We start from the raw sequence: 57,671 nt of genomic DNA, 5'->3' as shown, positions 1-57,671 counted from the left end.
GAAGGCCCAGGCGCTCAGGTCCCACAATTCATGGTGAAGAAACTCCGGCGAGACGATGCCGCGGTTGAACACGGTGGGCGCGCCGGGGCGATCGCCCTCACAGTTGGACACCAGCGGGAAGTCCACTTCCAGCACTTGCGCGCCTGCGGCTTCGAGGGCCTCGCGGGCTTGCTGCCAGAGGGCGATGACGGTGGGCCGGGTGTGGATGCGCTGGCCGGTCGGACCGCCGATACCGGGGGCTTCGCTGGTGCCGGCCTCGGCGTCGGCGTTGATGTACATGCGCGGCACGCCGAAGCGTTTGCCGGCGAGCGCCTCGGGCTGGGCGGCAAGGGTCAGATACGAAGCTGGGCGCACCGCTGAGACCGGCGGGATCGGTACCCAGGGCTGCAGGCGCCAGAGGTCGCCACGGGTGTCGGGGTCGGGGGCGACGATCACGTCGAGTACTTCGAGCAGATCAGCCATGGTCCGGGCAAAGGGCACCACCACATCCATGGTCGGCGTCAGCGGCCAGTTGCCGCGCACCGAGATCACCCCTCGGGATGGCGTGTAGGCACACAGCCCGTTATTGGCCGCCGGGCCGCGACCGCTCGACCAGGTTTCTTCGGCCAGGCCGAAGGCCGAGAAGCTCGCGGCCGTGGCAGCGCCGGCGCCATTCGACGAGCCCGAGGCGAAAGGCGCCGTCAGGTAATCACCGTTGTAGGGGCTCTCGGCACGGCCGTACACGCCACGTTGCATGCCGCCGTTGGCCATGGGCGGCATGTTGGTCTTGCCCAGGCAGATGGCGCCGCCAGCACGCAAGCGTTCGATGGTGAAGGCGTCGCGCTGGGCGATCAGGTGGGCGAAGGCCGGGCTGCCGGACGCCGCCGTCAGGCCCTTGACCAGGTAACTGTCCTTGGCGGTGTAGGGGATGCCGTCCAGCGGGCCGAGGGTGGCGCCGCGTGCCCGGCGCTCATCGGCAGCCTGGGCCTCGATCAGCGCCTGGGGGTTGCGCACCACCACGGCGTTGAGGGCGGTAGACGTGCCAGGGCCATCGAAGGCGTCGATCCGGGCCAGGTAGGCGCCAACCAGCTCGACCGACGTGGTCTGGCCGGACTCGAGCGCGGCGCGCAACGCAGCGATGGAAACCTCGGTTACCTCGATCATGCTGTCTCCAGGGTGTGCAGCTCAGTCATTGTGCAGCTCAGTAATAGTGAAGGCGATCATCCGCCCATTTTCGTCACTCTGGGGGCCGGACTCAAGGGCGCTGTTGCTTCAGTCCAGCAAGGCGACCAATTGGGGTTCAAGTGCCTCGTCGGTCAGCTCCAGCAGCGCCAGGGTCACTGGCAGCTTGAAGCGCCGGCGCCCGGCACTGCCGGGGTTCAGATAGAGGGTTTGCCCGCGCCATTCGATCAGCGGCTTGTGCGAATGGCCGGTGACGATCAGGCGTACCGCGGGCAGCCCCACGGCGGGATCGATCAAGGCGGGCACGTCGGCAATGTCATGCACCAGCAAGGTGTGCCAGCCGCCGAGGTCGAAACGCAGATGATCGGCGATGGACGTTGCCCAGGGCGCGGCGAGGTCGTTGTTGCCGCGCACCACGTGCAGCGGCGCGATACTCGCCAACTGAGTGAGGATGTCGGCGCTGCCGATGTCACCGGCGTGAATGATGTGCTCGCAGCCCTGCAAGGCGGCGATGGCTTCGGGGCGCAGCAGGCCATGGGTATCGGAGATGATGCCGACTTTCATGCACAGAGTTCCTGGTGGCGGCTGGGCGCAACAGTGTACTCGGTCAGGGGGGTGTTGATGCGGGGATGAGGGCGATACTGTGTGCATAGGCGCATTGCTGTACCAACAACCCTGAACAAAACAACGCGCATAATAAGCATATATTTTAATGTTATTTGGTTATCTCCATCGCGCGCCCTAGGCTGGCGGTTTTTCGGCCATGGGTGCGCACTGCATGAAACACAAACTGATCCTCGGACTTGCACTGGCACTGGCCGTCAGCGGTGTGGCGCGGGCGGACATCGATGTCGGCGATCAGCGCGGCAATGCCCGCGCCGTCATGGAAGCCGCCGGGGTGTTGCAGGGCGTTGGCTACAAGATCGAATGGCACGAATTCGCCAACGCCGCGCCGGTGCTCGAAGCCTTGAACTCCAATCACCTGGATGCCGGCCTGCTGGGCGATGCACCGCTGACCTTTGCCGCCGCTTCGGGGGTCAAGGCCAAAGCCATTTTTGCCTCGGGCTACCTGGGCAACGGCTTGATCGTCGGCAAGGATTCAAGTGTGCACAGCGTCGCCGACCTCAAGGCGAAAAAGATCGCCACCGTCAAAGGCTCCTCCGGGCATGCCCTGGCACTGCAAGCATTGGCCGACGCCGGCCTTGGCGAGCAGGACGTGCATTTCGTCTTCACCACGCCCGCCGAGGCGACCCTGGCCCTGAGCAGCGGCGCGGTGGACGCGGTCGCCACCTGGGAGCCCTACATTTCCTTCGCCGTCGAGCAATCCCAGGTGCGGATCATCGCCGATGGCAAGACGTACCCGTCCCTCAACTACCTGGTGGCCTCCGATCAGGCCATTGCCACCAAGCATGCCGAGCTGCAGGACTTCGCCCAGCGCCTGGCCAAGGCGCGGCAGTGGGGCGCCGATCATCCCCAGCCCTACGCGACGGTGATCGCGCAGCTGTTGCGCTTGCCGGATGCGGTGGCGCAGGCCAAGGTCGAGCGCGAGGTCAACCTGCCGTTGACTGACGTAGCGTCGATTCGCAACCGCCAGCAGGACACCATCGACCTGTACGTGAAAACCGGCCTGATCAAACAGCGCCTCGACGCCGCTACCCTGGTCGATAGCAGCTTCTTCACCGCACCGGTCACGGCCGCCAACGAGGCACGCAAACCATGATGCACCTGGCCCTGTATCTTGAAGCCGGTACCCATCAGGGCGGCTGGCGCCATCCCGACTCCGCCGCCAGTGGCGGTGTCGACTGGCGCCTCTACAAGAAAATCGCCCGGCGCGCCGAAGCCGCTTGCCTGGACATGCTGTTCGTGGCTGACAAGCTGTCGATCGACGACAACTACGGCGGGCACTTCTCGGAGACGGTCAAATACCGCCCGGTAGCGCGCCCCGAGCCACTGACGCTGTTGGCGGCACTGGCGGCGGTCACTGACCAGATCGGCATCGGCGGCACCGTGTCGTCGTCCTACTCGGCGCCGTACACGGCCGCGCGCATGCTCGCCAATATCGATCACATCAGCGGCGGTCGCGCGGCCTGGAACGTGGTCACCTCGGTCAGCGATGGCGAGGCGCGCAACCATGGTCGCACCGAGCATTTTGCTCATGGCGAGCGCTATGGACGTGCAAGCGAGTTCATCGAAGTGGTGCAAAAACTCTGGGACAGCTGGGGTGACGACGCGTTGGTCAAGAACACCCGCGAGGGGCTCTACGCCGACCCTGCCAAGTTCCACTATGTCGACCATCACGGCGAGCATTTCGATGTGCGCGGCCCGATCAACATCCCGCGTCCGCCCCAGGGCCAACCGGTACTGATCCAGGCGGGTGTGTCGCAGGCCTTTATCGACCTGGCCGCGCAACACGCCGAAGTGGTGTTCGTGGTCCAGGCGACGTTGGAGCGCGCCCGGGATTTCTACCGAATGATCAAGGACAAGGCCATCGCCTATGGCCGCGATCCGGACGCCATCAAGGTGCTGCCGGGGATCGTCCCGGTGGTCGGCCGCGATGCCGAGGATGCGCGAGCGAAGGATGCCTTGCTCAAGGCTCTGATCCGTCCTGAAGCCGGCCTGAGCTTTATGTCGGCGAGCATGAACTTCGACCTCGCGCAGTATCCTCAAGATGCCTTGCTGCCGGACATCAGCGAGCAGATCACCGGCAGCAAAGGGCGCTTTCAGTACGTGATCGAGCAAGCGGTGGAGCGTGGCATGACGGTGGGCGAGGTGGGCAAGTGGTATGCCGAAAGCCTGTCGTTCTTCTCGCCGGTCGGCTCACCGCAGCAGGTGGCCGATCAGTTGATCGAGTGGTACCAGGCAGGGGCATGCGACGGCTTTGTGATCCTGCCGCCGTATCTGGAGGAAGAGGACGATCTGTTTCTCGGCCAGGTGGTGCCACGCTTGCAGGACGCCGGGGTGTTCCGTCGTGCATACCCAGGCACGACGCTGCGCGATACCCTTGGATTGGCCCGGCCTGCGAGCCGATATCCCTAGGCAATGAACCCCGGCGAACAGTAACTGACTGTTCTGGAAACATATTTTTGTTTCAGGGGTTGGCGGATCGGATGAAAGCTGGTAAATTCCTCGCCGTTCTTGCAGACAAGCCTTCAACGGTTGATGCGGGAATGCAACATCACGATGTTGCGCTACCAGATACAGGGGCGTCGCCAAGCGGTAAGGCAGCAGGTTTTGATCCTGCCATGCGTTGGTTCAAATCCAGCCGCCCCTGCCATTTTCTTCAAGTGTTCCCGTTCATGGCCATTCTCTGGCCGGGCAGGTGCACTGCAGTATCCTCGCAATCATCCCCCTCAGTTGTCGCCAGCCCCGCACGGGCTCTGTATGCTGTGCGCCAGCTTTACGTCTTCAGGTAGTGGTCGTCGACGCCCCACAGTGCGCCAACCCCGGGTGACTCCATGACCTCACGCTTACCGCTTTTGCTTGTGCCTTGCCTGTGCCTTTTTGCCACCCAGCCCGCGTCCAGCGCCGAGCCTGCCATCAGCGGCGGCGTTTTGCTGCCCGGCTGGCAGGCGGTCGCCGAGCAGGCGCTGGGGGATATCCGCACCGTCGCGCTGCAAATGCATCCAGACGCGGCGCAGGCAGCGATTGCGACACGCGCTGGGCCGCAGGCAAAACCGCTGATCGACCACTTTCTCGCCAATGCCGACACGGCGACCCAGGATGCCGCCGCCCAGCGGTTGATGGAAGATCTGTGGCAGGCCGGCACCCGTGACGAGGCCAGCAACGAGCTGGCGGCCGAACGTGTAGCGCGCAGCTATACCTACGCCAGTGCCGAAGCGCAGCTGGGCCGCAGCGTTTATGGCGGCCCGGCGGGCGCCGCCGCCTACGCGGCTTGGTGGGCCTACCGTCAGCCCGGTGGCACGGCGCTCCAGGCCCTGCGCGTCGGCCTGTTGGCGGGGCAGGGATTGTGGGAGGCCGAGTTGGGCAGCGACCCGCAGGGCACCGCGGCGCAGTTGGTCCACAGCACCAGCCTCGCTGCCGCTCTGGGTGGGGTGGCCGTCGCGGCAGCGGGTGGCGACGAGCAGGCTTTGCGCGCGGCGTTCTTCGACAGCGGCGCCGCCGTAGTGCTGCAAGACGGCTCGCAGCCGTTGTGCTTTTCAGCCCGAGTGCAGTGCCAGAGTCTGCCTGCGGCGGCCAGCCGGGCCGGGCGAACACTTGACCAACTGCAGCCCGTAGCCCCCGGTGTCGGCATGGACTTTCCCGCGTTCGAGCAGGGCAGTCAGGTACCGACAGTGCCACGCGCGCAAGGCTCGCTGGCCCTCGATCAGGGGTGGACACTCAGTTGGCAGATGCCCCAAGGCATCGCGCGTGGCGTGTTCTACCCGACCGTAGTGCTGAGCCAGGAAGGCCGCTCGGCGCCTGCACCGACGCCTGCACCGACGCCGGCACTGCCACCCGCTGCGCCGGTGCAAGTGGCGACGTCCACCCGCGTCATCTGCGAGCGGGGCGCCGACAGCCGCGCCCTCTGGCTGCTGCCCGCCGACCCCAAGGCCGGTTACGTGTGCCGAGCCATGTATCAGGTCGCCCAGCAAGCTCCGGCAATCCTCTGGAATGCCCTGCAGAACCCCGAGGTGTGCGCGGCCAAGGCTGAGGCGCGGGTGGATCGGGACGAAGCCCAAGGCTTCAAATGCCGCCAGGTCGCCGCGCCCTGACCCCTTGACTCCTTGGCACCGCGTTGATCGATACCACCACAGACGGTCGATTATTTTGACCGTTTCCCTTCAAAACAGGCGCAGGCCTTGCGTTTTACCATCCCGTGAGTTTGGTCATCGTATATCGTACGTCTAGCGGGAGACTGCCCAAAAGGCCCCGTGTAGACACCTCGAGATGCTCGACAAAATCAATAAAAGGGATAGCAATGTTCAACCGACGCAATTTTTGCCAGGCGTCCGTCCTGGCTTGCGGCGCCTTCGCGGTCGCCTCCAGCCATCTGGCCAACGCCGCCGCCGTCATGGCCAAGGTCGGCCAGCCGCTGACCGAAGTCGCCCATCTTGACTGGCTCTGCAACGCCGTCGGCCTGACCTCCACCGGTCGGCTGTTCGTCGGCCTGCCACGCTGGCCCGGCTTCGAAAATACCCCCTCCATCGCCGAAGTGCTGCCCAATGGCACGCTCAAGCCGTTTCCGGGCGGCGACTGGAACGAGTGGGAACCGGGCAAGCCGAACGCCAAGGCGCTGGTCAAGATCAACACCATCCACATCTTCGACGACGACACCCTGTGGGCCATCGACCAAGGCGAGGATGCCGGCCCGCACGGCATCAACCTCGGGCAGAAGATCCTGCAGTTCGACACCCGCAACGGCAAGCTGCTGCGCTCGATCACGTTGGCGCCCGCCGTGCTGCCGGCCGGTGCCAACCTCAACGACCTGCGCCTGGACAGCGGTCATGCCTACCTGACCGATTCCGGCCTGGGCGCGATCATCGTCGTCAACCTCGCCACCGGTGTGTCGGTGCGCCGCCTGGCCGATCATCCATCGACCAAGATGAGCCCCGAGCGCCGGCCGATAGGCGAGGAGGGCCGCCCACTGCAGATGCCCGATGGCAGCGACCACCAGGTGCACTCGGATCCGATCGAGATCAGCCCGGACGGCAAATGGCTGTACTACCAGCCACTCAGCGGACCGCTCTGGCGCGTGCCGACCGAAGCGTTGCGCGACACCCAGATGAGCGAAAAAGCCCTGGGCGACACGGTCGAGTTCGTCTACGACACCGGGCCGCTGACCGGCACTGCCATCGACAGCGCCGGTAACCTGTATCTGGCCGAATACGACCGGCCGCGGATCACCGTGCTGTCGCCGGATGGCAGCCTGCGGGTGGTGGCCGAGGATCCGAAACTGTGGAACCCGGATGCGATGATCATCTCCAACACCCGCGAGCTGTACATCCCGGTGCCGCAGAGTGCGCGCATGGCGGCCAACCGCGGGCCGGGTGGCGTCGACGGGCTGGTGCGGCCGTTCAAGATCTACAAGCTGCAGTTGCCGGCGTTGTATGGCAATCGTGAGACGGTGCCTGCGCTGGTTGGCAAGCCGCTGGCGTAAACCCTGCAGCGAGGGATCGGCTCCCTCGCTGCTGCTTTATCTGCAATGCGCATCTGTCATTCGACAGCCCTTCGCGCCAAGCCCTATGTGGCTGACAGCTCACAACCTCCGCGCAGAACGTTTCGAGGCAGCCCACGTGCATACCGTGGCCAGGCTGGCATCAGCGAATGGACTGAAGGTTTCACGTCAAATAGAGCTGGCTGTTTCATAGAATCTTGCCCGTTCCAGAGCGGTCCCATAGGTAATACGGCGTGTCACGGCAGCAGCGCCGACAGCCATGGGACCACTACCAGAGGGTAACGAATGTTCAACCGACGCAATTTTTGCCAAGCCGCTGCCGTGGCGTCTGGCACCTTGGCGATGGCCACCAGCAACCTGAGCCGGGCTGGCGAGGCGATAGTCAAGGTCGGTCAGCCGCTGATCGAAGTGGCGCGCCTTGACTGGGTCTGCAACGCCGTTGCGCAAACCGCCGATGGCCGTCTGTTCGTCGGCCTGCCACGCTGGCCCGGCTACGAAAACACCCCCTCGATTGCCGAAGTCCTGGCCGATGGGACCCTCAAGCCGTTCCCGGGCGGCGAGTGGAATCGCTGGGCGCCGGGCAAGCCTCATGGCCAGGCGCTGGTCAATATCAATACCGTGCATATCTTCGACGACCACACCCTGTGGGCCGTCGACATGGGCGAAGACGCAGGCCCCAAGGGCATAAACCCCGGCCAGCGGATCCTGCAATTCGATACCCGCGACGGCAAGCTGCTGCGTTCGATCAGCCTGCCTGAAAGCGTGCTGCCGGCGGGCGGCAATCTCAACGACCTGCGCCTGGACAGCGAGCATGCTTACCTGACCGACTCCGGCCTGGGCGCGCTTGTCATCATCAACCTGCGCACCGGCGTATCGCTGCGACGCCTGGCGGATCACCCGTCGACCAAGATGAACCCGGAGCGCCGGCCCATCGGTGAGCACGGACGGCCCTTGCAGACATCCGACGGCAGTGACACCCAGGTGCAAAGCGACCCGCTGGAGATCAGCCCGGACGGCAAATGGCTGTATTTCCAGCCCATGAGCGGACCGCTGTGGCGCGTGCCGACCGACGCGTTGCGCGATACCCAGATGACGGACAAGGCGCTAGGCGACAAGGTCGAGTTCGTCTACGACACCGGGCCCACCACCGGCACCGCGATCGACAGCGCCGGCAACCTGTACTTCGGTGAAAACGACAAGCCGCGGGTCACGGTACTGGCGCCCGATGGCAGCCTGCGCGTGCTGGTGCAGGACCCGTTGCTGTGGAACCCGGACGCCCTGATGATCACTCGCCAGCGCGAGCTGTATATCCCGGTGCCGCAAAGCGCGCGTCTGGCGTACAACCGCGGACCCAACGGCAAGAGCACGGTGGACATGCCGTTCAAGATCTACAAGGTGCAGTTGCCAGCGTATCTGGGCACCCGCGAGGACGTGCCGACGGTGGCAGGGCAATCCCTGGTGGGGGCGCAGTCATGAGCGTCGGCATCGTCACCTGGACGCTGGGTATCAGCGCCGCCGCGCCAGTCATCGCCAAGGCCAAGGCGCTGGGCATGGACAGCATTCAATATGCGGGAGATTTTCGTGATGGGCCGCCCGCGCTGTTGCGTGAACTGGCCAGGGCGGCGGGTATCGGCATCATCGCCGTCGATCCGTTCAACGCCGGCCCGCCCGAGCCGGCGAAGGCCACCCAGGATGCAGCCATCGCCTATTACCGTCAGGTGGTGGATTTTGCTGCCGAGTTGGGTCCGGTGCCTGTGACCTTGCAGGGGCTGTCGCAATGGACGCTCAGCTGCAAGGACCCGACATCGGCCCGAGCGCGTCTGCTGGCTTGCTGCAAGGCCGTTGATGCCTATGCCGCCAGCCGCGGCGTGCGGACCCTGTACGAGGTGTGCAATCACTATGAAGTGCCGTTGATTCATACCGCCGCGCAGTGCCGACAGTTGCTGGCAGAGATGGACAGCGACAACGTGCGGATGATCCTCGACAGCTTTCACATGAACATCGACGAGCCCGACCCGCTGCAGGCTTTGCGCGAGCATGGGGCCTTCACGGCGATCTACCACATCTCCGATTCCGGGCGGGGTGGTATCGGCACCGGGCATATCGACTTCAAGGCCCAGCATGAGGCGCTGGTGGAGGGTGGGTTCAGTGGCGCAGTGGCGACCGAGTTGGTACCCGAGCATCTGACCCCCACCCAGCCGCCGAGGACCGCTGCCGATCATCAGGCACTGGAGGCGCAGATTCGTCATAGCGCCGAAATCTGGCGCAGTTATGTGAATGCTGGTCCCATTAATGAATAAGCCCCTTGCCATAACTATCCCATGAACACAGGAGCTTTCGTGCCAGATACCGCCAGCCTCGACCGTCGAACCTTGCTCAAACTCAGCGCTGTCGCGGGCGCAGGACTCGCGCTGCCGAACATGGCGTGCGCCGCCCAGCCGGGGACGCTGCCGCCTTCAACTCACCTGTTGATCCGTCACGCCACTGTCCTGAGCATGGACCCGACGCTCGGTGAACTGCCCGATGCTGACGTGCTCATCAATAACGGCAAGATCATCGCCGTCGGCAAGGACTTGGCCGAAGAGGGCGCTCAGGTGCTCGACGCCACTGGCATGATCCTCATCCCCGGCCTGGTGGACAGCCACTGGCACCTGTGGAACAGCTTTCTGCGCAGCAGTTCGCCGGCTCCGCAAGGCCAGCCGTTCTTCAAATCCCAGCTAGCCGTCAGCAAGCAGTTCACCCCCCAACTGTGCGCACTGGGCGTACGTCTGGGGCTGGCCGAAGCGATCAACAGTGGTATCACCACGGTCAACAACTGGTCGCACAATCTACGCACGCCGGCCTTCGCCCAGGCAGAACTGCAAGCCATGCTCGACAGCGGCCTGCGCGGTCGCCTGTGGTATGGCTACGCTCAGGATCTGGCTGCCACCGCGCCGGTGGACTACGCCGATATCCTGCGGGTGCAGGCGCAACTCAGGGCCGGAACGCGCGTTGACCTGGGCATGGCGATTCGCGGCCCCGAGCGCACCGCAGCGCCGATCTGGGAGCCCGAGTTCGCCTTTGCCAAGGCCCATGGCCTGCCCATCTCCACCCACATCGCGGTGACCCCGCAGATGCAGAAGAACAAGGCCATCCAGCAACTGGCAAAAAAAGGCGTGCTCGACCCGTCGGTGCAACTGGTGCACGCCACTCATGCCGACGCCGAGGACCTGCGCACCATCGTCCACAGCGGCGCTTCGGTGTGCCTCACGCCCCTGACCGAGATGCGCGTCGGCTACGGCCTGGCGCCGGTGGCCGCGTTGCACGAAGCAAAGATCCCGGTGACTCTGGGTATCGACACTCTGGTACTCAGCGGCAACGCCAACCTGTTCATGGTCATGCAGACGCTACTGAATCTGGCCATTGGCAGCAGCGCCAACGAGCAACTTCTCACGGCCCGCGACGTGCTGTTCTGGGCCACACAGGGCGGCGCCGACGCCATGGGCCTGGGGGCGCAGATCGGCTCGGTCACACCGGGCAAGCGCGCCGACCTGACCCTCATCGATCCTCGCGGGCTGGGCATGCTGCCGGTGCTCGATCCCTATGCCAGCGTCGTGCAGTCGGCAACGCCCAGCGCCGTGGACACGGTGATCGCCGATGGGCGGATGCTCAAGCAGGGCGGGCGGGTGATCGGTGTCGATACGCCCGCGCTGGCCCAGCAAGTGGTGCAGGGGCTGGCAACACTGCAGCGCAGGTGAAACGCTGCGCTTCAAGCCAGCCGGCTGACCCGCTCGATCACCCATTTGACCAGAAACGGCCCCACCAGAATCACCGTGAACAAGCGTAGCGCCTGCATCGCCAGCACCAGGCTCACGTCGGCCTGGCTGTCCACCGCGATGATCGCCATCGAGTCCAGGCCACCGGGGCTGGTGGCCAGATACACCGACAGATAGTCCTTGTGCAGCAGCAGCGCGATGACATATGCCAGCGCAGCACTTACGGCAATCAGCAGCATCGAACAGCAGATCATGGTCGGCAGACGCTTGAGCACATAGAGCACCGTCGGGCGGTCGAAGCGCAGGCCCACATAGCCTCCGATGGCGGCCATGGCCAGTGCGGTGAACCAGCCCGGCAGGGCGATGTGCAGGACGCCGGTCAATTGCAAGACGGCACCGAGTGCCAAAGGAATCAACAGCGCCCCGGCCGGCAGCCGATTACCAAAAACGATGCCGATGGCAATGACCACCAGCCCCCCTGTGAAGGGCAACCATTGCATCGTCGATGCCACCGCCAGCGCATGGGTCGAGGTGATGCCCATGAAATGACTGACCAGCGCGCCGCAGACCACGACACACACGACCCGTACATACTGCATGGCCGCTACCACGCGGCCATCTGCACCGTATTGCTCACCCATGGAGATCATCGCCGAGGCTGCGCCTGGGGTGCTGCCCCAGATGGCCGTGGTACCAGGCAGGTCGCCGAAGTGCGCCATGGCCAGGCCCACGGTGAGGCTCAGGGCGATAGTGCTGACGGTGGCAAAAATCATCTCCGGCCAGGCCTGAGTCAATGCCACCAGCACCCCGGTAGTGATCGAGTGCGCCGCCATCAGGCCAATCACGCTCTGGCCGCCCTGAAACGCTACCTTGGGTAAACGAACGGTGCATCCGCTCAAGGCGAAAGCGATGGCCGCCACCATCGGCCCGAGGAAGCGCCCGGCAGGGACCTGCATGCTGGCCAGCAGCTGGCCCGCACCTGCGGCGCACAGCACCAGCAATGCCCACTGCGTCGGCGCAGGCAAGCGGCCCAACCAAGAATGATCAACATCAACAGACACGGCATGCTCCACAGCGAGGCTCCCGAGCGCTCTATTGCGATTGTTGCAAACGGGGAGTGGCGGCGATTTTGCCACGAACGGGCCTCGATGCGCCCGGTCAATCCGAGGAATTTGGCAGAGGGTCGCAAAATATCGCTTTTTGACCCTCGGCTCGGCGTGCGTGCTCGTACGGGGTCATCTATTGTGCCGCAAGATAGAGAAATTCAACGCAGCGGCGACGGTGAGCCACACCAGGTAAGGAAACAGAATCAGCCCGGTGATCACGTCCAGCCTCAATGCCAGCAAGACCATTGCCGCCACGACGATCCAGAGAACACCGATGATCACCATCCCGGCACCCAGGCGATTCGCGCCAAAGAACACCGGGGTCCACAGCGTGTTGAGCGCGATCTGCGCCGCCCACAAGGCCAGTACCGTTTGACTGTCGGCCAGCAAGGTGAGCCGATAACCCGCCCACGAAAGTAACAGGTAGATCGTCACCCACGCCGCAGGGAACGCCCAGTTTGGCGGAGTGAACCTGGGTTTTTTCAGGGATTCGTACCAGGCACCGGGCTTGAAAATCATGCCGGTGGAGGCCGCAGCACAGCAGGCTAGAAGGAAGATGTAGAAGGTCATGTGTCGTCCTGTTGAGGGAGGCAACCCTGGAACGTCCAGGTCGTCGTCCTCAACTTTGAACATCTAACCCGTGAGAAAGTCCATGCAATGAAATGGACCGCAGGGGATGAGCGCGGGCCAGTGCCCGCGCCCAGTCATCAGCCCTTGATAAACGCCAGCAGATCCTGGTTGATCACTTCCGGATGCGTGGTGCACATCCCATGTGGGTAGCCTTTGTACACCTTGAGCGTGCCGTGCTTGAGTAGCTTGATCGACAGCTCGGCGGAGTCGGCGATGGGCACGATCTGATCGTCGTCGCCATGCAGCACCAGCACCGGTACGCTGATCTTTTTCAGGTCTTCGGTAAAATCGGTTTCCGAGAACGCCTTGATGCAGTCGTAATGAGCCTTGATGCCGCCCATCATGCCCTGGCGCCACCAGTTGTCCTTGACCCCTTCGAGCACCTTGGCGCCGTCACGGTTGTAGCCGTAGAAGGGGATCGGCACTTCCTTGTAGAACTGCGCACGGTTAGCTGCGAGTGCCGAGCGAAAACCATCGAATACGTCGATCGGCAGGCCGCCGGGGTTGCTCGCCGACTTGACCATGATCGGCGGCACGGCGCCGATGAGCACAGCCTTGGCGACATGACCGGCACCGTGTTGGGCCACATAGCGGGCGACTTCGCCCCCGCCGGTGGAGTGGCCGATGTGCACGGCGTCTTTGAGCTTGAGGTGGGCGACCAGCGCGGCGACGTCAGCGGCGTAGGTGTCCATGTCGTTGCCGGTGGCGGTCTGGGTCGAGCGACCATGGCCACGGCGGTCGTGGGCGATGACCCGATAGCCCTTGGACAGGAAGAACAGCATCTGCGCATCCCAGTCGTCGGCGCTCAGCGGCCAACCGTGGTGGAAGACGATGGGCTGACCGCTGCCCCAATCCTTGTAGAAAATCTCGGTGCCGTCGCTGGTCGTGAAGTGACTCATGGGCTTTTCACCTGTGGTGTTGTGGTCTGGGGAGGGGCTCGCGTGGGCTGCACTGCTGCTCATCACCATAGCCGAGAGGGAGCCTGCCGCCAGTGCGGTGGCGCCGACCTTGAGGACTTGCCTGCGTGAATTGTTCTGGATGTCGTGGTGCTCGGACACAAAGCCTCCCGCTCTCGGCGATGCGCGAGAGTCAGATTCGGTGATCGGATAAATGCGCAGTCATCCCGCAGCGAGGTGGGGCTGTACCCGATGCGATGTGTCCGCTACAGCGATCTGACAGACATTCTTTCGGGGGGGCCTCGCTACAGGGATATAGCCAGCCAGTCGACATTAGCCGGTTGCGAGGCGCGGCGCCTTGAAGTGTTCTGAAGGCGGCTGAAAAACCCTGAAGCCGGCGTTATCCGCGCAGTACGAATGCCGCCGAGTCGGGTGCCTTTTGCGTCGCAAATGATCCGATGATCTGCCATTTGGCGGTGTCCACGACCACCACCTTGTCGGACTCCAACGACGCGTACAGGCGATCGCCTGCGGGCGCCAGATTAAGCCCCGGCGCCGCAGCCTCCAGCGCCAGGTGTTTGTCCTCGGCCAGGGTATCGGCGCGCAGCAGGCTGAGGCTCTTGTCCGCCTGATTGGCGACGATCAACCGACCGTCGGGTAGCGCCACCACCCGTACCGCTTCCCCGCGCAGCTTCACCTGCTTGCGGGGTTGCAGCGTGTCAGCGTCGAAGGCGTGCAACTCGCCTTGATAGCGATCGATCACGTAGAACGTCTGCTCGTCCGGGCTCAAGCAGCAGCCTTCCGGTGCCTCGCCGACCAGGCGCTTGACCGGGGTGTAGGTCGGATCGTGTGGGTCGAGCATGATCACCATGCCCGATAAAGTGTCCGACACATAGGCACGGCGGCCATCGCGGCGCAGCACGAAGTAATGGCTGCGGGTGCCGCCCACGGGGACGATCTGGCTAGGGTACTGGTCGGTCGCGGGATGATCGAAGCGGATCATCACCGAGTCGGTTTCGCTCAGCACGTAAAGGCGCCCGGCGGCGTCCAGACGGATACCATGCAAGCGGTGGTATGGCGTCAGATCCAGGCTGCGAACGATCTTGCGTGCCACCAGATCTATCACGAACACCTGATGCCCGCCGTCTCCAGGCGCGGCCCATTTGTTGACACCGTACTGGGCCACGTAGGCGAATCGGCCTTGGGCGTCGGCGACGATTTCATGGGGTTGGGTGGGCAGCGCCAGGTGCGCCAGCGGCCGACCTTCCGGTAATTGATAGAAGCTGACGCCCGGTGCTTCCTTTTCCACCAACACCAATTCACTGATGCCGTCGGCAGCGGCGAACACGGGTGGGATAAAGGGAACGGCACTGGTGACGGCGATCATCTGCAGGATCTGGCGGCGGTCGAACTGGCTCATGGCTTGTCCTCGAAGGCTCTGGATCAATGCTTTTGAGAGCCCTGGGGCGAGCCGTTGGTTTCATCGGATTGGCCATCGTCTTCCACTTCATGCTTCTGTTCGCGGTTTTTCTTGAAGCCGCGCAGGTTCATCAACGCCAGGAATACCTGCAGGATGATCAAGGCATAAGCATCGGCGTGCAGCCCCCAGATCACCCACAACACATTGCTGAGGGCGAAGCACCAGAAGCCGATCATGCGCCGGGTGGGCTTGCTGGAACCGGTGAACCAGGCAGCGAAAACGGTGACGGCCATGGCGGGCCATTGCAGCAGGTCGATAAGCATCCACAGGGTCCTTGAGCGCGATGACGGGCAGGACGAGGCGCTATCGAGCCTCGGCCTTGGTATTGCAGTGTCGTCACGTTGGAGGGGGCAAGGGCCGGAAGGTTTAACTGAAAGTGAATGGGCTGGCGCACAGCGGGTGTTTGTCCAAGGCCGTGCAGGCTGAACCACAATCGCCCGCGCATGGCGGGCGATCGAGTATCGGCGCCGGCCCTTGAGGTCAGTGCCGATAGGGCCTGTGCAACTGGCATTCCGGGTTCAAGGTCACGCCGAAGCCTGGCTGATCCAGCATGGACAGCCGCATCCTGCCGCTTGCCATATAAGCGGCTGGCTCGCCACCGGTTGTGACGGCGAAGCCGATATTACCTGCGCTGTCTTCAATCTCGACCACCAGCGTGCCGAGTACGTTGATCCCGAAACTACGGCGGCTCTGGCGATATTCCGGGTATTTGCTCATGGGCGTGGCGATGTGGTCGTCGATCCAGTGGCCGTCGTCCTGGTCGTGGTAATCGGCGCCGCCGCCACGCAGAAACTAGGCGCGCACGTGTGTGATGGTAGGGATGGCGAAGCTGAAGTGATCGTAAGGTTTTGCCGTGGTAGCGCTGAGGTTCATGACAGGGTCATCCCGGTGAGGTCGATATCAGGGCTGCGGCCGAGCATCAGGTCGGTGAGGATGCGTGCCGAGCCGCAGGACATGGTCCAGCCCATGTGCCCGTGGCCGACGTTGAGGAACAGATTGCAGTGGCGGCTGCGGCCAATGATCGGCGTGCCTTCGGGAGTCATCGGGCGCAAGCCGGCCCAGAAGCTTGGCTGGGTGTAATCGGCCCCCCCGGGAACAGCTGGCGGCGGGCCTGCAGCATGTGCTCGAAGTCGGCGGGGGGATGCCGCATCGCGTTAAAGGTACAGCAGCCCCTTGCTCAGACGGTCTTAGTGCAGGCTTTCGGTGGCGGTCAGCGGTTGCAATTGCTGCTGCGAGTAACGGCAGAGCACCAGCTTGCGCGAGGTGTTGAGCCGTGAGCGCTCGGCGTTGCAGTTGCTCAGGAACTTAGCCGCCCACGCCCACATCTGCGGGTCGGCGCTGAGTTTCAAGCGTAGCGCCTGACCTTCCTGGAACAGCGACTTGAGCAGGATCTTCGGCGCCTTGGGTGACGCCCAGGTATAGGATTGCCCTAGGGCGATCAGGCCGGCGTTGGCAAAGCTGGTTTCGTTCGCCGACTCGGGCTGGCGATCGACCACGGTCACTTCACGCCCGGCCTTGGCCAGGTAGTACGCAGTGGTGATGCCGATGACGCCGGCACCTAGAACGTAAGTATCGCGAGACGCATGCCAGTTTTGACGGCGCAAGGAGCTGATCTAGAGCGTTCGGGAAGTAATGCCACTGGCCTGTGCGATTGCATCCGGAGTGGTTTCAGGGGTCGGCAACGCGCTGTCTGTGGCCACCAGTGGCATTACTTCTGGCGTGCAAATCGGCGTGTCGAACCGGCCAAGGCAACTTGCCGGATCAGGGTGCGGCAAATGATGCCGTCGTGGGGCGCGGGGGCGCTGCGGGGCATCAAAAGAGTGCGGTTTTCGCCGTGAAGGATGCGGTCCGCTCGGTACGCAACAGCGCCCCACGACTGGATGCGATGTATGGCCGTGCTGTGGGCGGTCACTGCCTGAGCATTTGCACCGCCCCCTCGGTTAGACGCTCGTCATCTATTGCGCCAGCGCCGCGACATTGCCATCGAGCACCTGCAGCATCACTTGCGCCTGCCACTGGAAATACGGATTGAACGTCAGGCGTGAAAACACCTTGCCCGGCTCGCGCAAGCCGTAGTCGGAATACCATACCGGTTCGCCCTTCAGGCACTTCTGCATGTCGGGGGCGTCCTGACCGTTCCAGCAGAGGCGCTGGCTACCGTGGCTGCCATACAACGGGTTGTCGGGCGAGAACAGCAAGCTCATGTGCGAGAACTGGGCAATGCGCTGGTCCGGCAGATAATCACTGCGCGCCAGCACCCTGGGCAGGGCGTCGATCTGGGCCGGGCTGCTGCCGTACCACACCAGGCGGCTGGCGGGGTTGGTGAAGCGACGGTTGAATTGTTGCAGCACGTAGTCGGCATCGAGCACCGAATCGTGCTGGGTAATAGCGATGAACACCGGCTTGGTGTAGACGCCGCGCTTGAGGTCGGATTGCGCGAGCAGGGCGCTGCGGTAGAACTGCGCGAAACCGTTAGTGGGCACGTTGAGGTAGCGCACTGGGGTCTGCATAGGCCGCACGCCACTGTCGGGCTTGGCCAGCCAGGGCCGAAACCAGCCGATGTACTGGGTGAGCCAGGCATAGCCGTTGCTCGGCCGAAAGGCTGGGGAGAACAGCACCAGCCCGGCGATGTCGTCGTGTTGGTAGGCGTAGTCCAGCACCAGATTGGCACCGGTCGAAAAACCGCCCAGATACACCTCGGGTACTTCCTGGCGCAGCACTTGCGCTTGCTCGCGTACGACCTGTTGCCACTGCGCCAGGGTGACATCGAGCATGTCCTTGGGCTGAGTGCCATGGCCGGGCAGCAGGAGGGTGCGCACCAGATAACCCTGCTTGGCCAACTGCGGGCCGATATCGTTGAACGACCAGGGTGAGTCGCCGAGGCCGTGCACCAGCAGAATGCCTTTTTTCGGGGTGCCACTGGGACGCCATTCGCGCGGGGCGTTCCAGGCGATTTCGGCGGCGTGGTCGGGGGTCTGGAAGGCGCGGTGCTGCTGCATCCAGGCGATGGTCTGTTGCTGGTACGTCGTGAAGCTGAGCGGCTGCGCGAGTGCTGACCCTGCGGACAGGGCGAGCACCAGCGCGAGCATGACGGAGGGTTTTGGGGCCAAGGTGCGGGATCCTCGAATAGCTCGGCAGATGAGCGCAGCACTGGCCGGGACATTATCACCACCGGCCCCAGGTCCGCTAACTGCGGATCAATTCTGAATGGCTTGCACCGATCCGCCGTCGACCCGCAGGTTGGAGCCATTGATGAACGAAGCGCGGTCCGACACCAGCAGAGCGATGGCAGCCGCCACCTCTTCGACCTTGCCGCGGCGTTTCTGCACGATGCCGGGGCGCTCTTCTTCAAGGAAGCTTTGAATGGCTTGCTCGAACGATACCCCTAGCTCTTCGGCACGTTTTTTCATCATGCCGTCGGTCATGCCGGTCTCGATGAACGCGGGTGCCACGGTGTTGCACAGCACGCCGTGGGCGGCCTCTTTGTAAGAGAGGTTCTTGATGAACGCCCCCAGTGCGGCCTTGGCGACGTTGTACACGGCCTCTTCCCAGTAGGGTTGCACCGAGTTTTCCGAGGTGATGCACACCAGTCGGCCCCAGCCGCGGGCGCGCATGGGCGGGATGGCGGCGCGGGCGACGCGCACGGCAGAGAAAAAGTCGGTGCTCCAGGCTTCTTGATAGTCCTCGTCGGACAGTTCCAGCGGGTCGCCTTTGGCGCCGGTCACACCGGCCGTGTGCACGACGATATCCACCTGGCCGAAGCGCGCTTCGCCTTGTTTGATCAGGTTGTCGACGTCGCTTTGCTGGGTCATGTCGGCGGCCAGCAACAGCGGCTCGCCGGGCAGGCCTGCAGCGGCTTTTTGCAGCGCATCGAGTTTCAGGTCGGTGAGAATCAGGTGTACGCCTTCTTCGCTGAGCTGCTTGGCCGTGGCCAGGCCGATGCCGCCGCTGGCGCCGGTGATGAGCGCCACGCGCCCCTTGATTGCCAAATCCATAACTACCTCGTTCGCAGGGTTGGGCCGGACAGGCCGGCGTTATCCATACCGACATTGTGCGTGCGGTGGCCGTTCAAACGGATGTAACGCATCGTTGTGCGAGGGCCATCCAGCGGTGTCGATGCGCGTCTGAGCATCAGGGGCGTTGTCGCAAGCGCTACCAGCCTCCTGCAAATCCATTGCCGAGCCACTGGTCGTCATAATCAGCAAGCCATTTGAACATCCGCACGCGCCTGCCAGTCATCCGCAGTGCGGCGACTCGCGAGTAGCACATTCATAGTGCTCAGCACCGTTGCTCGTGATGACCAGCCCCTGAGGAAACACCGATGAGCGATCTTCCCGCGACCCGATCCACTGTGCACCCGATTCCGTTTCAGCCGTCCTTCGAGCAAATCCCGGAAGACGAAGCCGAAACCGCCAAGGAGCTGGCCGACACCCTGCGCGGCATCATGCAGACCACCTTCGATGATCACGGTCACGCCTACCGCAGCGTGCACGCCAAGGGTCACGGGCTGCTACGCGGCCATATCACCGTGCTGGACAATCTGGCGCCGGAGTTTGCCCAAGGCGCATTCGCCACGCCGGGCACACTGCCGGTGGTCCTGCGCTTTTCCACCAACCCAGGCGACGTACTCGACGACAAAGTCTCGACCCCTCGCGGACTGGCGCTGAAGATCATTGGCGTAGAGGGCGCGCGGTTGCCGGGCAGCGAAGGTGACGTGACTCAGGACTTCGTCATGCAGAACGCCAAAGCCTTTACCGCGCCGACGCCCAAGGCGTTCCTCAAGACCCTGAAACTGCTGGCCAAGACCACCGACAAAGGCCCCGGATTGAAAAAGGCGTTGTCGGCCGTGTTGCGTGGCGTCGAGTCGGCCATCGAGTCCATGGGCGGTGAAAGCGGGACCCTCAAGAGCCTGGGTGGCCACCCGAAGACCCATGTCCTGGGCGAGAGCTTCAACACCGTGGTGCCGTTCCTTTACGGGCCGTATTACGCCAAGTTGGCGGTGGTCCCGGTCGCGCCGTCGCTGACGGCGTTGACCGACCAGCCAGTGGATCTGGACGACAATCCTGATGGCCTGCGCCAGGCGGTGAGCGAGTACTTCAGCACGCAGGGCGGGATCTGGGAGGTGCGCATCCAGCTGGCCACCGATGCCGAGAAGATGCCGATCGAAGACGCCTCGGTGACCTGGCCCGAAGACCTCAGCCCCTATGTGACGGTGGCGCGCATTGAAGTCCCGGCGCAGCCGGCCTGGAGCAGCGAAGGGGTCAGGGATATCGACGACGGCATGGCGTTCAGCCCTTGGCACGGGTTGGCGCAGCATCGGCCGCTGGGGGGAGTGATGCGCGTGCGCAAGCCGGCGTATGAGATGTCGTCGGGGTTTCGCGCCACGCACAACGGTTGCCCGATGCATGAGCCGCGTTAGGCTGATCCTAGCTATGGGCTGAATCCAATGGGCCCTGTCGTCGCCGAACGCGCACCCTTGCTTGCATAGGGTGCGCGTTCGGCGGCAAAAGGGCCCATCAACCTTGTTACAGCCCTTTCAGGCCACCTGGTCTTTCGTCGGCAGCGCATGCTCAAGATCCGCAGGCCCCGGCTGCACCTTGCGCAGGGTCACCGGCACCGACTTGGCCGCTGGCACCTTGCTGCGTTCGGCGTGGTGCCACAGCGGCACCAAGGCGTTGCACTCAGGGTAGTAGGCCGCCGCGCAGCCAGCCGGGATGTCGTAGGCGATGATCTGCAGCGGCCCCACTTCCCGCAGCACCTCGGGCTCGATAGCCGTGCGTACCGTCACCCAGTCTCCCGCCGCCAGGCCGAAACGGACGATGTCGCTGCGATTGAGGAAAATCACCGTGCGCGTCCCCTGCACCCCGCGAAAGCGGTCGTTGTAGCCATACACAGTGGTGTTGAACTGATCGTTGCTGCGTAGCGTCATCAGTTGCAGCACGTCGCGGCGGCTTGGCGAGGTGGCGACATCATCGTCCTCATCCAGGCCCTGCGGGGCGACGAACTGCGCCTTGCCCGACGGCGTGGTCCACTTGCGTTCATAGGCGCCCAGTGGCCGATGGAAACCGCCGGGCTCCCACATGCGCGTTTCCATGTCGTGGAAGATCTGCGGGTAGACCTCGGCGATGGCCGCGCGGATCAGGGCATAGTCCCGCCGCCAAGCCTCCCACGGCACGCGTTCGGCACCGCTCAGGGTGGCCTGGGCGAGGGCGGCGATAATCGCCACCTCAGCGCGCAGATGCTCGCTGGCCGGGGTGCTGGTGCCTTTCCAGGCCCTGACGCAGCCGGTGCTGTCTTCGGTGCTGTAGACCTGCTCGACACCGTCCTGACGGTCGCTTTCGATGCGCCCCAGGCACGGCAGCAGCCAGCCGTTGCTGCCGGGGAACAGGTGGGTGCGATTGAGCTTGGTGGCCACTTGCACGTTCAGGCTCAGGCCCTCCCAGGCCGGCTCCATACGGCTGGTGTCCGGCACGGCCCGCAGGAAGTTGCCGCCCAGGCCGATAAAGCCCTTTACGCTGCCATCGAGAATGCCCTTGCAGGCGTCCACCGTGGCCAGGCCCTTGTGGGGCGGCACCTGGATGCCGAACAGCGCTTCGAGCTTGTCCTTCGGCACCTTGGCCGGGTCTTCGGTAATACCGACCGTGCGCTGGCCTTGCACGTTGGAATGGCCACGTACCGGGCAGATCCCGGCGCCGACCTTGCCGATGTTGCCGCGCAGCAGCAACAGATTGACCAGCATCTGCACGTTCTGCACGCCGTGGCGGTGCTGGGTCATGCCCATGCCGTAGACGATCATCACCTTGTCGCTGCGCGCATAGACCGTGGCGGCGGCTTCCATGGCACCGCGATCGAGGCCCGAACGGCGTTCGAGTTGCGCCCACTCGTGCCCGTCGGCCTCGGCAACCACGCTGTCGAGACCTTCGGTGTGCTGCGCAATGAATGCGTGGTCGAGCACTGCCGCGCGCCCCTGGGCCGACGCTTCGCGGTCCATCGCCAGCAGCGCCTTGATGATGCCCATGACCGCCGCGGTATCGCCGCCGATCTTCACCTGATGGTACTGGGTGCTGATGATGGTCGATTCCGGGCCAAGCATTTCGGTCGGCGACTGTGGATTGACGAAACGCTCCAGGCCGCGCTCGCGTATCGGGTTGAAGGTGATGATCGGCACTTGGCGCTTGCGTGCTTCCTGCAGCGGATGGAGCATGCGCGGGCTGTTGCTGCCGACGTTCTGGCCGAAGAAAAAGATGCAGTCGGTGTGCTCGAAATCGGCCAGGGTCACCGTGCCCACCGGCACGCCGATGCTCTCCTGCAAACCCACGGAGGTGCTCTCGTGGCACATGTTGGAGCTGTCGGGCAGGTTGTTGGTGCCGAACGCACGGGCGAACAGCTGCCACATGAACGAGGCTTCGAGCGACGCGCGACCAGAGGCGTAGAACACCACGCTGTCGGGCGCCAGGGTGCGCAGCTGCGCACCGATCTCGCGGTAGGCCTGCTCCCATTCGACAGCCTGGTAATGGCCGCTGGCGGCGTCGAAGCGCAGCGGATGGGTCAGGCGCCCGTGGCGCTCCAGGTCGTAGTCGCTCCAGTTGCGCAGTTCGCTGACCGGGTGCTGGGCGAAGAAATCCGGACCGGTCTTCTTGGACGTCAACTCCCACGCCGTGGCTTTGGCGCCGTTTTCGCAGAACTCCAGCGCGTGGGGATTGCCGGGCTTGGCCCAGGCGCAGCTGACACAGGCGAAGCCATCAGGCTTGTTCTGCTTGAACAAGGCCAAAGGGGCCTGGGCGAGGGCTTGTTGGCGCCAGAGAATGTTCATCACCGAAAACGCCGAGCCCCAGCCTCCGGAGGCGTCAGCGTAAGGGCGATAGCGGGCTGCCTGGGGATGGATGATGTTCATGTCGCAGTCCTCGTCACCTAGGGGCAGGGCCTCGATTGAACGGGCCCTGCAGTTACGACGAGAGGCTGCAAGCAAAGGTTCGAACTTCGTAGATGAAGACTGCGCTGCCAAGGCGGATTCAGGGCTGTCAGTCCAAATTGATCGGATCCACCGGCGGCAAGACCTCAAGTTTGGCGTGCGAGCCTAATCCGCGTATTTCGTTGACGGCGTACAGCAGCACCATCTGGAATGCCAAGGAGTTTTGCAGCTCCTTGGGCGTCAGGCGCCGCTCCACGCTTTGGTGCACCGCGGGGTCGGTGAGGACCAGCCGCAAGCTGCTGCCCTGTCGTTCACAGGAATGCTTCAGTGGTGGATCCAGGCTGTCGAGCACTTCTTCGATTGAGGCCATTGTCGATTCCTTGATAAGGCGGGGGGACAGCCATTCATGTTTGACGAATGTTCTGCCAATTGAGAAATGTCGCGAACGCTGGCGCGATCCGATCAAAAGATTTGACCTTCGTGCGGCGATATCGATCCGACCATTGGACGGAAATAGCCGGTCTGCCATTCGGCTGACGAAACGGAATAAGGGTTGCACGGCCCCGCTCGCCGGAGGGCGTAGATACCGATGCACTAAGGAATATCCCTCCTCATGGCAAGGCCACCGATGGCCCTCACACGACCGCGCACGCCCCATGACGCAACAGCCAGCTGGCGAACTCCGCCGCCGGCAGCGGCCGACTGATGAAATACCCCTGACCGGCATCGCAGCCCGCGTCGCGAAGAAACTCGTACTGGGCACGGGTCTCGATGCCTTCGGCGGTCATGCGAAAATTCATCGCGCGCTTGAGGGCGATGATCGCCTGCACGATCGCCACGTCGCCCTGGTCGTTAGGCAGATCGCGGATAAACGCCTGATCGACTTTGAGGTGGTCGATGGGCAGGCGCTTGAGGTAGGCCATCGACGAGTAGCCGGTGCCGAAGTCGTCGATGGCAGTGGTCACGCCCATGCTCTGCAATTCGCGCAACACGCCGCTGGCCGCCTCGTGACTTTCGAGCAGCAGGCTTTCAGTGACTTCCACTTCCAGCGCTTCGCCGGGCAATTGGTGGCGCGACAGCGCCGCGCGCACCGTACCGACGAAATCGCTGCGTTCGATCTGCGGCGCCGCGACATTGACTGCGACCCTGTCGATCAGGCAGCCCTGAGCACGCCAGTCGCGGATGTGCTGGCAGGCCTGGTCGAGTACCCATTCGCCGATGGCGATAATCTGCCCGGTCCGCTCGGCCAGCGGGATGAAATCGCTGGGCATGATCAGCCCCAGTTGCGGATCGCGCCAACGCAGCAGCGCTTCGGCGCCTTCGAGTTGGCCGTTGGACAGGTTCAGGCGCGGCTGATACCAGACCTCGAACTCGCCTTGGCCCAAGGCCCGGCGCAACGCGTGCTCCATGTCGACCCGGCGTTTGATCTGCTGGGTCATGGCAGCCTGGTAGAAGCGAAAATCGTTACGGCCCGACTCCTTGGCGCTGTACATCGCCGTATCGGCATGGCGCAGCAGGTCCTCGGCATTGCTGCCGTCCAGCGGGCAGATTGCAACGCCGATGCTGGCGGTCACCAGCGCGGCGTTACCATTGAGATCGAAGGGCAGGGCCAGCGAACGCAACAACTGGCCCACCACATGCACGGCGTCTTCGGGATGCTCCAGGTGCTGGAGGATGAAACCGAACTCGTCGCCGCCCAGTCGCGCAACCGTATCGCCACCGTGCACGCTGTCGACGAAACGCTGGGTGGCATGGCGCAGCAGCAGGTCACCCATGGCGTGGCCCAGGGTGTCGTTGATGGACTTGAAGCCGTCGATGTCGAGAATCATCACCGCCAGAAAGGAACGCTGGCCCACCACAGATTCGATGGCCTGGACCAGCCGTTGGCGAAACAGCACGCGGTTGGCCAGGCCCGTGATCGAGTCGTAGTGGGCCAGTTGCGCCAGCCGCTGCTCGGCCTGCAGGCGTTCGCTGATCTCGCCGTTGAGCTCGTCGTTGCGCCGGCGCATGAGGATCTGGGTGCGGCTCATCTGCAGTGCGAACGCGGTGAATATCGCGGTGGCGAACAGGCTCAGGGCGAATACCGTGGAGTCGAGGAGGGTGAACGCCGACCAACCGCCGCGCGGTACGCCCGCCAGCTGCCAGCGCCCGCCCGGGATCTCGACGCCGGTGGTCACCGGATCGTTGTCGAAACTGCTCTGGTCGCCCCACACGGGTTTGTTCTGCCGGTCGCGCAACGCCAGTGCCAGCGGGCCGTCGGTATTCATGCCGGTGGCGCGAATCAGCGCGTCGACGTCGACGGCCACCGAGACCATGCCCCAGTACTGCGTGGAGCCGGTGCCGGAAGCCTGGAACACCGGGCGCCGGTAGACCAGCGCGCGGCCGCCCTGGATCAGGTCGATGGGGCCGGTGAGGATGGGAATACCCAGCGCCCGTGACAGGTGCACCATGGGGTATTGATCGGGGATATTGCGAAAATCCAGGCCGATGAGGATTTCGTTGCCTGCCAGTGGCCAGACGTCGCTGATCACGTCCTTGGGGGCCAGGACGATGTGCTGCAACGCCGGCACCGCGGCCTTGGCCTCGTCGGTCATGCCGTGAAAATGCGCGGCGCTGATGCCGCCGTCGACGCTCAGCAGTTGGGTGATGCCTTCGGTCTGGCTGAAGGTGTTGCGCACCTGGGTCTGTGCCTGGGCGCTGAGCAGGCTCAGGCGCAGGCGGATGTCGGCGCGCTCTTCGCTGCCACGGTGTTGCAGGTCCAGCAGACCGACGAACACCGACAGCGCCAGGCCGATCAGCAAGACGCAGACCGGCAGCAGAAAATGGCCGTAGCGCCGCCACCAAGGGTCCTTGCGCGAATACGGAGAGTGAAGTCCTTTGCTCATCGATACCTTGGCGTGGGTGTTGCCTGTGCGCGGCGACATTGCCGACGACTGTGTTCATGAGGCCGACGAGCGGGCCCGGACACGTCCCTGAAGTCTTTTGTCTACAGCCGGTGTATCGGACCCGTAGCAGGGTAGATGAATGAAGTTTGGCGGATTTCCGACGAACGTCCAGTTTTTGGCCAGTCAATGACCCGAAGCGTGACCCGGTTCACGGGACCTTGGGGTCACGCCAAGGGCCTTATCAGCGCAGTGGTTCACGGATCTCTTCCAGAGCGTCGATCAGGTCGTCATAGGCCACCGGCTTGCCCAGGTGCCGGGTGAAGCCGGCGCTGCGGGCCTTGAGCGCATCGTCGTTGGCGCCATAGCCGGTCAGGGCCAGGCTGGGGGTGTCCTTGGTGTTGGGCAGCATACGCAGGGCACTCATCAGCTCGTGACCGTTCATCTTCGGCATGCCGATGTCCGATACGATCAGGTCGAACAGCTGCCGGCTCGCGGCTTCCAGCGCTAGCAGCGGGTCGCTGAAGGCAGTGACCTGGGCTTCTTCCATTTCCAGCAGCATCTGCAAGGTTTCGAGCACTTCGGGGGCGTCGTCGACCAGCAGCACGGTCAAGCCCTTGAGGCGCCCGGCCTGTTCCTTGAACTCCACCGGCGGGCGTTCGCACTCGTGCAGGTTCAATGGCAGCCAGAGGGTGAAAGTGCTGCCGCGGCCAATGCCGTCGGATTCGACCTGAACGCGACCGCCGTGGGCTTCGGTCAGCTGCTTGACCAGCGACAGGCCGATTCCCAGACCTTCGCGCTGATAGGTGGAGTGGGCGCCGCCGGCCTGCCCGAACAGATCGAAGACCTTGCCCAGGTGCTCGGCGCTGATGCCGACGCCGCTGTCGATGATGCGCACCCGCGCCATGTCGTGGTCGCGCTCGGCGACCATCCAGATCTTGCCTGGCGACGGGGTGAACTTCAGGGCGTTGTTGATCAGATTCCACAGCACCTGTTCGATGCGCGTCGGGTCGGCATCAATGATCAGTGCCGGCTCTGCGGCGCCGGGCACTTGCAGATGCACCTCATGGCCCAGCTCGTCGAGATTGACCACGTTGTGAATGCCGCGCAGCACGCTGACCAGATCGAGCGGGCCGCGCATCAGCTTGAGCTTGCCGGTGCGCACGCGGGCTTCATCGAGCAGGTCGTCGATGATCCGCGCCTGGTTGCTGACCGCATCGCGGATGGTGTCCAGCGACTTGGCCACCTGGCCCGGCTTGTTGAAGTCGGGCAAGCGGCGCAGCAGTTCGGCGTTGAGCTGGATGAGGTTGAGCGGATGCTTGAGTTCGTGGGACATGACCGCGAAAAACTCGTCCTTGAGGCTGGTGGAGCGTTGGCTCACCGCCTGGCGCATGGCCTCTTCGCTGCGGCGCAGTTCCTCTTCGGCCAGGCGCCGCTGAGTGATATCGATGAAGGTCAGCACGGTGCCGTCGATGTGGTCTTCGCTGGAGCGATAAGGCAGCAGGCGCACGATGTACCAGCGCTGATCGGTGCTGCTGACCTCGCGCTCGATCAAGGTCAGGGTCTCGAACACGCTGGCGGCGTCGCCGGCCAGGTCGACGTAATCCAGGCGATGGGTGATATCGAGCAGCGAACGGCCAGTGTCGACCGGCAGCATGCTGAAGATCTCGGTGGCGCGCGGGGTGAACCATTTGATGCGCATGCTGCGGTCGACGAACACCGTGGCGATGTCGGTGGAGGCGATGAGATTGGTCAGGTAATCGTTGATCTTGTCGGTTTCTTCAACCTTGGTCTTCAGCTCGTAGTTGACCGTGAGCAGTTCTTCATTGATCGACTGCAGCTCTTCCTTGCTGGTTTCGAGCTCTTCGGTGGCCGAGCGCAGCTCTTCGTTGATGGCCTGCATTTCTTCGTTTGAGGCCTTGAGTTCTTCGCTGGAGACCTCGGCCTGTTCGATGGTGTCCTGCAGGTGCAGCTTGGTGCGCTGCAACTCGCGCTCGAGGTTGGAGAGCACCTGGTTGTCGGTTTGCACTGCGGCCCGTACGTGCTGTTCGGCGGCATCGAGCTCGGTTTCAGCGATCAGCACCAGGGCGAACTCGCCTTCGACTTCGGCATCCTTGTAAGGCTGGGCGGTCAGCTCGATCAGGTAGGAGCGCCCCTCGCGTTCGACCTGGACCTGGCGCGAGCGTACCGCTGCGCCGCTCTGGTGCATCTGAAACAGCGCGGTACGGATTTCCAGGCGCAGGTCGGGGTGGATCAGGGTCAGCAGATTGCGGCTCAGTTCGCCGCCGACCATGCGCAGATAGCGGCCGACGCTTTCAGTCATGTGCAGGATGTCGGCGTTGGCGTCGACGATCAGGCTGGGCGGTGCGCTTTTTTCGATGGCGCGCAGGTGGATGTCGGCCACCGACAGCTTGCGCGGTGCCAGTGCCTGATCCGGCTTGATAGTGGGCTGACTGCGCACGTAGCCGCCGCGCGGCATGGTCGGGGTGCGGCGGCTGGTGGCGGTGCCGGTCTTGGCGCGGAAGATGCGGTTGCGTTTGTCCAGGGGCGCGAACAGATCAGGGCAGGCATCGGCCGATTCTGACGAGCCGAGGAACAGGTAGCCGCCCGGTCGCAGAGCGAAGTGGAACATCTGCAGGATTTCGCGCTGCACCTCGCGGTCGAGGTAGATCAGCAGGTTACGGCAGGTGATGAGGTCGATCTGCGAGAAGGGTGGGTCCGAGAGCAGGCTGTGCTTGGCGAACAACACCCGCTCGCGGACTTCCTTGCGGATGCGAAAGTGGTCTTCTTCCTTGAGGAAGTACTGACGCAGGCGCGCGGCTGGCACGTCGGTGATGATCGCCTGGTTGTAGAGGCCCAGGCGGCCATGGCTGATGGCGCGCTCGTCGATGTCGGTGGCGAATACCTGCAGCTTGGCCTGGCTGTCGTCGGCGAGCATGCGGTCGCCGAACGCCATGGCCAGGCTGTAGGCTTCTTCGCCGGTCGAACAACCCGCCGACCATACGCGGATCTCGTCCTTTTCCGGCCGGGGTCCGTCGCCGCCATTGACCACCAGGGGCAGCACATCGCGCTCCAGGGCGTCGAAGGCTTCGTGGTCGCGGAAGAAGTTGGTGACGCCGATGAGCATGTCGTCGAGCAGCGCGCGGGTCTCTTCAGGGCGGTCCTGCAGGTACAGATAGTAGGCGCGCAGGTCGGGCTGGGCGGTGACCTGCATGCGGCGCTCGATGCGGCGCAGCACCGTGGCGCGCTTGTAGTGCTTGAAGTCGTGACCGGTGCCGGTGCGCAGTTGCCCGAGGATGTCCTGCAGCAATTGTTCGGCGGCCACGGCCTCGCGCTCGCTGGTAGGCCGCAACAGCGTGTCTTCGCTGGGCAATGGCAGCTGGATGAAGCGCGAGTTGTGCCAGAGCTCCACCAGTTTGGCCGGCATCTGTGCCACGGGCAGCACCAGGTCGACCATCTGCGTGGCGATGGCGGCGCGCGGCATGGCGTCGAACTCGGCATCGTCCAACGCCTGGGCCATGGTCACGCCGCCCTGTTCCTTGATGCGTGTCAGGCCCACGGCGCCGTCGGAGCCGGTGCCCGAAAGCACGATGCAAAAGGCTCGCTCCTGATGCACGTCGGCCAGCGCGCGGAAGAAAAGATCGATCGCCACATGCATGCCGTTGCGCGGTTGCGGCGGCTCGATGCGCAGCCAGCCATTGTCCATGCTCAGTGTTTGCGCCGGGGAGATCACATAGACGTGGTTGGCTTCGATGGGCACGCCTTCGCTGACTTGCAGCACTGGCATGCGCGTGGAGTCCTGGATGATCTTGCCTGCGACGCTCTGGTGATCGGGGGACAGGTGCAAAATGACCACGAAGGCCATGCCGGTATCGCGCGGGGCGTACTCGAAGAATTCCTTGATGGCCTGCAGGCCGCCGGCCGAGGCGCCGATGCCGACCACCGGGAACGCCAGGCTGCTGGAAGGGCGGTGATCACGCTGCACAGCGCTGGAGGACGTCGTTGTCATTGGCAGGCCTTGGGTTGGCAGGCGAGGGTGCGCGCTGCTCGCAATGGAAAACATCCGCCAGCATATAGCGCGCGGGGCGGATTTGCGAAAAGCAGTGCGCGCCGGAGCCGCTGGCAGCGGGACTGGCCTGCCGATTACCGCCCCTTGGAGCGCTTGCGGACGCGATCAGGGCGCGTCGTCGTCCTCGATCAGAGGCACCAGCGCGTCCTTTTCGATGGACCCCGGGTCTTCATTGCCCGGATCGTTGATCAGGTCTTCGTCATCGGGATCGGCGGGATCGGGGACGGGATCCGGTGGGCGGGGAAGAGTCATATGCGTAGCGCTCCTGCAACGGGTAGTCTGTTTAGACCAGCGCTGCGGCCATTGGTGCGTTGGGCCGGCGCAGCGGTGACGGGTGGGAATCATCTCTGTGCGGGCAGGGTCCATTGCTGACTGATCCTTCGGAGCGCTGCATGAACGTCATCACCCTGGTCCACGGCCGCGAGCGGCAACTGCGCAATCTGATTCTCGGCCTCGAACGTTCGACCCAGCCGATCGCCGGGCTGTGGGTGGTGTTCATGAATCAGCCGCCGCTGGCACTGCACAGCCCGCACTTCCCGATCCATGCGTTGCGCATTGACGAGCCTGATGGACGCTTGCCCTTGGCGCGAGCGCGCAACGCTGTGACTGGCCAGGGCGCAGAGTGGGTGTTCCTCGATGTCGATTGCATCCCGGCGGCCGACTTGATCGCCACCTATACCCAGGCGCTCCATGCACACCCGCAGGCCCTGCATCTGGGCGAGGTGCGCTATCTGCCCGAGGCTGCCAGCACTGCGCAGTGGAGCGCGGCGTCGTTGCTGCGTGACGCGGTGGCGCATCCGTTGGCGGTGCATCGGACGGCGCCGGGCACAGCCATGCCTTACGCGCTGTTCTGGTCGCTGAACTTCGCGTGCAGCGCCGCGACCTTCGCGCGCATCGGCGGCTTCGATGAGGGGTACGCAGGCTATGGCGGTGAGGACACCGACTTTGCGTTTCGGGCGCAGGCGCAAGGGGTGACGCTGTTGAGCGCCGCGGCCTTGGCCTTTCATCAATACCACCCGATGTACGATCCCCCGCTCAATCACCTTGAAGCCATCGTCGCCAACGCCCAGCGGTTTTATCGGCAATGGCAACGCTGGCCGATGGAGGGCTGGCTGCAGGGCTTCGTGGAGCGCGGGCTGGTGCGCTGGACGGCGAGCGAGCTTGAAGTGCTGCGCCTGCCGAGTCAGGCGCAGATCGACGCTTGCCTTACGACGCGGGGCTACTGAACGGCGCGGGGCTACTGACGAAGTGTTCGCGCAGGGTGTCTTCAATGATCCGCGCCGCGTGCGCGGGCGAATCAGCCATTGGGCCGCCGCGTTGCCATTGCCCAGGGTCGAGGGCGCGGGCCTGTTGCAGCAGTTGCGGCCAGTGCTCGGCAGCAGGCCAGGCATCCAGGCCGATGGCCAGGCCTAAAGCCTGCAAGCGACGGGCCTGGTGCAGCTGTTCATCGAACGGTCGCGATTCGGCAATGGCCACATAGCGACAGCCCAGGCTGGCGGCTTCGGAGACCACGCCATCGCCGGCGCTGCCGATGACGATTTCGGCGCGGCACAGTTCGTCGAAGGGCTCAGGCACCTGGCCCAGATCGACCAAGTTGGCGGCGCATAGCCGGCCGTGGTCGGGCGCCAGGCCGATGACTCTGAATTGATAGCTTGGGCAAGCCTGGGCCAAGGCGAGCAACTCGCAAGTGCCGATGGCGGTGCCGCCCTGGCCGATGATCACCAGTACCCGGCCGGTTTCAGCGGCGGCGTTGCGGCCTTGAGGGTAACGCGACAGCCAGCCGCTGTAGCGGGTGTGGCGCACGATGGCGGGGGTGCCTGGGCGCTCGGCATCGAGGCTTTCCATCAAGGCCGGCCACGGCGCCAACAGGGCCGAGGCACAGGCATAGGCCTGCAGGTGGGCAGGGTCGTCGCGCTGACCGTGCTGGCGGATGTACACCGTCGGAACGCCCAGCAGGCGCGCGAGCAGGGCCACCTCGACCGAAACATCGACCACCAGCAGGCACGGCCAGTGGCGGTTCATCCAGTTTGTCAGCAGCGCCATGCGCTCGCGCAGGCCGTCGACGGCCAAGGGCGCGTAGTGCAGCGTGGCGAAGCGTTCGACCTGCATGCCTGGGGCGGTGTCGGCGGGCAGGTCCAGGCGTTGGAGCGGTGCCGGGAGCGGCGGCAGGTGGCTGCCGATCAGCGTGACCGGACACTGGAGGTGTTCGGCGATGGCCTGGGCGCGGCGCCAATGGCCATGGCCGTGGTGGTGAACGTAGTAACCGACCTGAGGGGTGGCGTCTGCGCCTGAGAGTGGCGCCTCAGCCATTGTGGCCACCCAGCTGCGCTCTGGCCGGCATGGCTGGCGCGGTTGATCGATTGTCGCGCTGCTGTTCGGCATGGGCGGCCATCACTTCGTACAGGAGCTTCTCGTAACGTTTGAGCATCAGCGCATGGCTCCATTGCGCCTCGGCACGTTCACGGCAGGCTACGCGGGATTTGCCGCGGGCGACGAGCAGGGCCTCGGCCAGCGCCGGCACATCACCGGCCGGGGCCAGGGCACCGGTGTCCTCGTTGAGCAGTTCGGGCAACGCGCCGCGGGCGAAGGCGGCGACTGGAGTGCCACAGGCCAGGGCTTCGGCCACTACCAGGCCGAAGGGTTCTTCCCAGCAGGGCGTGACCAACGCCGCCGAGGCGCTGGACAGTTCGGCGGCCAGCGCCTCGCGATCGAGGTGGCCGAGGTAGCGGATCTGCTCACCCAGGTGCGGGGCGATCTGTTCGTCGAAAAATGCCTGATCGGTGATCTGCCCAGCCAGGCGCAGTTGTACGCCGGCCTGCAGCGCTGCGGCGATCGCCAGCTGTGGGCCTTTATCGGGGATCAGTCGGCCGAACCACAGCACATGCTCGCCGACCGTGCCGCGCGGGTACCAGAAATCCAGGTCGATACCGTTGGCGATCACTTCACAGTCCGGCACCTGGGCGCGCCAGGCGCGGGCATTGGCAGTCGAACAGGTGCAGAACCAGCCGCTGCGACGCGTATTGCTCAGGGCCTCGACCAATTCGAAAAACGGAGGTGTGTGCAGCACCGTGAGCATGGGCGTGTGGATCAGCGAGGCCATGGTCACGGGCACGTAGTGCAGGCTGTTGTTGAAGATCACGTCGAAACCGTAGCGGTCGATCTGCAGCAGGGTCTTGAGGTAGGCATGGTGCTCGTCGATGTACTCGCTGGCGAGCGGGCGGTTGCCGTGCTGGTAGGTGCTGTCATCGAGAATCGGTACCGCGTGCAGTTCTGCGGCGCTGGAGGAGCTGGCGAACAGAGTGACGTCGTGGCCGAGGTCGCGCAGGCCTAGCGTCGCATCATAGGTGAACGCCTCCAGGCCGCCGGGGAAGGGTTGACGAACCGGGTGTTTGAGGTGGGTGAGGACACCGATGCGCATGGCAGCTTCTCGACAGTTGTTGCTGTTCGAGGACGGCGTGGGGCAAATGGTTCGGTTTTTCAAGCGGTGGTGATGCTGATGTGTTAGCGCGCGTGTTGCCAGCCTCATTCCCACAGGGTCCGTAGGGCTGGGCGGAACATGGCTGCATTTTCATCTCGTGTTTATAAAAAGAGATGTTATATTGTATCAAATTGATTCCGGAAAACCCGCCTTGAAAAACCCTCGCCTTCCTTCCATCACCGCCAGCGCGCTGGCGCGTTCGGTCAGCCAGCGGCTGATGCTGGCAATCGTCATGCTCGCCGTGCTGTGGCTGGCCATCGTCTGGGCGGTGGCCATTCCATGAGCGCCGCTATCGCCCTTGACGATCTGACCGTCGCCTACGAGCGCCGCCCCGCGGTGCATCATCTGAGCGGGCGCTTCGAGGCGGGCAGCCTGACCGCGATCGTCGGCCCCAACGGTGCGGGCAAGTCGACCCTGATCAAGGCCATCGCCGGCACCTTGCGCCCGGCGGCCGGGCGCGTCGACCGTGGCGCCTTGCCGACTCGCGAGTTGGGCTATCTGCCCCAGGCGGCCGAGATCGACCGCAGTTTCCCGTTGTCGGTCGCCGACACCGTGGCCATGGGCGCCTGGCGCAGCATCGGCGCCTTTCGCGGGCTGAGCCGGCGCCACGCCGAGCAGACCCAGGAGGCCCTGCGGGCGGTGGGGCTGGAAGGTTTCGCGCAGCGCGGTGTCGGCTCGTTATCGTCGGGGCAGTTCCAGCGCGTGCTGTTCGCCCGGCTGCTGTTGCAGGACGCGGCGGTGATCCTGCTGGACGAACCCTTTACCGCGATCGATGCGCGCACCACCGCCGACTTGCTCGCGTTGGTGCGGGTCTGGCACGGTCAGGGGCGCACGGTGATCGCGGTGCTGCACGACCTGCAGCAGATTCGCGAACATTTCCCGCAGACCTTGCTGATGGCTCGCGAGCTGATCGCCTGGGGCGACACCGCAACGGCGCTGAGCGTCGATAACTTGCGCAAGGCCCGGCAGATGGGCGAGTTCTGGAGCGCCGATGCCGAGCTGTGCGGCACGACGGACATGGGAGGTCAGGGATGATCCTGTACACCGCGGTGGTCCAGCCGTTCGTAGAATTCGGTTTTATGCGGCGCGCGTTGGTGGCGTGCCTGGCCTTGGGCATCGGCTCGGGGCCGGTGGGGGTGCTGCTGATGCTGCGGCGCATGAGCCTGGTGGGAGATGCCATGAGCCATGCGGTGCTGCCGGGGGCGGCGGTGGGCTTTCTGTTCGCCGGCCTGTCGCTGCCGGCCATGGGCTTTGGCGGCTTGATCGCTGGGTTGTTGGTAGCGCTGCTGGCCGGGCTGGTGAGCCGCCTGACCAGCCTGCGCGAGGATGCCAGCTTTGCCAGTTTCTATCTGACGTCGCTGGCCGCGGGCGTGTTGATCGTGTCGCTGCATGGCTCGAACGTCGATCTGCTGCACGTGTTGTTCGGCACCATTCTGGCCATCGATAACGACGCGTTGTACATGGTCGGCAGCATCGCCTCGTTTACCTTGCTGCTGCTGGCGGTGATCTACCGGCCGCTGGTGCTGGAATGTTTCGACCCCGGCTTCCTGCGCGCGGTGGGCGGCCGTGGCTCGCTGTATCACGTGCTGTTTCTGCTGTTGGTGGTGCTCAATCTGGTCGCTGGTTTTCAGGCGCTCGGCACTCTGATGGCCGTGGGCATGATGATGCTGCCGGCCACCGCTGCGCGCTTCTGGGCCAGCTCGCTGAGCGCCTTGATGTTGATCTCGACGTTGATCGCCACGCTGTCGGGGTTGATCGGCTTGATCGTGTCCTACCACGCCGGTGTTGCGTCCGGGCCGTCGATCGTACTGACTGCCAGCGCTTTTTATGGCGTGTCGGTGCTGTTCGGGCGTACCGGAATTTTGCGCAAGCTGTTTCCCCAGGCGCATTTGGCGCATTGAGTCAGGCAGAAGGATGTGTGTAGGCAGGGCCGAAAGAACACCGCAAAAAATCAGATCCAACACCCACCACCCCCGAGGAGCATCATGAAACCATCCCTGTTACTGGGCGCCATGGCAGCCGTTGCATTGTCTGCGTTTTCTCTCATCGCCCAGGCCAAACCGCTGGAAGCCGTGGCCTCGTTTACGGTGATCGCCGACATGGTCCATAACGTCGGTGGCGATCGCGTGCATGTGACGTCGCTGATCGGCCCCAATGGCGATCCGCATGTCTACGAACCCACCCCCAGCGATGCCCAGGCGCTCAAGCAGGCTGACCTGGCGTTCGTCAGCGGGCTGCATCTGGAAGGCTGGCTGGATCGGCTGATCGTCGCCTCGGGTTATCAAGGGCAACCGGTGGTGCTGTCCGACGGCATCAAGACCCGCAGCATGGAAGAAGACGGCGAGCGCGTTACTGATCCGCATGCGTGGAACAGCGCAGCCAACGCGGTGATCTACGTGCGCAACATCGTTGCCGCGCTCAAGCGTGTCGACCCGAGTGGTGCCGCCGAGTACCAGGCCAACGGCGACCGGTATATCACTCAGTTGCAGGCACTGGATGCCTATGCCCGTGCTCAGGTGCAGAGCGTTCCCCAGGCACAGCGCAAGGTACTCACCTCTCACGACGCCTTTGGCTACTTCGGTGATGCGTATGGCGTGACCTTCCTCGCGCCGCTGGGCTTTTCGACCGAGGCCGAGCCTTCGGCGGCCGACGTCGCGCGCCTGATCACTCAGATCAAGCGCGAGCACGTCAGCGCGTATTTCTTCGAGAACTCCGGCGACCCGCGCCTGGTCAAGCAGATCGCCGCGGCCAGCGGCGCGCAGCCTGGTGGTGAACTGTATGTCGAAGCGTTGTCACCGGCGGACGGCCCGGCGGCGAGCTATGCGCAGATGTTCCGTTACAACGTCGATCAACTGGTCAAGGCGATGAAGGCTTCGCACTGACTCTGATTGATACCGAGTACGGCTCGCGGGCATGGCGTTCTTATCGGCCCCTTCGCCACCGAACGCGCAACCCTGCTCCCACACGTCGAAGACGCGACATCGGTTGAACGCTGTGGGAGCAAAGCTTGCTCGCGAAGAGGCCATTGGCAGCGCCGCCTGACTCGCCGAAAACGACATCATCCAGCCCTAAAGCGACCGGTGGCTTAAAGGTTTCAGTGATGGCGTCGATAGGCAGGCATCATCTGCCTGACCGAGGGGGCCGCCGTGCGCCTGCTACCAGTAAAAATCATGTCCCGTTTCAGCCTGGCGATGGCCTTGATCGTGGTCGTCAGCGCCTTGGCGATCTACACCGTCATGGTCCTCAGCGGCGAGCCCAAGCTCATCCAGTCCAACACCCAGAGTGCCGAGCAATCGGCCACGGCAATTGCGCGGCAGCTGTCGATCAAACTGGCCGAGGTGGAAGGTCGGGTCGCCGCTCTGGCCAGCCTTGGGGCAACGCTGCCGGCCGACCCCGAGCAGGTGCAGGCGAGCCTGGCACCGATCATCGACTCCCAGGGCGACAGCGCCGTGGCCGGTGGCGGCCTGTGGCCCGAGCCCAACGCGTTCACCCCGGGCGTGGAGCGCCGCAGCTTCTACTGGGCGCGCACGCCAGGCGGCTTGAGTTTCTCGCAAGAATATAACGACCCCAAGGCCGATGCCTATCAGAGCGCGGACTGGTACCAGCAAGGCAAGCGCTCCACGCCCGGCCATTGCGGCTGGTCGGATGCCTATGAAGATCCGGTCAGCAAGATCCTCATGACCACCTGCACCATTCCCTACCTGCGTGGCGGCCAGTTCGCTGGCGTGGCCACTATCGACCTGACACTCACGGGCCTGGCCGATTTTCTCAAGGCCAACGGCAAGGTCACTGGCGGCTATGCCTTCGCGGTGGATGCCTCGGGCAAGGTCTTGTATTTCCCGGCCGGCAACGGCGCACCCGCTGCAGACGAAGCCGGCCTGACAGCTTCGGCACCCTGGTTCGCCCAGGTCTCGCAATGGCGGCAGAAGGGCAGCGGCGCTGCGCAGACGTTCGCCTTCTATACCGACAGCCGCCTCGGCAGCGCCGGCTATGTGAGCCTGACCCGCATCGACAGCACCGGCTGGGTGATCGGCCTGGTTACGCCCAAGGCGCAGATGACAGCCATCGCCAGCAAACTCACCGTGGATATCCTGACCACACTGCTGCCGGTGCTGGTGCTGATGTTCGCCCTGGCCTGGTGGGGCGGCAAGGTGCTGCTCAAGCAGCTGGACGAGACGACCGCGCAGATCGACAAGCTCAGCGAGCAGGGCGGCAGCAGCAGCGCCGAACTCGAGATCGCCCGCGAAGACGAGATCGGCGGCTTGCGTCATGCCGTCAACCGCTACGCCGGCAGCCTGCGCGGCATGCTGCGGATCATCGCCGACGAATCGCGCCAGTTGCAGCAGCAGTCCGACGATGTTGCGCGCCTGTCGGTATTGATGGCCGAGCGGGCGCAGTTGCAGAGTCAGGACAATACCCTGCTGGCCACCGCCGTGACGCAGATGTCGGCCAGCGCCGAAGAGGTCGCGAAAAATACCCAGGATTGCTCTGGCACCGCCCAGCAATCGCTGACCACCGCACGTGAGAGCCAGACCCACGTCGAGCAGAACAGCCAGGCGATCAACTCGCTGACCGGCGATATCGGCAGCGTGGCCAAGGCCATTACCCGCCTGGGTTCGGACATCGAGAACGTCAGCGAAGTGCTCGAGGTGATCAAGGCGATTTCAGCGCAGACCAACCTGCTGGCGCTCAACGCCGCGATCGAGGCCGCCCGCGCCGGTGAGCAAGGCCGCGGCTTTGCCGTGGTGGCGGATGAGGTGCGTACCCTGGCGGGGCGTACCCAGAGCTCAGCGGACAAGATCCAGGAAATGATGGGTGCCTTGCGCCAGGCGTCGGAAGTAGCGGTGAACACCATGGTTGCCGGCGAAGGCCGTACACGCACGGTGGTCGAGCAGGCCGACCTCCTGGCGCAGTCGCTGGGCAGCACGGTGGTGGGCTTCGACGACATCGTGCAGCGCTCGCAACAGATCGCCGTGGCCGCGCAGCAGCAAAGCCATGTGACTCACGAGATCAACGAGCTGGCGTTACGTATCCATGCCGCCAGCGAGGAGGGCGCGCGTGATGCCTCGGCGCTGAGCGAGTTGAGTCAGGGCATGCAGGCGTTGTCGCGGCGGCTGGGGACGCTGGGGGTCTGAGCTCAGGGCTCGGCTGCACTCTAGGGGGCGCAGCCAGGACCGATCAGCCGATCTTGCTCAGGTTGTAGCTGCTGACCAGATTCTGATTGCTGACGATCTCTTTTTTCATGCGATCGGTGATCTGTGCCGGGGTCATGGGGTTGGGCGTCAGGAAATTCTTTTTCTGCAGTTCGGCAAATTGCGGCAGAGCGACCATGGCGTTGATCGTTCCGATCAGCGCCTGGAGGGTCGCAGGTGGGGTGCGCGCGGGCGCAAACCAACCGTACCAGGCATCGATCACGATCCTGTCGAGCCCTTGCTCCTTGAAGGTCGGGACATCTGGCAAGGCCGCCAGGCGCGAGCTGCTGCTGACCGCCAGCACCCGAGCGCCAATGGCTTTGAGCAAGGGCGCATTACCGGCCGTAGTGACCGCTGCCGCCAGCTGGTTGTTTTTCATGTCAGCGAGGATGGATTCGGGATAGTTGTATGACTGCGCACGCAGGGCCGCCTCCTTCTCCCGCGCCAGCATCAAGGCGATCAGGTGATTGTGAGAGCCATACACCGAAAAACCGATGTCGCGCAGGTCCGGGTTGTCTTTGACCCACGCCAGGTATTGATTGATGTTGGTGACGCTCGCCGGTACGACCGGCCCGACGCTGAACGCATAGCCGAAATCGCCCAGCGAGGCCACGGGGGTGAAGTCCTTCTGCGGGTCGTACTTCAGGGACTTGTACATGGCCGGGAACAGCACCATCGAACCCGACTGCACCTGCAGCAAAGTGGCACCGTCGGGAGGCGCGAGCTTGACGGCTTCGCTGGCTTGTTGGGTGTCGCGAGCGGCAAGGATATCCAACTGATAGCGCAGGTTGAATTGCGTGGTGAGTAGATCCAGCACCCCAACGGCTAGCCGTGTGCCGATGCTGCTGCCCTGGTTGCCGGAGGCCACGCCCCAAACCAGGCGCCCGCCAGCAGCCGCGGCAATACTGCTCTGCGGCAACGCCGCACCCAGCAGCAACAGGGCGCTGCTGGACAAGAATGTTCTGCGATCGATCACTTGAAGCTCCTTTTAGTGGTCTCGCAAATAAGCACGTTGCGCCTGACTGACCGTCAGGTGATCTGACTCAAGCTGTAGCTTTCGACCAACTTGGCGTAGCTGGCCATTTCGGTGCGCATGCGCGCGTGGATCTGCTCGGGCGACATCGACACTTGCTTGAGCAGCAGCCGCTGCTGCAGCGTGGCGTAGGCCGGGGTGGCCTGCACGGCGGTCAATCTTTCACGCCACTGCTGGGCCGTGGTGGCGGGCAGATTGGCGGGTGCGAACCACGCGTACCAGCCCTGGATCTCCATGTCCTTGACCCCGGACTCGGCGAAGGTCGGCACGTTCGGCCAACCTTGCAGGCGCTCGCGACCGGTGACGGCCAGAGGGCGTAGCCCCTTGGCGTTGGTCAGGGCGGTATTGCCCGCGACGGTGATCGCCGCCGCGATCGTTTGCCCCTGCAAGTCACCCAGCATGGCCGGAATCGATTTGTACGATTGAGGGCGGATGGCAATTTCCTTGCTGCGACCCAGCACCATGCTGATCAGATGGCTCTGAGAGCCGTAGACCGAGAAACCGATATCGCGAAAATCAGGGTTCTCCTTGACCCATGCCAGGTACTGGTCGACGGTGGTGACGCTGGCCGGTACTACCGGGCCGACGGTGAGGGCGAACGAATAGTCGCCCATCAAGGCCAGTGGGGTGAAATCCTTCATCGGGTCGTAGGCCAGGCTGCGATAGAGGCTGGGGAACAGCACCATCGAGCTGGACTGGGTTTGCAGCAGCGTGGAGCCGTCGGCGGGCGCGAGCTTCACCGTCTCCGAAGCCTGCAAAGTGTTGCGGGCATCGAGGATGTCGAGGCGGTAGTCGGTATTGAATTGCTTGGCCAGGATGTCCAGAGTCGTCCCGGCCAGTTGGTTGCCGACGGCACCCGGGGCGATCCCGAATACCAGACGGCCTTTGGCGGTGTCATTGGCACGCACGATTGCGGGCAGTGAAGCAGCGATCGCCAACAGGCTGGCGCTACCGAGAAAGCTTCTACGGCTGATCATTTTCTGACTCCTTCAAGGCTCGAAGACCTTGGTAATCCGTCACCGTTGAATACGTCTTGATGTCCTGGCGAGGCGCCACGTGTTCGCGCATGCGCAGTGGCGGGGCCCTCCCGATTCGCCTGATTCCAACCAGGCCGGCTTAGTCGCGCCGGCCTGCTCAAGTGAACGGTAATAACAGTATAGCCAGCGCTTGACTACTTTCCGTAAGGCCTGCCATCGGCAGCGTGCAGGCCGACGACTGGCATATAGCTATTAATCGATTTGGGCCAATCCGTACTTTTCTACCAGCCCTGCGTAGCGAGCGGTTTCGGTGCGAATGCGCTCACGGATGCCGTCGGGCGTGAGTTTCCTCTGGCCGAGCAGCAGCTGTTTTTGCAGCTCGGTATAGGCAGGCGCGGCTTGCATGATGGCGATCTTCTCCATCAACGGCCCCGTCACCGATGCCGGTGTCGAGCTCGGTGCGAACCAGCCATACCAGGCTCTGAGGTCCATGTCGCTGACACCCTGCTCGGCCAGGCTCGGTATAGAGGGCCAATAGCTCAGGCGTTCGGCGGTGGTCACGCCCAGCGAGCGCATTTTGCCGCTGGCCCAGTTCTCGGGCGGGCCGTTGCCAGCGGCGGTGACGATTGCCGCGAGCTGGCCGCCGAGCAGGTCCTTGATCATCATCAATGAGCCTTTGTAGGGCTGCGCTTTGATGTTCACGCCTTTGGTGCGCGCCAGGATCAAGGTCGCCAGGTGTCCATCGGAACCATAGATCGAAAAACCGACGTTGTTGAATTCAGGGTTGCTCGATACCCAGTCGAAATAGTGCGCCAGGGTGACGACGGATTTCGGCACCGCAGGCCCGACGGTCAGCGACAACGTCATCTCGCCGACGGTGGTTAGGGGGATGAAGTCCTTGAGCGGGTCGTAGCTTGCGGTCTTGTAGACGTTGGGCAGCAGGCACATGGTAGTCGACTGCGCCTGCAAGAGCGTCATGCCGTCGCCCGGTGCGACTTTGGCTGTTTCGCAGGCGACACGGGTGTTGCGGCCTTCGACGTTGTCCAGCCGGTAGCTGGGGCCACCGCTGCTGGCCAGCAGCTCCAACATCCTGGTACCCACTACGGTGCCCAGGGCGCCTGGCGGATAGCCGAACAGCATGCGCCGCTCGCCGGTATCTTGCGCCCAGCTGCTGCGCGCGCCAATCGAGGCACCGGCCAGCAAAACGCCGGAGCTGGCCAGAAAACGTCTGCGATTGATCATCTTCGACTCCCTGCGAGGTAATGGCCTCGCTTGCAGCGACCCTTGTCGCCGATGGATTGATATTGTTGTTGTACGACGCTTGCTGGTCGCTTGCTGTCGGCGTGTCAGTCGATCTTGCCCAGCGAGTAGGTTTCCAGCAGTCTTGCGTAGCGGGCGCTTTCGTCGCGAATACGCGTTGCGATCTGCACCGGATCCGTCGAGCCCTGCACCATCAGCAACCGCTCCTGCACTGCGGCGAACGGCACACTGGCCTGCAGGCCCTTGATGCGTTCGCGCAGCGGTCCGGTGACCGCAGTCGGCGTACCCGTCGCAGCGAACCAACCGAACCAGCCGGTGATGTCCAGATCGCTGAATCCTTGTTCATATAAAGTCGGCACATCGGGCCAGTACTTGAGGCGTTCGCGACTGGTAATGGCGATCGGGCGCAAGTTCTTGTGGGCGTTCTTGTCGCTGAAGTTGCTGGCCACGCTGAAGGCGGCGGCGAGGCTCTGGTTGTTGAGATCGCCGAGCATGGCCGCAGTACCTTTGTAGGGCTGGCCGCGCAGTGGCACGTCGCTTTTGCGGGTGAGGATACGCAACGCCAGATGACCCAAGGTGCCGTAGATCGACACGCCGATATTGCGGTATTCGGGATTGTCTCGCAGCCAGGCGAAAAAGCTCGGCACCGAGTTCACCGTTGTCGGCACTGCAGGGCCAAGTGTCAGGGCGTAGGTGACGTCGCCCCACGTGGCGATGGGCTCGAAATCCTTGCGTGGATCGAAGTCAAGCCTGTTGTAGATATGCGGTTGCAGGGTGAAGGAGGACGACAGCACCTGCAGCAGGGTCGAGCCGTCGGCGGGGGCGGCCTTGGCTTGCAACGCCGCCAGGCGTGTATTGCGTCCTTCGACGATCTGCAGGTTGTAATGGGGGCCGCCTCCCGCAGCCAGCAGCGGCAACACGGCGTTGGCCAGTTGATCGCCAACCGCACCTAGTGGGTAGCCGTACAGCAGACTCCCCCCGCTGGCAGCCTGGGCCCAGGGAGTACGCAACAGGCCGCTGGCCGCCATCGAAGCGGCGCCCTTGATGAATGTTCTACGTTTGATCATGTTCGATACTCATGCATGAAACTGCTCGAATAATCCTTCACGCAACGACGTGTAGAGCGCTCAATCCCGTAGCTCTGCAATCAACAACTGCCAGACCCGGCGGATGGTTTGTTCGGCAAGGCTTTGCGGGGTGGCGGCGAGCTGGATCTCGCCGCGCACGCGTAACGGCAAGCCCAGGGGATTGCCTTCATTGACATCGAAATTGACCCGGTGCTGGCCCACCACCGGAACCGATTTGCCTTGATCGTTGGGCTGCGTGGCGATGGGGCCACCGTAGCGGGAACTAAGGCTGTCGGGGCTGATGAATTCGCTGGCGCTGTTGTCGATGGCCTTGAGGCTGACCCGATGGCGCGGCAGGCTCGGTTCGTCGGCGACGAACACGCCGGTGGCGCCGGTATGCAGGCGGGCCAGTTCCTTTTCATTGACGAAGCCGATGGCGTCCAGCGCATCGCCGTGCAGCAGGCGGCCAAGGGTAGCGCTGGGTTTGACCCATTGGCCGACCTGCAGGTTGGCCGGCACATCCACCAGCAAGCCATCTTGCGGTGCGCGCCATTCGAGCATACGCGCACGGTCGGCCAGGCCGGCGAGGTCGGCCTGGGCCTGCAACTGTTGCTGATGCAGGACCATGGTTTCGGCGCGGTCGCGGTCGTCGCCGCCGATGCGATCGAGACGCTCGCTGGCGATGGTCAGGTTGAGCTGCGCGGTGGCGCGTTTGCTGTCGAGCTCTGGCGAGTAGAAGCGCACCAGCAGGTCGCCTTTTTTTACCTGGCTGTCCGGGCGCATCGGCAGCTCCTCGATGCGGGCGTTTTCCGGGGCCTGGATCGGCGTCACGAATTGCCAGCCGACCATGGCTGGAATCTCTACGCGGCGGTCCAGGGGCAGCACGAACAACAGCAGCAACACACCGCCAAAGATAGCCAGGCCCAGCCTTCGACGGTTGCCCACGCGATCGCGCAGGCTCCACCAGTGTTGCACCGAACGCAGGATGCGCAAGCCGACGAACTGCCACAGCGCATAGGCCAGCAGCATCACCCCGGCGGTCTTGAACAGGGTCTTGTAGGCCAGCCAGGCGATGCCGCAGCTGAGCGTGATCTGGTAACACCAGGACAGCGTCCCATAGGTCACGAATAACGCCGCCCGGCGGCGCGATACCGGTTCTGGCGCTGGCTCCACCGGCCCCAGCAGCATCCGCCCGATCAGCCATTGGTTGTAGGCCAGCGCGCGTGGTTGCAGATTGTCGAGGCGCAGGGCGTCGGCGAGAAAATAGTAGCCGTCGAAGCGCGACAGCGGGTTGAGGTTGACCAGCAGGCTGGTCAGCCAGCTGGTAGTGGCGATCACGAAGGCCACGCTGCGCAGGCTGCCTTCTGGCAGCACCGCCCAGGCCAGGGTCGCCAGGCCCGCGACGAAGCTTTCCGCGAGCACGCCGCCGGCGGCGATCCACATGCGCTGGCGCGGATTGTTGAGCCTCGCGACGTCACCGAGTTCGGTATAGAGCATGGGCATGCCCATGAAGATCGACACGCCCATGTTGCCCACCCGTACACCGCGAATGGTCGCCATATAGGCGTGGCCCAGCTCGTGGACGATCTTCAGGCCGGCCAGCGCGACGCCGTAGGCGAGCATGCCGGAGGGCGAAAAGAAGTCGCTGAAAGTGCCGATGAACTGGTCCCATTGGCGGGTCGTCAGGTAGATCCCCAGCAGGGTCAGTACGCACCACACCGTCAGCACCGAGCGATGACCGATGGCTTTGACGGTAGGGATGAAATACTCGATAAACGCGTGGGGGCTCCACACCGGCAGGCGCATGGCCAACACCCGGTTGATCAGCCCGCGCAGGCCGTGGCCGCGCATGCGCTTGGCCTGGTCGGCGAGCAGCTGATAGGCCTGCTTGCCTGAGGTCTGCAGCAGATGATGGGTGTTAAGAAAACGCAACAGCCCCTCCAGCGATTCTTCGTCCAGCATGCCGTCTTCGAAGCGTTCGTCATCCAAGGCGCGGGCCTGCTGAGCCAAAGCCTTGCGCAAGTTGCCGACGCTGCCGCACGACCACAGCGCGAGCAGCCTGACATCGTCTTCGCCGATCATGAAGAAGCGGTGCTGCAGGGGGTCGTACAGGCGCCAGCGCGGGATGCCTTCCGGGCTCGGCGCTGCCTGCTCCAGGCGCAGCTCCTGGCGCAATGGCGGGAGGCCGACGTCATCGGCCAACAACCCGCCCGCCCGGACGTTGCCTGCCGCTGCCAATCCTGCAACCGCCATGTCTATACCCCCAGGAACTGGCGCACGGCGGCGATCGGCCGACGCAACAACTGGATCGCCAACGGCGCGTATTCACCGTAGACCCGCGCGGTGCCGCGCGAACCGATACGCGGGCGTTGATCACCCGCCGGCATGGCGATGGCGGTGTAGCTGGTGAGGTTGCCGCCGGTGGTCTTGGGCGTGTAGCTGACCGACTTGAGATCGGCATCGATGCCGCCCAGTGGCGAGCTCTCCAGATAGATCCCCACCGGGTTGCCAGGCTTGAGTTCGATGGCGTTGCCGGTCGACAGGTCGATGCGATAGGCGATGCGCTGCGGGTCGGCGACCTGCATGATTTCTTCACCCACCTGTACCGAGCGGCCTTCCCAGTCGCGCCGGTCGCTGTACACCGCCAGGCCGGCGATCGGGGTATGGATCAGGGTGCGCTGCAGGACTTCCATCGTGTACTCGTAATTGACCCGCGCCAGATCATGCTCGGCGGCGGCGATGGCCAGTTCGTGCGCCGCCTCGGCGTCGTTGAACGCGGCTGCCGAGGTGCGGCTGTCCTTGGCCTGGGCCACGGCCAGTTGCTGCTGGGCGAGGACCATTTCGTTGCGCGGCTGGATGTCTTCGAACTGCACCAGCGCCTGATTGACTGCCACTTGGGTATTGGGCGCGACGAGGATGTTGCGGATCACGCCATTGATAGGTGCAGTCAGGATGTAGGGTTGATCGGCGATCACCTCGACCGGCGCCATGACGCTCAAACGCACCGGAATGAACGCCGCCGCGACCACGATAGCCACGCCGATGCCCAGGGCACGCTTGTTCAGCGGCAGGCGGTCGATCAGCCGGCGCTGACGACCGAACACCTGCAGCGAGTGTGCGTAGGTTTCCCCCAGGCGCTGCATCAAGGTCTGTTCGCGCGGGCTGAACGGCGTGTCGCGCAGCAGCAGCGCGCCGGTGTTCACCGCGCCGTCGTAGTCGCGCAGGGGGACCCACAACGCATGGCTCAGGGCGAAGTCGGCGAGGGGCGAGCGCACTGCCGCGGCGCCTGCGGGTGCACGCAATTCGAAGGCCACCTGAGCGGTGAGGAAGCCGGCTTTATCGTGTTCGCTCAGCACCCCTTGCAGCGCTTCGGCCAGGGGCGTGTGACGGTCGGCCACCGGGATGCCCGAGACCATCTTCAGCTGGAACTTGCCGCCCTTGTGGGTGCGCCGCCAGGCCATGGCCTGGCCGTAAGGGACCATGTCCTGCACGGCGTTGACCAGATGGAACAGCACGTCCTGGCGCGACGGCTGGCGGCGGATCTCGGCTTCCAGGGTGAGCAGGTGCAGCGCCGCCATGTGCGCCTTGCTGTCATCCGTCGGCGGCTGCGGCGGCAGCTGGATGTTGATGCTCATGGCGCGGTCAGCCCCCCGCCTTGAAGGTGGCGGTGCCGCTCATGCCGGGGATGGTCTGACCGTTGTCGCTGGAGTTGAAGCGGCCAATGATCTTCAGGGTCTTGCTGACCGGATCGACCTCGGGCAACAGGCGATCGACCACCGCACCGCTGCTCTTGCCCGTCTCGTCGACGGCGAAGGTGAAGGGCGAGCCGGGCTTGAGCCACTGCAGCCATTTGGACGGCACGATCAGGTCCAGCTCCAGCTTGCTGGTGTCGACGATCTTGAGCATGGCCTCGCTCACCGCCACCGATTCGTGGACATGCTTCATGCGCTCGATCACCCGGCCATCGAAGGGCGCGTAGACCTTGCATTCCTTGATCTGCGCCTGCAGCGCTTCGACTTCGGCCTTGGCCTTGTTGCGCTTGGATTGCGAGATCAGCACGTCGAACTTGCCCACCGAGTTGAAGTGTTCGAGCTCCTGGTTGGTCTCGACGGTTTTCTGTTCCACCTGCAACCCGGCCTGGGCCGCGCGCAAGTCGGCCTGGGCCCGATCACAGTTGAACGCCACCAGCAGGTCACCCTTCTTGAAGGCGGTGCCTTCGCTGAAATTCATCTGGGTGATCTGCGCCACCATCGACGATGACAGGGTCGCCTCATTGACGGCACGCACCACGCCGCGGGCCTTGCCGCCGTTGGCGTCGGCCTGGGAGTTGGGGTCGGAAGGGGGCTTTTGCAGGTCAGCGGGGCCGGGGCCGTTCATGGCGGCGGGCAGGGGCGAGACCAGCGGCGAGGCAGTGGCGGGTGTACCCGGTGCTGCCGGGGGCAATGCCACCAACGGTTTGGCCACGGCCGGGCCTTCGGCGGCCTGGGCGCTGCCGATCAGCATCATCGGCGGCGCAGGCGCGGTGGCAGTGGTGGTGGACGGGTTGGCGTGATACATCGCGGCGATCAGCAAGCCCGTCCCGGACAGCATGATCAAGCCTAGTGACTTGCGGCTCATTGTGGCGTGCTCCCTTGCGTCGCGGTATTGGACGTATCATCAGCGGCCGGAGGCTCGGGCATCGGCGGCAGGCTGCTGGCGCGTTCGGTCCAGTGTTGCTGCAACTTGCCGGCGATCTCGGCGATGGGCGTATCGGGCTGGATGTCGATGTCGAAGTTGTCCAGGCCCATCGACGCATAGAGGTTGGCGTAGGCGTTCTGCACGTCGGCGTAGGCGGCGTCGTATTTGATCTCGGCGAGTACCGAGTTCATCTCTTCGCGCACCAGGTCCTGCTGGCTGACGGTGTGCGCCTGGAAGCCGCCGCGGGACAGCGCGAGGATGCGCTGCTGGACTTCTTCGGAGCTGCGGATGGTGCCCAGTTCTTGCGAGAAACGAATGAAGCGCACCCGCGAGACGTGGATCTGGGTCATCACCGCGAGCGTCAGTGCGAGCTGGCGTTGATCGATCACTGCGCCTTCGGCCACCAGTGCGCGTTTTTGCGCCGGATAGCGGAACACGTTCATCAGGTTCCAGGTCATCTGCGCGCCGGCGTTGGCCCAGCTTTGGTTGTACAGGTAGCTGTTGGAGTCGTAGTTGAGGCCGATCACGCCTTTGAGGCTGGGAAGAGCACGGATAAGCGCTGCGTTCATTTCGCTCTTGTTGATGCGCGCGCGGTAGCTGCCTTCGCGCAGTTCGGAGCGAAAGCGCAGGCCGACCATGACCATTTCATCGGCCGAGCCGGGCAGCTCGGGCACTACGTCGGTGCGGTCAGGCAGTTCCAGCGTGAAGCGCGTATCGGGCTTGAGGTTGATCAGCGCCGCGAGCTGGTTCTTGGCCAGCGACAGTTCGCGTTGCAGTTTTTGCACGTCGCCTTGCACCTGCAGCAGGTTGCGCTGGTAGTCGAGCACAGTGAGCGGTGGCACCAGGCGCCGGGATTCGAGTTGCTGGGTTTGCAGCAGGGCCTTTTGCGCGAGGGCTTCGAGGTCGACCAGCTTCTTGTAGGTGCGGTCGGCACTCACCGCGCGCCAGTAGGCGGTGCGCACGTCCTCCTGGATACGGTTGACTACCTTGCGCCGGCGCTCTGCGGAAATCAGCTGTTCGTCGGCGTCCTGCAGGCCGCGCACGTACGACAGGCCGAAATCGAGGATGTCCCAGCTGGCGGTAAGGTTGGCGTTTTCGGTGGTGCGCTCGCTGGAGGTCGAGGGCTCCAATGACTGGTTGCCGGACAGCAACGAGCGGCTGCTGGAACCGGCCTCGTTGCTGCGATTGGCGATGCCGCCACCCAGGGACAATTCAGGCAGCATGCCGGTGCGGTTGAGCTCCAGTTGCTTCTGGCGCAGGGCTTCGTCAAGCACTTCGATTTTTTGATCGAGGTTGTACTTGAGCGCGCGGGCCATGGCCTCATAGAGACTTAACGGGTGGGTGACCGGCTCTTCGGCGGCGATCGTGGCATCGATCTTGGCTTTCTGATCGAGGGCCTGCTGATCGACGTCGATGGGTTGTGGAACGATGGTGCAGGCCGACAGATACAGGCAGCCCACCATCACCAACAGGCATTGGCGTACTGCTGATCCCAGCGCAATGGGAATTGGCTTGTCCATAAGTTCTCTGCGTCAATGACCGTGATGTGGCTTGCGACCCTGGCGTAGCACGAGCGCCGGGATGCGACCCTTATTTTCATTACCCTGCCATCGGCACCGGCAGGCATCGCTGCAGGCATTCTGTCCGAAAGGTCAACGTATGGATTGCGGTGGTATGACTCACGATCGACTCCTGTCTGTGTCGGCTGGACCGGCGTCCTGTCGGCAGGGAGGGCCTGGCCGACGAATGATGACGCGTTGGGGTGGTACAGGTGAAACCTTGCCCCCGGAACAGTTGCGGTATCCGGGGTGAATCAGGAACTTCTTTCCTCAGTGAAGCAGTCTCCGGCGATTAAGCAATGCAATGGCGCGAATATATGTGCGCCACGCCGCTTATGACGCTGTTCGTATCTCTGTAGCAGCGCGTCACCGACCTCAGCTGGCCAACAGCCGTGCCAGCGCATCGCGTTCGGCCAGGCGTGCCTGGCTGGCGGCTTGCAGCTGCTCGTTGAGGGTCAACGGCAGCGGCGTCACATTGCTGGCCTGTGGATTGCCGTCGCCGGTGCCGGGGGCCTGTTGCGGTGCTGCCTCGGGGGTTGCCGCGCCAGGCGCGGTGGCCGGTTCAGTAGCGGCAGGTGGCGCCTGAGTGGGCGCTTCCTGAGTGGTCCCGGGGGCGCCTGGACGCAGCGCGTCGACATCCAGTTGCTGGCGATTCTGCTCTTGCAGGTCGCCAGTGGCCTGGGCTACCGGCGCCGCGTTGTTGCTGATCTCGGTGGTGGTGGCCAGCGGCGCCATGCCGGTGGCGACTTCTTGCATGGGGCGGTCTTCGCTGAGCTGGGTCAGGCCGTCCAGGCGCTTGACGCCGTTGACCGCGTCGAGCAGCACCGGATCGTAATGCGTGATCCGGGTGTAGGTACTCGACTGCGGTGAGTTGTAGCTGGGCGGAATGCCGACCAGACCATCAGTGATGCGCTGGGTGCTGGTGACGCCGACGAAGCCGTCCGGTGTCGTGGTAACTGTACCTGTCCCGGTCCCGTCGCCAGTGCCCGTTCCATTACCGGTGCCTGTGCCTGTGCCTGTTCCATTACCTGTGCCCGTACCAGTCCCCGTGCCGGTTCCCGTTCCACCGCCATTGCCGGTACCGGCATTGGTGCTGACTGTCACGGCGATGGTCGAGGTGACCGAGCCGCCGGCACCATCGCTGACGGTGTAGGTCAGGGTGTCGCTGCCGGTGTAGCCAGAAGTTGGCGTGTAAGTGACGGTGCCGTTGGGGTTGACCACCACGGTGCCGTGATCGGCGCCGGCGCCAGTGACGCTCAGTGGATCGCCATCGGCATCGCTGACATTGCCCAGCACATCGATCACGCTCGGCGCACCCGTCACTACCGTGACCGTGCCGGGGGTGGCGACAGGTGCATCGTTGACCGGCGTCACGGTAAAGGTCACCACCGCGTTGGTGGTGCCGCCGTCACTGTCGCGGACCTGGTAGGTGAAGCTGTCGGCTCCATTGAAATCGGGGTTGGGCACGTAGGTGAAGCTGCCGTTGGCGTTGAGCGTCAGGCTGCCGTGGCTTGGGCCCTGGGCGATGCCGAAGCTGATGGCGTCGCCATCCGGATCGGTGGCCACCAGCACGCCGCTGATCGAGCTGTCCTCGGGCAGGGTGTAGGCGGCACCGGTGGTCACCGGCGCTGGGTTGCTGACCACCAACTGGATCTGCTGGCTGACCGAGTCGGTACCATCGCTGGCCGTGAGGGTGAGGGTGTAGAGGCCCCCCGCGCCGCCGCTGCCATTGCTGCCTTGGCTGGACGCGTTGTTGGACAGGGTGCCGGTGATTTCGCCTGTCTGCGGGTTCAAGGTCAGGCCTGCGGGCAGGCCGCTGACGCTGTAAGTGAGCGTGTCGCCATCCGGATCGCTGAACGAGCCCGCGACATTGAGATTGAAGGCGCCGCCATCGGTGGCCGTCTGGGCCGGCACCGGGGTGGTGACGATCGGAGCCTGATCCGGTTGGGTCGAGACGTTGAAGGTGATGGTCGCCACGGTCACGCCACCGTCGGCATCGCGCACCTGATAAGTGAAGCTGTCCTGGCCGACGAAACCGCTGGCCGGGGTGTAGGTGTAGCTGCCATTGGCGCCTACCGTGACCAGGCCGTTGCCGGGTTGGCTGGCGGCACTGAAGGTCAGCGCATCGCCGTCGGCATCGCTGGCGTAGTTTGCCAAGGTGCCGTTCAACGCGGTGCCTTGTTGTACGGTGACGCTGACGTTGCTCGCGCTCGGCAGGGTGTTGACGGCGGTCAGGGTGAAGGTCTGGCTGACGCTCGAGGTACCGTCGTTGGCACTGACGGTCACGCTGTAGTTGCCGCCAGGGCCGCCGCTGCCATTGCTGCCCTGGGTCGAGGCGCTGCTGTTCAAGGTGCCGCTGAGCAGGCCGGTGGTCGGGTCCAGCGTCAGGCCGGCGGGCAGACCGGTAGCGCTGTAGGTCAGTGGCAGGTTGTCGACGCTGGTGAAGTTGCCAGCGACGTTGACATTGACAGCGCTGTGGTCATTGGCGGTGACTGTGGCGATCGGCGTGGTGACGCTAGGCGCGTCGTACGCCGGTGCCACGTTGATCACGAGGGTGGCGGTGCTGGCGCCGCCATCGGCATCGGTGACCTGATAGGTAAAGCTGTCGGCGCCATTGAAGTTGGCGGCCGGGGTGTAGGTGTACTGGCCGTTGGCGGCGAGTGTCAAGGTGCCGTGGGCCGGTTGGGTGACAGCGGTAAAACTCAGGGCGTCACCATCGGTGTCGCTGGCGTTGGCGTGCAGATCACCGCTGACGGGGCTGTCTTCGCTGGTGTTGACCGTGGCGCCGTTGGCCACCGGCACGGTGTTGACTGCCGTGAGGGTGAAGCTCTGGGTGGCGGTGCCGCCCACGCCGTCGCTGGCGGTGATGACTACGGTGTAGGTGCCGCTGCCGCCGATGCCCTGAGTGGAGGCGCTGGTGCCCAGCAGGCCGCTGATCAACCCGGAGGTCGGGTCCAGGGTGACGCCGGCAGGCAGACCGGTGGCGGTGTAGGTCAACGGGATGTTGTTGCTGTCGGTGAAGTTGCCCGCGACGTTGAGGTTGACCGTGGTGTGGTCGTTGGCGCTCAGCGGCGTGATGCTGCCCGTGGCGGCCGGTGACTGGTAGTTGGCGGCGATATTGAAGGTCAGGGTCGCGCTGGTGGTACCGCCGTCGGCGTCGGTCACCTGGTAGGTCAGGGTGTCGGTGCCGTTGTAGCCGGCGTCAGGCGTGTAGGTGAAGGCGCCGTTCGCACCGAGTACCAAGGTGCCGTGGGTCGGCGCGGTGGTGGCCGCGAAGGTCAGCACGTCACCGTCGGCGTCCTGAGCGTAGTTGAGCAGGCTGGCGCTGACGTTGCTGCCCGTTGGCAAGGTGATCGTCGCGTTGCTGGCAGTCGGCACGGTGTTGACCGCCGTCAGGGTGAAGGTCTGGTCGGCGACCCCGCCCTGGCCGTCGCTGGCACTGACGGTCACGGTGTAGTTGCCACCGGAGCCGACGGGGCCGCCGCTGCCATTGCTGCCCTGGCTCGAGGCGCTGCTGTTCAAGGTGCCGCTGATCAGGCCGGTGCTTGGATCGATGCTCAGGCCAGCAGGCAGGCCCGTGGCGGTGTAGGTGAGGGTGGCGTTGTCGACGTTGTTGAAGTTGCCAGCCACGTTGACGTTGACACTGCTGTGGTCATTGGCGGTAACCGTGGCGATCGGCGCTGCGGCGCTCGGTGCGTCGTACTGCGGCGCGACGCTGAAGGTCAGGGTGGCGCTGGTGACGGCGCCATCGGCGTCGGTGACGGTGTAGGTGAAGCTGTCGGTGCCATTGAAGTTGGCGGCCGGGGTGTAGGTGTACTGGCCGTTGGCGAGTTGAGTCAGGGTGCCGTGGGCCGGTTGGGTGGTGGCGGTGAAGGTCAGGGCATCTGCGTCGGCGTCGCTGGCGTAGGCGCGCAGGTCGACCGGGGTGCTGCTGTCCTCGTTCAAGGTCAGGGTGGCGTTGCTGGCGACCGGCTGCGTGTTGACGGCGGTCAGGGTGAAGTCCTGGAACGCACTGCTGGTGCCATCGCTGGCGGTCACCCGAATGGTGTAGACGCCGGCGGCATTGGGGCCTTGGTGGGAGGCGCTGCTGTCGAGGGTGCCGCTGAGCAGGCCGGTGCCTGGGTCCAGAGTGATGCCGTTGGGCAAACCAGTGGCGGTGAAGGTCAGGGGCAGGTTGTCGACGCTGGTGAAGTTGCCAGTGACGTTGAGGTTGACGCTGGTGTGATCGTTGGCCGTCAGGTTGTTGATCGGCGCTGTGGCGGTGGGCGCGTCGTACACCGGTGTGACGTTGAAGGTCAGCGTGGCGCTGCGGCTGGCGCCGTCGGCATCGGTGACGGTGTAGTTGAAGCTGTCGGTGCCGTTGAAGTTGGCCACCGGGGTGTAGCTGTAGGTGCCATTGGCGTTGAGTGCCAGCACGCCGTGCAGCGGTTGGGTACTGGCGCTGAAGGTCAGCGCATCGCCGTCGGTATCGCCGGCAAGGGTGTTGAGGTTGCCGTTGGTGACGCTGTCTTCGGCCAGGTTGACAATCGCGCTGGCGGCAGTCGGCACGGTGTTGACAGCGGTCAGGGTGAAGGCCTGGGTCACGATGCTGGTGCCATCGGTGGCGCTGACGACGATGTTGTACTGGCCGGCGGCGCCGCCGTTGCTGCTGCCTAGCGAGGCGCTGCTGCCCAAGGTGCCGGTGATCAGACCGGTGGCCGGGTCGATGCTGACGCCGGTCGGCAGGCCGCTGGCGCTGTAGGTCAGTGCGGTGTTGTCGACATCGCCGAAATTGCCCGCGACGTTGACGTTGACGGCGGCGCCATCGTTGGCCGACTGCGCGGCGATGGTGCCGTTGGCGGTGGGCGCGTCATACACCGGGGTGACGTTGAAGGTGATGGTGGCGGTGGTGCTGTTGCCGCCATCCAGGTCGCTGACCCGATAGCTGAAGCTGTCGGCGCCATTGAAGTTGGCGGTGGGCGTGTAGGTGTAGACGCCAGTTGCGGAGTCGAGGGTCAAGGTGCCGTGGGCGGGCGGCGTGGTGACCGCAAAGCTCAGGGTGTCCTGGTCGGCGTCGCTGGCGGTGGTGTGCAGGTCGCCGCTGTGGCTGCTGTCCTCGGCGAGCGTCACGGTGGCGCTGCTGGCTACCGGTACGGTGTTGACCGCCGTCAGGGTGAAGTCCTGGAACACGCTGGTGGTGCCATCGTTGGCGGTGACGCGAATCGTGTAGCTGCCGCCGCCATTGAGGCCCTCGGTGGAGGCGCGGCTGTCGAGGGTGCCGCTGAGCAGGCCGGTGTTCGGGTCGAGGGTCAGGCCGTTGGGCAGACCGGTGGCGCTGTAGGTCAGCGGCAGGTTGTCGGGGCTGCTGAAGTTGCCGGTGACATTGAGGCTGACGCTGCTGTGGTCGTTGGCGGTGACGGTGTTGATCGACGCCGTGGGCACCGGTGCGTCGTAGACCGGCGTGACGTTGAAGCTGATCACTGCATTGCTGACTGCGCCATCGGCGTCGGTGACGCTGTAGCTGAAGCTGTCGGCACCGTTGAAGTTGGCGTTCGGCGTGTAGGTGTAGGTGCCCGCTGCGGCGTTGAAGACCAGGCTGCCATGGCTTGGCTGGGTGGTGACGGCGAAGGTCAAGGCGTCCAGGTCGGCATCGCTGGCGCTGTTGTGCAAGTCGCCGGTGGCGACGGTGTCTTCGGCAATCGTCACGGTGGCGTTGCTGGCTACCGGCAGGGTGTTGACGGCGGTCAGGGTGAAGGTCTGAGTGGCGGTGCCGCCCAGGCCATCGCTGGCGGTGACGACCACGGTGTACAGGCCGCCTGCGCCGCCAGCGCCATTGCTGCCCTGGGTCGAGGCGCTGCTGTCCAGGGTGCCCGTGATCAGGCCGGTACTGGTGTTGAACGTCAGCCCGTTTGGCAGGCCGGTGACGTTGTAGGTCAATGGGGTCCCGTCGGCATCGCTGAAGGCGTTGGCGGCGTTGAGGGTCACGCTGGTGTGATCGTTGGCGGTGAGGGTCGGCAGGGTGCCGACCGCCACCGGGCCGTCGTACACCGGCGCGATGATGGTGACCAGTGTCGAGCGGCTGTTGCCGCCATCCGGATCGCTGACCTGGTAGATGAAGCTGTCGGTGCCGTTGAAGTTGGCGTTCGGCGTGTAGGAGTAGGTGCCGTTGGCATTGAGTAGCAAGGTGCCGTGCGCAGGCGCCTGGGCCACGCTGAAGGTCAGGGCATCGCCGTCGGCATCGCTGGCGTAGGTGTGCAGATCGCCTGTGGCGACGCCGTCCTCGTTGAGGTTGAGGGTCGCGCTGTTGGCCACAGGAATGGTGTTGACCGCAGTGATGGTGAAGGTCTGGGTAGCGGTGCCGCCCACGCCATCGCTGGCGGTGATCACCACCGTATAGTTGCCCCCAGGGCCGCCATTGCCATCGCTGCCCTGCACCGAGGCGCTGCTGTTCAAGGTGCCGAAAATCAGGCCGGTGGCGGGGTCGATGGCGATGCCGGCGGGCAGGCCGGTGGCGCTGTAACTGAGTGTCGCCCCTGGGGTGCTGTCGCTGAAGTTGCCAGCCACGTTGAAGTTGAGAGGGGTGTGGTCGTTGGCCACCTGGGTGTTGATGGTGCCGGCCGCCACCGGGCCGCCCGTGTCGGCCAGCACGTTGAAGTTGAGCACCGCCGTGGTGGCGCCGCCATCCGGGTCGCTGACGCTGTAGGTGAGGCTGTCACTGCCGACGAAGCCGGCGGTCGGGGTGTAGATGAATGTGCCGTTGGCGCTGAGCGTCAGGGTGCCGTGGGTGGGCTGGGTGGTGATCGCATAGGTGAGCGCGTCGTGGTCGGCATCGCTGGCGTAGTTGGCGAGGCTGCCACTGGTGCTGCCATCTTCGGTCAGCGAGATGGTTGCGCTGGCGGCGGTCGGAACCGTATTGACGGCGGTCAGGGTGAAGCTCTGGGTCACCGCCGTGGTGCCGTCGGTGGCGGTGACGACCACGTTGTAGTTGCCACCGGGGCCGCCGCTGCCATTGCTGCCCTGGGTCGAGGCGCTGCTGTTGAGGATGCCGGTGATCAGGCCGCTGTTGGCATCGATGGTCACCCCTGCTGGCAGGCCGGTGGCGCTGAAGGTCAGGTGCGCGCCATCGGCGTCGGTGAAGTTGTTGGCCACGGCGAGGTTGACGGCGCTGGCGTCGCTGGCCTGTTGCGTCGGGATCTGGCCGATGGTGGTCGGCGCATCGTAGACCGGAGTAATGGTCAGGGCGATGGTCGCGGTGCTGGTGGCACCGTCGGCGTCGGTGACCTGATAGGTGAAGCTGTCGCTGCCATTGAAGTTGGCGTTGGGGACGTAGGTGTAGTTGCCGTTGCTGTTGAGCTGCAGGGTGCCGTTGGCAGGGCCCTGGGTGATGCTGAAGGTCAGCGCGTCAACGTCGGCATCGCTGGCCAAAGCGTTGAGGTTGATCGGTGTCGGGGTGTCCTCGGCCAGGGTGAGGCTGGTGCCGCCCGCCACTGGCAAGGTGTTGACCGCGGTCAGGGTGAAGCTCTGGGCAGCGCTGCCGCCCAGGCCATCGCTGGCGGTGATGACCACGCTGTACAGACCGCCAGGGCCGCCGGCGCCATTGCTGCCCTGGGTCGAGGCGCTGCTGCTGAGCGTGCCGCTGAGCAGGCCGGTGTTGGCGTCGATGCTCAGGCCGGCAGGCAGACCGGTGGCGGTGTAGGTCAGGGCGCGGTTGTCGGCGTCGGTGAAGCTGCCGGTGACGTTGAGGTTGACCGTGCTGCTGTCGTTGGCGGTCAGCGCCGGCAAGCTGCCGTTGCTGGCCGGGGCGTCGTACACCGGGGTGACGTTGAGGCTGATCACGGCCGTGCTGACCGCGCCATCGGCATCGGTGACCGAGTAGCTGAAGCTGTCGGCGCCATTGTAGTTGGCGGCCGGGGTGTAGGTGTACTGGCCGTTGGCGGCGAGGGTCAAGGTGCCGTGGGTAGGGCCCGTGGTGATGGCGAAGGTCAGGGCATCGCCGTCGGCATCGGTGGCGCTGGTGTTGAGGTTGATCGGCGCCGAGGTGTCTTCGGCCAGGGTCACGGTGGCGTTGCTGGCCACGGGAAGGGTGTTGACGGCGGTAAAGGTGAAGGTCTGAGTGACTGGAGTGGTGCCGTCGGTAGCGGTCACGACCACGGTGTAGTTGCCGCCGGGGCCCCCCGCGCCATTGCTGCCCTGGGTCGAGGCGCTGCTGTTGAGAGTGCCGGTGATCAGGCCAGTGTTGGCGTCGATGTTCAGGCCATTCGGCAGGCCGGTGGCACTGTAGGTCAGGGCGTGGTTGTCGGCATCGCTGAAATTGCCGGCCACGTTGAGGCTGACGGTGCTGCTGTCGTTGGCACTCTGGGTGCCGATGGGCGCACCGGCCACTGGCGCGTCATACACCGGAGTGACGTTGAGGGTGATGACCGCGCTGCTCACCGCGCCATCG

At 64.4% G+C, this 57,671-nt stretch carries 40 protein-coding genes, 1 tRNA gene and 3 pseudogenes (2 of these 44 only partly in view); 16 read left to right on the top strand and 28 right to left on the bottom strand.

What is annotated here, in order from left to right; translation table 11 throughout:
- Window positions 1–1,143 carry the 5' portion of an amidase gene (locus REH34_RS02335; protein ID WP_311970603.1) on the bottom strand. Its footprint begins 585 nt before the window's first position, so 1,143 of the gene's 1,728 nt are visible here — the first part of the coding sequence; it begins with the start codon at window positions 1,141–1,143; its stop codon lies off the left edge, out of view.
- 108 nt (window positions 1,144–1,251) lie between these two features.
- The gene (locus REH34_RS02330; RefSeq protein WP_311970602.1) at window positions 1,252–1,725 is read right to left on the bottom strand and encodes a metallophosphoesterase family protein; all 474 of its coding nucleotides are present in this window, start codon (window positions 1,723–1,725) and stop codon (window positions 1,252–1,254) included.
- 214 nt (window positions 1,726–1,939) lie between these two features.
- On the opposite strand from REH34_RS02330, the gene REH34_RS02325 reads away from it, so the two are divergent.
- From REH34_RS02325 to REH34_RS02290, 8 genes are all read left to right on the top strand, one after another.
- Window positions 1,940–2,881: an aliphatic sulfonate ABC transporter substrate-binding protein gene (locus tag REH34_RS02325; RefSeq protein WP_311970601.1), complete on the top strand. Its 942-nt coding sequence runs from the start codon at window positions 1,940–1,942 to the stop codon at window positions 2,879–2,881.
- The gene (locus REH34_RS02320; RefSeq protein ID WP_226504632.1) at window positions 2,878–4,197 is read left to right on the top strand and encodes an LLM class flavin-dependent oxidoreductase; all 1,320 of its coding nucleotides are present in this window, start codon (window positions 2,878–2,880) and stop codon (window positions 4,195–4,197) included. The genes REH34_RS02325 and REH34_RS02320 overlap by 4 nt, the downstream gene beginning before the upstream one ends.
- Before the next feature lie 163 nt (window positions 4,198–4,360).
- Window positions 4,361–4,435: transfer RNA gene (locus REH34_RS02315), tRNA-Gln, on the top strand.
- A gap of 181 nt (window positions 4,436–4,616) precedes the next feature.
- Window positions 4,617–5,873: a hypothetical protein gene (locus REH34_RS02310; RefSeq protein WP_311970600.1), complete on the top strand. Its 1,257-nt coding sequence runs from the start codon at window positions 4,617–4,619 to the stop codon at window positions 5,871–5,873.
- A 206-nt stretch (window positions 5,874–6,079) separates the two neighbouring features.
- The gene (locus tag REH34_RS02305) at window positions 6,080–7,258 is read left to right on the top strand and encodes an L-dopachrome tautomerase-related protein (protein WP_311970599.1); all 1,179 of its coding nucleotides are present in this window, start codon (window positions 6,080–6,082) and stop codon (window positions 7,256–7,258) included.
- Window positions 7,259–7,561: 303 nt separating this feature from the next.
- Entirely contained in the window at window positions 7,562–8,752 is a 1,191-nt protein-coding gene (locus REH34_RS02300) for an L-dopachrome tautomerase-related protein (RefSeq protein ID WP_311970598.1), read from the top strand.
- A complete protein-coding gene (locus REH34_RS02295; protein ID WP_311970597.1) occupies window positions 8,749–9,576 on the top strand; it encodes a sugar phosphate isomerase/epimerase family protein in 828 nt (275 codons plus the stop codon). The genes REH34_RS02300 and REH34_RS02295 overlap by 4 nt, the downstream gene beginning before the upstream one ends.
- Before the next feature lie 39 nt (window positions 9,577–9,615).
- Window positions 9,616–11,013, top strand: coding sequence for an amidohydrolase family protein (locus REH34_RS02290; RefSeq protein WP_311970596.1), 1,398 nt, complete (start codon window positions 9,616–9,618; stop codon window positions 11,011–11,013).
- A gap of 11 nt (window positions 11,014–11,024) precedes the next feature.
- Here REH34_RS02290 and REH34_RS02285 read toward each other — a convergent pair whose 3' ends face one another.
- From REH34_RS02285 to REH34_RS02240, 10 genes and pseudogenes are all read right to left on the bottom strand, one after another.
- Complete coding sequence (locus REH34_RS02285) at window positions 11,025–12,092, bottom strand: AbrB family transcriptional regulator (protein ID WP_311970595.1); 1,068 nt, start codon at window positions 12,090–12,092, stop codon at window positions 11,025–11,027.
- Window positions 12,093–12,266: 174 nt separating this feature from the next.
- Window positions 12,267–12,707 carry a tryptophan-rich sensory protein TspO gene (tspO, locus tag REH34_RS02280; protein ID WP_226504625.1) on the bottom strand — a complete coding sequence of 147 codons (441 nt, stop codon included), beginning with the start codon at window positions 12,705–12,707 and terminating at the stop codon, window positions 12,267–12,269.
- 137 nt (window positions 12,708–12,844) lie between these two features.
- Window positions 12,845–13,666 (bottom strand): alpha/beta hydrolase, encoded by an 822-nt coding sequence (locus REH34_RS02275; RefSeq protein WP_311972032.1) that lies wholly within the window; start codon window positions 13,664–13,666, stop codon window positions 12,845–12,847.
- A 397-nt stretch (window positions 13,667–14,063) separates the two neighbouring features.
- Window positions 14,064–15,083, bottom strand: a complete 1,020-nt coding sequence (locus REH34_RS02270; RefSeq protein ID WP_311970594.1) for a twin-arginine translocation pathway signal protein — start codon at window positions 15,081–15,083, stop codon at window positions 14,064–14,066.
- A gap of 23 nt (window positions 15,084–15,106) precedes the next feature.
- Entirely contained in the window at window positions 15,107–15,406 is a 300-nt protein-coding gene (locus REH34_RS02265; protein ID WP_311970593.1) for a hypothetical protein, read from the bottom strand.
- Window positions 15,407–15,719: 313 nt separating this feature from the next.
- Window positions 15,720–15,932: pseudogene (locus tag REH34_RS02260) on the bottom strand (L-rhamnonate dehydratase); the annotation flags it as partial.
- An 80-nt stretch (window positions 15,933–16,012) separates the two neighbouring features.
- A pseudogene (locus REH34_RS02255) lies at window positions 16,013–16,198 on the bottom strand (FAD-dependent oxidoreductase); the annotation flags it as partial.
- 132 nt (window positions 16,199–16,330) lie between these two features.
- Window positions 16,331–16,747, bottom strand: coding sequence for an FAD-dependent oxidoreductase (locus tag REH34_RS02250; protein ID WP_311970592.1), 417 nt, complete (start codon window positions 16,745–16,747; stop codon window positions 16,331–16,333).
- A 351-nt stretch (window positions 16,748–17,098) separates the two neighbouring features.
- Window positions 17,099–18,232, bottom strand: coding sequence for an alpha/beta fold hydrolase (locus REH34_RS02245; RefSeq protein ID WP_311972031.1), 1,134 nt, complete (start codon window positions 18,230–18,232; stop codon window positions 17,099–17,101).
- Between the two features lie 108 nt (window positions 18,233–18,340).
- A complete protein-coding gene (locus tag REH34_RS02240; RefSeq protein WP_311970591.1) occupies window positions 18,341–19,138 on the bottom strand; it encodes an SDR family oxidoreductase in 798 nt (265 codons plus the stop codon).
- A 326-nt stretch (window positions 19,139–19,464) separates the two neighbouring features.
- Here REH34_RS02240 and REH34_RS02235 point away from each other — a divergent pair, with 326 nt between their 5' ends.
- The gene (locus REH34_RS02235; protein ID WP_226504606.1) at window positions 19,465–20,562 is read left to right on the top strand and encodes a catalase family protein; all 1,098 of its coding nucleotides are present in this window, start codon (window positions 19,465–19,467) and stop codon (window positions 20,560–20,562) included.
- Between the two features lie 117 nt (window positions 20,563–20,679).
- Here the strand turns inward: REH34_RS02235 and REH34_RS02230 are convergent, their stop codons facing one another.
- From REH34_RS02230 to REH34_RS02210, 5 genes are all read right to left on the bottom strand, one after another.
- Entirely contained in the window at window positions 20,680–23,037 is a 2,358-nt protein-coding gene (locus tag REH34_RS02230) for an FdhF/YdeP family oxidoreductase (protein WP_311970589.1), read from the bottom strand.
- 127 nt (window positions 23,038–23,164) lie between these two features.
- Window positions 23,165–23,425, bottom strand: a complete 261-nt coding sequence (locus REH34_RS02225) for a hypothetical protein (RefSeq protein WP_311970588.1) — start codon at window positions 23,423–23,425, stop codon at window positions 23,165–23,167.
- Between the two features lie 265 nt (window positions 23,426–23,690).
- Complete coding sequence (locus REH34_RS02220; RefSeq protein WP_311970587.1) at window positions 23,691–25,979, bottom strand: EAL domain-containing protein; 2,289 nt, start codon at window positions 25,977–25,979, stop codon at window positions 23,691–23,693.
- Between the two features lie 202 nt (window positions 25,980–26,181).
- A complete protein-coding gene (locus tag REH34_RS02215) occupies window positions 26,182–29,946 on the bottom strand; it encodes a CheR family methyltransferase (protein WP_311970586.1) in 3,765 nt (1,254 codons plus the stop codon).
- A gap of 165 nt (window positions 29,947–30,111) precedes the next feature.
- Complete coding sequence (locus REH34_RS02210; RefSeq protein ID WP_311970585.1) at window positions 30,112–30,258, bottom strand: hypothetical protein; 147 nt, start codon at window positions 30,256–30,258, stop codon at window positions 30,112–30,114.
- Between the two features lie 140 nt (window positions 30,259–30,398).
- Between REH34_RS02210 and REH34_RS02205 the strand changes: the two genes are divergently transcribed.
- Window positions 30,399–31,232 carry a glycosyltransferase family 2 protein gene (locus REH34_RS02205; RefSeq protein WP_226504600.1) on the top strand — a complete coding sequence of 278 codons (834 nt, stop codon included), beginning with the start codon at window positions 30,399–30,401 and terminating at the stop codon, window positions 31,230–31,232.
- On the opposite strand, the gene REH34_RS02200 is transcribed toward REH34_RS02205, so the two are convergent.
- Window positions 31,213–32,316, bottom strand: coding sequence for a hypothetical protein (locus tag REH34_RS02200; protein WP_311970584.1), 1,104 nt, complete (start codon window positions 32,314–32,316; stop codon window positions 31,213–31,215). The two genes, REH34_RS02205 and REH34_RS02200, sit on opposite strands and share 20 nt — an antisense overlap.
- Window positions 32,309–33,424: a glycosyltransferase gene (locus tag REH34_RS02195; protein WP_311970583.1), complete on the bottom strand. Its 1,116-nt coding sequence runs from the start codon at window positions 33,422–33,424 to the stop codon at window positions 32,309–32,311. The genes REH34_RS02200 and REH34_RS02195 overlap by 8 nt, the downstream gene beginning before the upstream one ends.
- Window positions 33,425–33,635: 211 nt before the next feature.
- Between REH34_RS02195 and REH34_RS02190 the strand changes: the two genes are divergently transcribed.
- The 6 genes and pseudogenes from REH34_RS02190 (at window position 33,636) to REH34_RS30080 (ending at window position 38,619) form a co-directional block, all read left to right on the top strand.
- The gene (locus REH34_RS02190) at window positions 33,636–33,767 is read left to right on the top strand and encodes a hypothetical protein (RefSeq protein ID WP_260524785.1); all 132 of its coding nucleotides are present in this window, start codon (window positions 33,636–33,638) and stop codon (window positions 33,765–33,767) included.
- Window positions 33,764–34,519 carry an ABC transporter ATP-binding protein gene (locus tag REH34_RS02185; protein ID WP_311970582.1) on the top strand — a complete coding sequence of 252 codons (756 nt, stop codon included), beginning with the start codon at window positions 33,764–33,766 and terminating at the stop codon, window positions 34,517–34,519. The genes REH34_RS02190 and REH34_RS02185 overlap by 4 nt, the downstream gene beginning before the upstream one ends.
- The gene (locus tag REH34_RS02180; RefSeq protein WP_311970581.1) at window positions 34,516–35,385 is read left to right on the top strand and encodes a metal ABC transporter permease; all 870 of its coding nucleotides are present in this window, start codon (window positions 34,516–34,518) and stop codon (window positions 35,383–35,385) included. Before REH34_RS02185 ends, REH34_RS02180 begins: the two co-directional genes overlap by 4 nt.
- 84 nt (window positions 35,386–35,469) lie before the next feature.
- On the top strand, window positions 35,470–36,366 hold the full coding sequence (locus REH34_RS02175) for a metal ABC transporter substrate-binding protein (protein ID WP_311970580.1): 897 nt from the start codon (window positions 35,470–35,472) through the stop codon (window positions 36,364–36,366).
- A 288-nt stretch (window positions 36,367–36,654) separates the two neighbouring features.
- Window positions 36,655–37,506, top strand: a pseudogene (locus REH34_RS30085) (cache domain-containing protein); the annotation flags it as partial.
- 33 nt (window positions 37,507–37,539) lie between these two features.
- Window positions 37,540–38,619, top strand: coding sequence for a methyl-accepting chemotaxis protein (locus tag REH34_RS30080; protein ID WP_409373304.1), 1,080 nt, complete (start codon window positions 37,540–37,542; stop codon window positions 38,617–38,619).
- Window positions 38,620–38,662: 43 nt separating this feature from the next.
- Here REH34_RS30080 and REH34_RS02165 read toward each other — a convergent pair whose 3' ends face one another.
- The 9 genes from REH34_RS02165 to REH34_RS02125 form a co-directional block, all read right to left on the bottom strand.
- The gene (locus REH34_RS02165; RefSeq protein WP_311970578.1) at window positions 38,663–39,652 is read right to left on the bottom strand and encodes a tripartite tricarboxylate transporter substrate-binding protein; all 990 of its coding nucleotides are present in this window, start codon (window positions 39,650–39,652) and stop codon (window positions 38,663–38,665) included.
- Between the two features lie 53 nt (window positions 39,653–39,705).
- Window positions 39,706–40,686, bottom strand: coding sequence for a tripartite tricarboxylate transporter substrate-binding protein (locus tag REH34_RS02160; RefSeq protein WP_311970577.1), 981 nt, complete (start codon window positions 40,684–40,686; stop codon window positions 39,706–39,708).
- A 252-nt stretch (window positions 40,687–40,938) separates the two neighbouring features.
- Complete coding sequence (locus REH34_RS02155) at window positions 40,939–41,928, bottom strand: tripartite tricarboxylate transporter substrate-binding protein (protein ID WP_311970576.1); 990 nt, start codon at window positions 41,926–41,928, stop codon at window positions 40,939–40,941.
- A 104-nt stretch (window positions 41,929–42,032) separates the two neighbouring features.
- Complete coding sequence (locus REH34_RS02150) at window positions 42,033–43,013, bottom strand: tripartite tricarboxylate transporter substrate-binding protein (protein ID WP_311970575.1); 981 nt, start codon at window positions 43,011–43,013, stop codon at window positions 42,033–42,035.
- Between the two features lie 60 nt (window positions 43,014–43,073).
- Window positions 43,074–45,266, bottom strand: a complete 2,193-nt coding sequence (locus REH34_RS02145) for an efflux RND transporter periplasmic adaptor subunit (RefSeq protein WP_311970574.1) — start codon at window positions 45,264–45,266, stop codon at window positions 43,074–43,076.
- Between the two features lie 2 nt (window positions 45,267–45,268).
- Window positions 45,269–46,648, bottom strand: a complete 1,380-nt coding sequence (locus REH34_RS02140; RefSeq protein ID WP_311970572.1) for an HlyD family efflux transporter periplasmic adaptor subunit — start codon at window positions 46,646–46,648, stop codon at window positions 45,269–45,271.
- Between the two features lie 7 nt (window positions 46,649–46,655).
- Window positions 46,656–47,630, bottom strand: coding sequence for an efflux RND transporter periplasmic adaptor subunit (locus tag REH34_RS02135; RefSeq protein ID WP_311970571.1), 975 nt, complete (start codon window positions 47,628–47,630; stop codon window positions 46,656–46,658).
- A complete protein-coding gene (locus REH34_RS02130; protein ID WP_311970570.1) occupies window positions 47,627–49,210 on the bottom strand; it encodes a TolC family protein in 1,584 nt (527 codons plus the stop codon). Before REH34_RS02130 ends, REH34_RS02135 begins: the two co-directional genes overlap by 4 nt.
- Window positions 49,211–49,624: 414 nt before the next feature.
- A protein-coding gene (locus REH34_RS02125) for an Ig-like domain-containing protein (protein ID WP_311970569.1) crosses the window boundary here: on the bottom strand, window positions 49,625–57,671 show its 3' portion. 10,082 nt of this gene lie beyond the right edge of the window; 8,047 of the gene's 18,129 nt are visible here — the last part of the coding sequence; its start codon lies off the right edge, out of view — the gene reads right to left on this strand; it ends in the stop codon at window positions 49,625–49,627.

It is taken from the genome of Pseudomonas baltica (assembly GCF_031880315.1).
GTDB lineage: Bacteria > Pseudomonadota > Gammaproteobacteria > Pseudomonadales > Pseudomonadaceae > Aquipseudomonas.
This window is presented reverse-complemented; position numbering and strand designations above follow the sequence as displayed.

Coding starts and splice junctions, on each gene's coding strand:
- REH34_RS02205 (WP_226504600.1), top strand. CDS start 30,399: ATGAACGTCATCACCCTGGTCCACGGCCGCGAGCGGCAACTGCGCAAT.
- REH34_RS02225 (WP_311970588.1), bottom strand. CDS start 23,425: ATGGCCTCAATCGAAGAAGTGCTCGACAGCCTGGATCCACCACTGAAG.
- REH34_RS02305 (WP_311970599.1), top strand. CDS start 6,080: ATGTTCAACCGACGCAATTTTTGCCAGGCGTCCGTCCTGGCTTGCGGC.
- REH34_RS02235 (WP_226504606.1), top strand. CDS start 19,465: ATGAGCGATCTTCCCGCGACCCGATCCACTGTGCACCCGATTCCGTTT.
- REH34_RS02320 (WP_226504632.1), top strand. CDS start 2,878: ATGATGCACCTGGCCCTGTATCTTGAAGCCGGTACCCATCAGGGCGGC.
- REH34_RS02185 (WP_311970582.1), top strand. CDS start 33,764: ATGAGCGCCGCTATCGCCCTTGACGATCTGACCGTCGCCTACGAGCGC.
- tspO (WP_226504625.1), bottom strand. CDS start 12,707: ATGACCTTCTACATCTTCCTTCTAGCCTGCTGTGCTGCGGCCTCCACC.
- REH34_RS02275 (WP_311972032.1), bottom strand. CDS start 13,666: ATGAGTCACTTCACGACCAGCGACGGCACCGAGATTTTCTACAAGGAT.
- REH34_RS02195 (WP_311970583.1), bottom strand. CDS start 33,424: ATGCGCATCGGTGTCCTCACCCACCTCAAACACCCGGTTCGTCAACCC.
- REH34_RS02175 (WP_311970580.1), top strand. CDS start 35,470: ATGAAACCATCCCTGTTACTGGGCGCCATGGCAGCCGTTGCATTGTCT.
- REH34_RS02210 (WP_311970585.1), bottom strand. CDS start 30,258: ATGACTCTTCCCCGCCCACCGGATCCCGTCCCCGATCCCGCCGATCCC.
- REH34_RS02130 (WP_311970570.1), bottom strand. CDS start 49,210: ATGGACAAGCCAATTCCCATTGCGCTGGGATCAGCAGTACGCCAATGC.
- REH34_RS02330 (WP_311970602.1), bottom strand. CDS start 1,725: ATGAAAGTCGGCATCATCTCCGATACCCATGGCCTGCTGCGCCCCGAA.
- REH34_RS02155 (WP_311970576.1), bottom strand. CDS start 41,928: ATGATCAATCGCAGACGTTTTCTGGCCAGCTCCGGCGTTTTGCTGGCC.
- REH34_RS02230 (WP_311970589.1), bottom strand. CDS start 23,037: ATGAACATCATCCATCCCCAGGCAGCCCGCTATCGCCCTTACGCTGAC.
- REH34_RS30080 (WP_409373304.1), top strand. CDS start 37,540: ATGACAGCCATCGCCAGCAAACTCACCGTGGATATCCTGACCACACTG.
- REH34_RS02145 (WP_311970574.1), bottom strand. CDS start 45,266: ATGGCGGTTGCAGGATTGGCAGCGGCAGGCAACGTCCGGGCGGGCGGG.
- REH34_RS02220 (WP_311970587.1), bottom strand. CDS start 25,979: ATGTCGCCGCGCACAGGCAACACCCACGCCAAGGTATCGATGAGCAAA.
- REH34_RS02325 (WP_311970601.1), top strand. CDS start 1,940: ATGAAACACAAACTGATCCTCGGACTTGCACTGGCACTGGCCGTCAGC.
- REH34_RS02245 (WP_311972031.1), bottom strand. CDS start 18,232: ATGCTCGCGCTGGTGCTCGCCCTGTCCGCAGGGTCAGCACTCGCGCAG.
- REH34_RS02150 (WP_311970575.1), bottom strand. CDS start 43,013: ATGATCAAACGTAGAACATTCATCAAGGGCGCCGCTTCGATGGCGGCC.
- REH34_RS02180 (WP_311970581.1), top strand. CDS start 34,516: ATGATCCTGTACACCGCGGTGGTCCAGCCGTTCGTAGAATTCGGTTTT.
- REH34_RS02135 (WP_311970571.1), bottom strand. CDS start 47,630: ATGAGCCGCAAGTCACTAGGCTTGATCATGCTGTCCGGGACGGGCTTG.
- REH34_RS02160 (WP_311970577.1), bottom strand. CDS start 40,686: ATGATCAGCCGTAGAAGCTTTCTCGGTAGCGCCAGCCTGTTGGCGATC.
- REH34_RS02300 (WP_311970598.1), top strand. CDS start 7,562: ATGTTCAACCGACGCAATTTTTGCCAAGCCGCTGCCGTGGCGTCTGGC.
- REH34_RS02200 (WP_311970584.1), bottom strand. CDS start 32,316: ATGGCTGAGGCGCCACTCTCAGGCGCAGACGCCACCCCTCAGGTCGGT.
- REH34_RS02215 (WP_311970586.1), bottom strand. CDS start 29,946: ATGACAACGACGTCCTCCAGCGCTGTGCAGCGTGATCACCGCCCTTCC.
- REH34_RS02265 (WP_311970593.1), bottom strand. CDS start 15,406: ATGCTTATCGACCTGCTGCAATGGCCCGCCATGGCCGTCACCGTTTTC.
- REH34_RS02240 (WP_311970591.1), bottom strand. CDS start 19,138: ATGGATTTGGCAATCAAGGGGCGCGTGGCGCTCATCACCGGCGCCAGC.
- REH34_RS02295 (WP_311970597.1), top strand. CDS start 8,749: ATGAGCGTCGGCATCGTCACCTGGACGCTGGGTATCAGCGCCGCCGCG.
- REH34_RS02270 (WP_311970594.1), bottom strand. CDS start 15,083: ATGAGCCAGTTCGACCGCCGCCAGATCCTGCAGATGATCGCCGTCACC.
- REH34_RS02310 (WP_311970600.1), top strand. CDS start 4,617: ATGACCTCACGCTTACCGCTTTTGCTTGTGCCTTGCCTGTGCCTTTTT.
- REH34_RS02140 (WP_311970572.1), bottom strand. CDS start 46,648: ATGAGCATCAACATCCAGCTGCCGCCGCAGCCGCCGACGGATGACAGC.